The 57,671-nt window shown below is 41.7% G+C and carries 59 protein-coding genes and 1 pseudogene (2 of these 60 running past the window's edge); 45 read left to right on the top strand and 15 right to left on the bottom strand.

Annotation, left to right across the window (positions count from 1 at the left end):
• On the top strand, positions 1-856 hold the 3' portion of the coding sequence (locus tag EJP82_RS07330; protein WP_127191388.1) for a GNAT family N-acetyltransferase. It extends 134 nt beyond the left edge of the window; only the last 856 of its 990 coding nucleotides appear in the window; its start codon lies off the left edge, out of view; the stop codon is at positions 854-856.
• Between the two features lie 108 nt (positions 857-964).
• Here EJP82_RS07330 and EJP82_RS07325 read toward each other — a convergent pair whose 3' ends face one another.
• Positions 965-1,471: a YfiT family bacillithiol transferase gene (locus tag EJP82_RS07325; RefSeq protein WP_127191387.1), complete on the bottom strand. Its 507-nt coding sequence runs from the start codon at positions 1,469-1,471 to the stop codon at positions 965-967.
• Between the two features lie 28 nt (positions 1,472-1,499).
• Complete coding sequence (locus EJP82_RS07320) at positions 1,500-2,744, bottom strand: multidrug effflux MFS transporter (RefSeq protein WP_127191386.1); 1,245 nt, start codon at positions 2,742-2,744, stop codon at positions 1,500-1,502.
• Positions 2,745-3,293: 549 nt separating this feature from the next.
• Here EJP82_RS07320 and EJP82_RS07315 point away from each other — a divergent pair.
• The 10 genes from EJP82_RS07315 (at position 3,294) to EJP82_RS07270 (ending at position 11,606) form a co-directional block, all read left to right on the top strand.
• Positions 3,294-4,637 carry a lytic polysaccharide monooxygenase gene (locus EJP82_RS07315; RefSeq protein WP_127191385.1) on the top strand — a complete coding sequence of 448 codons (1,344 nt, stop codon included), beginning with the start codon at positions 3,294-3,296 and terminating at the stop codon, positions 4,635-4,637.
• A 259-nt stretch (positions 4,638-4,896) separates the two neighbouring features.
• Complete coding sequence (locus EJP82_RS07310; RefSeq protein WP_127191384.1) at positions 4,897-5,931, top strand: ABC transporter substrate-binding protein; 1,035 nt, start codon at positions 4,897-4,899, stop codon at positions 5,929-5,931.
• A gap of 31 nt (positions 5,932-5,962) precedes the next feature.
• Positions 5,963-6,877, top strand: a complete 915-nt coding sequence (locus tag EJP82_RS07305) for an ABC transporter permease (RefSeq protein ID WP_127191383.1) — start codon at positions 5,963-5,965, stop codon at positions 6,875-6,877.
• On the top strand, positions 6,877-7,671 hold the full coding sequence (locus tag EJP82_RS07300) for an ABC transporter ATP-binding protein (protein WP_127191382.1): 795 nt from the start codon (positions 6,877-6,879) through the stop codon (positions 7,669-7,671). The genes EJP82_RS07305 and EJP82_RS07300 overlap by 1 nt, the downstream gene beginning before the upstream one ends.
• Positions 7,672-7,872: 201 nt before the next feature.
• A complete protein-coding gene (locus EJP82_RS07295) occupies positions 7,873-8,175 on the top strand; it encodes an antibiotic biosynthesis monooxygenase family protein (protein ID WP_127191381.1) in 303 nt (100 codons plus the stop codon).
• Between the two features lie 56 nt (positions 8,176-8,231).
• The gene (locus EJP82_RS07290; RefSeq protein WP_211350055.1) at positions 8,232-8,690 is read left to right on the top strand and encodes a DUF5680 domain-containing protein; all 459 of its coding nucleotides are present in this window, start codon (positions 8,232-8,234) and stop codon (positions 8,688-8,690) included.
• Positions 8,683-9,189 (top strand): GNAT family N-acetyltransferase, encoded by a 507-nt coding sequence (locus EJP82_RS07285; RefSeq protein ID WP_127191380.1) that lies wholly within the window; start codon positions 8,683-8,685, stop codon positions 9,187-9,189. The genes EJP82_RS07290 and EJP82_RS07285 overlap by 8 nt, the downstream gene beginning before the upstream one ends.
• 14 nt (positions 9,190-9,203) lie before the next feature.
• Positions 9,204-9,692 carry a GNAT family N-acetyltransferase gene (locus EJP82_RS07280; protein ID WP_127191379.1) on the top strand — a complete coding sequence of 163 codons (489 nt, stop codon included), beginning with the start codon at positions 9,204-9,206 and terminating at the stop codon, positions 9,690-9,692.
• A gap of 39 nt (positions 9,693-9,731) precedes the next feature.
• Entirely contained in the window at positions 9,732-10,331 is a 600-nt protein-coding gene (locus EJP82_RS07275; RefSeq protein WP_127191378.1) for a TVP38/TMEM64 family protein, read from the top strand.
• A 96-nt stretch (positions 10,332-10,427) separates the two neighbouring features.
• On the top strand, positions 10,428-11,606 hold the full coding sequence (locus EJP82_RS07270; RefSeq protein WP_211350062.1) for an MFS transporter: 1,179 nt from the start codon (positions 10,428-10,430) through the stop codon (positions 11,604-11,606).
• Positions 11,607-11,705: 99 nt separating this feature from the next.
• Here the strand turns inward: EJP82_RS07270 and EJP82_RS07265 are convergent, their stop codons facing one another.
• Positions 11,706-12,401 (bottom strand): metal-dependent hydrolase, encoded by a 696-nt coding sequence (locus tag EJP82_RS07265; RefSeq protein ID WP_127191376.1) that lies wholly within the window; start codon positions 12,399-12,401, stop codon positions 11,706-11,708.
• A gap of 157 nt (positions 12,402-12,558) precedes the next feature.
• Between EJP82_RS07265 and EJP82_RS27925 the strand changes: the two genes are divergently transcribed.
• Both EJP82_RS27925 and rpoD read left to right on the top strand, forming a co-directional pair.
• On the top strand, positions 12,559-12,717 hold the full coding sequence (locus EJP82_RS27925) for a hypothetical protein (RefSeq protein ID WP_170220147.1): 159 nt from the start codon (positions 12,559-12,561) through the stop codon (positions 12,715-12,717).
• Positions 12,718-12,986: 269 nt separating this feature from the next.
• A complete protein-coding gene (gene rpoD / locus EJP82_RS07260) occupies positions 12,987-13,880 on the top strand; it encodes an RNA polymerase sigma factor RpoD (protein WP_127191375.1) in 894 nt (297 codons plus the stop codon).
• 83 nt (positions 13,881-13,963) lie between these two features.
• On the opposite strand, the gene EJP82_RS07255 is transcribed toward rpoD, so the two are convergent.
• On the bottom strand, positions 13,964-15,064 hold the full coding sequence (locus EJP82_RS07255) for a chymotrypsin family serine protease (protein ID WP_127191374.1): 1,101 nt from the start codon (positions 15,062-15,064) through the stop codon (positions 13,964-13,966).
• 185 nt (positions 15,065-15,249) lie between these two features.
• On the opposite strand from EJP82_RS07255, the gene EJP82_RS07250 reads away from it, so the two are divergent.
• Positions 15,250-16,551, top strand: coding sequence for a voltage-gated chloride channel family protein (locus tag EJP82_RS07250; protein WP_127191373.1), 1,302 nt, complete (start codon positions 15,250-15,252; stop codon positions 16,549-16,551).
• Positions 16,552-16,625: 74 nt separating this feature from the next.
• On the opposite strand, the gene EJP82_RS07245 is transcribed toward EJP82_RS07250, so the two are convergent.
• A complete protein-coding gene (locus EJP82_RS07245; protein WP_127191372.1) occupies positions 16,626-17,045 on the bottom strand; it encodes a DUF4183 domain-containing protein in 420 nt (139 codons plus the stop codon).
• A gap of 224 nt (positions 17,046-17,269) precedes the next feature.
• Between EJP82_RS07245 and EJP82_RS07240 the strand changes: the two genes are divergently transcribed.
• The 4 genes from EJP82_RS07240 to EJP82_RS07225 all read left to right on the top strand — a co-directional run bounded on the left by EJP82_RS07240 (position 17,270) and on the right by EJP82_RS07225 (position 20,579).
• Positions 17,270-18,376, top strand: coding sequence for a DUF4183 domain-containing protein (locus EJP82_RS07240; RefSeq protein WP_127191371.1), 1,107 nt, complete (start codon positions 17,270-17,272; stop codon positions 18,374-18,376).
• 168 nt (positions 18,377-18,544) lie between these two features.
• Positions 18,545-18,964, top strand: coding sequence for a metallothiol transferase FosB (fosB, locus tag EJP82_RS07235; protein WP_127191370.1), 420 nt, complete (start codon positions 18,545-18,547; stop codon positions 18,962-18,964).
• Positions 18,965-19,016: 52 nt separating this feature from the next.
• Positions 19,017-19,511, top strand: a complete 495-nt coding sequence (locus EJP82_RS07230; protein ID WP_127191369.1) for a GNAT family N-acetyltransferase — start codon at positions 19,017-19,019, stop codon at positions 19,509-19,511.
• A gap of 180 nt (positions 19,512-19,691) precedes the next feature.
• Positions 19,692-20,579, top strand: a complete 888-nt coding sequence (locus tag EJP82_RS07225; protein WP_127191368.1) for a radical SAM/SPASM domain-containing protein — start codon at positions 19,692-19,694, stop codon at positions 20,577-20,579.
• 130 nt (positions 20,580-20,709) lie between these two features.
• On the opposite strand, the gene EJP82_RS07220 is transcribed toward EJP82_RS07225, so the two are convergent.
• Together EJP82_RS07220 and EJP82_RS07215 are read right to left on the bottom strand one after the other, a co-directional pair.
• Positions 20,710-21,552: a 1,4-dihydroxy-6-naphtoate synthase gene (locus tag EJP82_RS07220; protein WP_127191367.1), complete on the bottom strand. Its 843-nt coding sequence runs from the start codon at positions 21,550-21,552 to the stop codon at positions 20,710-20,712.
• A complete protein-coding gene (locus tag EJP82_RS07215) occupies positions 21,549-22,226 on the bottom strand; it encodes a futalosine hydrolase (protein ID WP_127191366.1) in 678 nt (225 codons plus the stop codon). The genes EJP82_RS07220 and EJP82_RS07215 overlap by 4 nt, the downstream gene beginning before the upstream one ends.
• Before the next feature lie 324 nt (positions 22,227-22,550).
• Here EJP82_RS07215 and EJP82_RS28320 point away from each other — a divergent pair.
• From EJP82_RS28320 to EJP82_RS07200, 3 genes and pseudogenes are all read left to right on the top strand, one after another.
• Positions 22,551-22,712, top strand: a pseudogene (locus tag EJP82_RS28320) (ATP-binding cassette domain-containing protein); the annotation flags it as partial.
• Positions 22,713-22,827: 115 nt separating this feature from the next.
• Complete coding sequence (locus EJP82_RS07205; protein ID WP_127191364.1) at positions 22,828-23,856, top strand: LacI family DNA-binding transcriptional regulator; 1,029 nt, start codon at positions 22,828-22,830, stop codon at positions 23,854-23,856.
• A 149-nt stretch (positions 23,857-24,005) separates the two neighbouring features.
• Complete coding sequence (locus tag EJP82_RS07200; RefSeq protein ID WP_127191363.1) at positions 24,006-27,104, top strand: alpha-amylase family glycosyl hydrolase; 3,099 nt, start codon at positions 24,006-24,008, stop codon at positions 27,102-27,104.
• A 91-nt stretch (positions 27,105-27,195) separates the two neighbouring features.
• Here EJP82_RS07200 and EJP82_RS07195 read toward each other — a convergent pair whose 3' ends face one another.
• On the bottom strand, positions 27,196-27,387 hold the full coding sequence (locus EJP82_RS07195) for a hypothetical protein (protein ID WP_127191362.1): 192 nt from the start codon (positions 27,385-27,387) through the stop codon (positions 27,196-27,198).
• On the bottom strand, positions 27,384-28,538 hold the full coding sequence (locus EJP82_RS07190; RefSeq protein ID WP_127191361.1) for a DUF4062 domain-containing protein: 1,155 nt from the start codon (positions 28,536-28,538) through the stop codon (positions 27,384-27,386). Before EJP82_RS07190 ends, EJP82_RS07195 begins: the two co-directional genes overlap by 4 nt.
• A gap of 273 nt (positions 28,539-28,811) precedes the next feature.
• Here EJP82_RS07190 and EJP82_RS07185 point away from each other — a divergent pair, with 273 nt between their 5' ends.
• From EJP82_RS07185 to EJP82_RS07170, 4 genes are all read left to right on the top strand, one after another.
• Positions 28,812-29,408, top strand: coding sequence for a nitroreductase family protein (locus EJP82_RS07185; protein ID WP_211350054.1), 597 nt, complete (start codon positions 28,812-28,814; stop codon positions 29,406-29,408).
• A 241-nt stretch (positions 29,409-29,649) separates the two neighbouring features.
• Positions 29,650-30,255, top strand: a complete 606-nt coding sequence (locus EJP82_RS07180) for a pentapeptide repeat-containing protein (RefSeq protein WP_127191359.1) — start codon at positions 29,650-29,652, stop codon at positions 30,253-30,255.
• Positions 30,256-30,341: 86 nt separating this feature from the next.
• The gene (locus tag EJP82_RS07175; RefSeq protein ID WP_127191358.1) at positions 30,342-30,995 is read left to right on the top strand and encodes a phosphatase PAP2 family protein; all 654 of its coding nucleotides are present in this window, start codon (positions 30,342-30,344) and stop codon (positions 30,993-30,995) included.
• Between the two features lie 90 nt (positions 30,996-31,085).
• Positions 31,086-31,766 (top strand): M99 family carboxypeptidase catalytic domain-containing protein, encoded by a 681-nt coding sequence (locus EJP82_RS07170; RefSeq protein WP_127191357.1) that lies wholly within the window; start codon positions 31,086-31,088, stop codon positions 31,764-31,766.
• Positions 31,767-31,837: 71 nt separating this feature from the next.
• Here EJP82_RS07170 and EJP82_RS27920 read toward each other — a convergent pair whose 3' ends face one another.
• Positions 31,838-32,002, bottom strand: a complete 165-nt coding sequence (locus EJP82_RS27920) for a hypothetical protein (protein WP_170220145.1) — start codon at positions 32,000-32,002, stop codon at positions 31,838-31,840.
• A 191-nt stretch (positions 32,003-32,193) separates the two neighbouring features.
• Between EJP82_RS27920 and EJP82_RS07165 the strand changes: the two genes are divergently transcribed.
• The 10 genes from EJP82_RS07165 (at position 32,194) to EJP82_RS07120 (ending at position 44,352) form a co-directional block, all read left to right on the top strand.
• Positions 32,194-32,496, top strand: a complete 303-nt coding sequence (locus EJP82_RS07165) for a DUF6509 family protein (RefSeq protein ID WP_127191356.1) — start codon at positions 32,194-32,196, stop codon at positions 32,494-32,496.
• Between the two features lie 12 nt (positions 32,497-32,508).
• Positions 32,509-33,033, top strand: a complete 525-nt coding sequence (locus EJP82_RS07160; protein WP_127191355.1) for a hypothetical protein — start codon at positions 32,509-32,511, stop codon at positions 33,031-33,033.
• 199 nt (positions 33,034-33,232) lie between these two features.
• A complete protein-coding gene (locus tag EJP82_RS07155; protein WP_127191354.1) occupies positions 33,233-35,197 on the top strand; it encodes a stalk domain-containing protein in 1,965 nt (654 codons plus the stop codon).
• Between the two features lie 289 nt (positions 35,198-35,486).
• Complete coding sequence (locus EJP82_RS07150) at positions 35,487-36,323, top strand: CPBP family intramembrane glutamic endopeptidase (RefSeq protein WP_127191353.1); 837 nt, start codon at positions 35,487-35,489, stop codon at positions 36,321-36,323.
• 529 nt (positions 36,324-36,852) lie between these two features.
• On the top strand, positions 36,853-37,212 hold the full coding sequence (nrdI, locus tag EJP82_RS07145) for a class Ib ribonucleoside-diphosphate reductase assembly flavoprotein NrdI (protein WP_127191352.1): 360 nt from the start codon (positions 36,853-36,855) through the stop codon (positions 37,210-37,212).
• Complete coding sequence (nrdE, locus tag EJP82_RS07140) at positions 37,199-39,283, top strand: class 1b ribonucleoside-diphosphate reductase subunit alpha (protein WP_127191351.1); 2,085 nt, start codon at positions 37,199-37,201, stop codon at positions 39,281-39,283. The genes nrdI and nrdE overlap by 14 nt, the downstream gene beginning before the upstream one ends.
• A gap of 225 nt (positions 39,284-39,508) precedes the next feature.
• Positions 39,509-40,474, top strand: coding sequence for a class 1b ribonucleoside-diphosphate reductase subunit beta (gene nrdF, locus EJP82_RS07135; RefSeq protein ID WP_127191350.1), 966 nt, complete (start codon positions 39,509-39,511; stop codon positions 40,472-40,474).
• A gap of 97 nt (positions 40,475-40,571) precedes the next feature.
• Positions 40,572-40,952: a response regulator gene (locus EJP82_RS07130; RefSeq protein ID WP_246054003.1), complete on the top strand. Its 381-nt coding sequence runs from the start codon at positions 40,572-40,574 to the stop codon at positions 40,950-40,952.
• A 145-nt stretch (positions 40,953-41,097) separates the two neighbouring features.
• A complete protein-coding gene (locus EJP82_RS07125) occupies positions 41,098-43,014 on the top strand; it encodes a beta-N-acetylhexosaminidase (RefSeq protein WP_127191348.1) in 1,917 nt (638 codons plus the stop codon).
• A 243-nt stretch (positions 43,015-43,257) separates the two neighbouring features.
• Positions 43,258-44,352, top strand: coding sequence for an MBL fold metallo-hydrolase (locus tag EJP82_RS07120; protein WP_127191347.1), 1,095 nt, complete (start codon positions 43,258-43,260; stop codon positions 44,350-44,352).
• A 59-nt stretch (positions 44,353-44,411) separates the two neighbouring features.
• On the opposite strand, the gene EJP82_RS07115 is transcribed toward EJP82_RS07120, so the two are convergent.
• The gene (locus EJP82_RS07115) at positions 44,412-44,741 is read right to left on the bottom strand and encodes a helix-turn-helix domain-containing protein (protein ID WP_127191346.1); all 330 of its coding nucleotides are present in this window, start codon (positions 44,739-44,741) and stop codon (positions 44,412-44,414) included.
• Positions 44,742-44,976: 235 nt separating this feature from the next.
• On the opposite strand from EJP82_RS07115, the gene EJP82_RS07110 reads away from it, so the two are divergent.
• From EJP82_RS07110 to EJP82_RS07070, 9 genes are all read left to right on the top strand, one after another.
• On the top strand, positions 44,977-46,389 hold the full coding sequence (locus tag EJP82_RS07110; protein WP_127191345.1) for a helix-turn-helix domain-containing protein: 1,413 nt from the start codon (positions 44,977-44,979) through the stop codon (positions 46,387-46,389).
• 192 nt (positions 46,390-46,581) lie between these two features.
• Positions 46,582-47,331, top strand: a complete 750-nt coding sequence (locus tag EJP82_RS07105) for a hypothetical protein (RefSeq protein ID WP_127191344.1) — start codon at positions 46,582-46,584, stop codon at positions 47,329-47,331.
• Between the two features lie 38 nt (positions 47,332-47,369).
• Positions 47,370-47,993 (top strand): hypothetical protein, encoded by a 624-nt coding sequence (locus tag EJP82_RS07100; protein WP_127191343.1) that lies wholly within the window; start codon positions 47,370-47,372, stop codon positions 47,991-47,993.
• Between the two features lie 18 nt (positions 47,994-48,011).
• On the top strand, positions 48,012-48,419 hold the full coding sequence (locus tag EJP82_RS07095; RefSeq protein WP_127191342.1) for a MerR family transcriptional regulator: 408 nt from the start codon (positions 48,012-48,014) through the stop codon (positions 48,417-48,419).
• A gap of 71 nt (positions 48,420-48,490) precedes the next feature.
• Positions 48,491-49,435, top strand: coding sequence for an alpha/beta hydrolase (locus EJP82_RS07090; RefSeq protein WP_170220144.1), 945 nt, complete (start codon positions 48,491-48,493; stop codon positions 49,433-49,435).
• Between the two features lie 165 nt (positions 49,436-49,600).
• On the top strand, positions 49,601-50,467 hold the full coding sequence (locus tag EJP82_RS07085; protein ID WP_127191459.1) for a carbohydrate ABC transporter permease: 867 nt from the start codon (positions 49,601-49,603) through the stop codon (positions 50,465-50,467).
• A 29-nt stretch (positions 50,468-50,496) separates the two neighbouring features.
• Positions 50,497-51,402, top strand: a complete 906-nt coding sequence (locus EJP82_RS07080; RefSeq protein ID WP_425464327.1) for a carbohydrate ABC transporter permease — start codon at positions 50,497-50,499, stop codon at positions 51,400-51,402.
• Between the two features lie 65 nt (positions 51,403-51,467).
• Entirely contained in the window at positions 51,468-52,622 is a 1,155-nt protein-coding gene (locus tag EJP82_RS07075; RefSeq protein ID WP_342773676.1) for an efflux RND transporter periplasmic adaptor subunit, read from the top strand.
• 41 nt (positions 52,623-52,663) lie between these two features.
• Entirely contained in the window at positions 52,664-53,941 is a 1,278-nt protein-coding gene (locus EJP82_RS07070) for an ABC transporter substrate-binding protein (protein WP_127191340.1), read from the top strand.
• Between the two features lie 95 nt (positions 53,942-54,036).
• Here EJP82_RS07070 and EJP82_RS07065 read toward each other — a convergent pair whose 3' ends face one another.
• Entirely contained in the window at positions 54,037-54,858 is an 822-nt protein-coding gene (locus EJP82_RS07065; protein WP_127191339.1) for a class I SAM-dependent methyltransferase, read from the bottom strand.
• A gap of 181 nt (positions 54,859-55,039) precedes the next feature.
• Here EJP82_RS07065 and EJP82_RS07060 point away from each other — a divergent pair, with 181 nt between their 5' ends.
• A complete protein-coding gene (locus EJP82_RS07060; protein WP_127191338.1) occupies positions 55,040-55,543 on the top strand; it encodes a ferritin in 504 nt (167 codons plus the stop codon).
• Positions 55,544-55,631: 88 nt separating this feature from the next.
• Here EJP82_RS07060 and EJP82_RS07055 read toward each other — a convergent pair whose 3' ends face one another.
• The 3 genes from EJP82_RS07055 to EJP82_RS07045 all read right to left on the bottom strand — a co-directional run.
• Positions 55,632-56,132 carry an arsinothricin resistance N-acetyltransferase ArsN1 family A gene (locus tag EJP82_RS07055; RefSeq protein WP_127191337.1) on the bottom strand — a complete coding sequence of 167 codons (501 nt, stop codon included), beginning with the start codon at positions 56,130-56,132 and terminating at the stop codon, positions 55,632-55,634.
• Positions 56,133-56,161: 29 nt separating this feature from the next.
• Complete coding sequence (locus EJP82_RS07050; protein WP_127191336.1) at positions 56,162-56,971, bottom strand: arsenite methyltransferase; 810 nt, start codon at positions 56,969-56,971, stop codon at positions 56,162-56,164.
• 354 nt (positions 56,972-57,325) lie between these two features.
• Positions 57,326-57,671 carry the 3' portion of a MarR family winged helix-turn-helix transcriptional regulator gene (locus tag EJP82_RS07045; RefSeq protein WP_127191335.1) on the bottom strand. The gene runs 104 nt beyond the window's last position, so the window shows 346 of its 450 coding nt (coding positions 105-450); its start codon lies beyond the right edge, outside the window; the stop codon is at positions 57,326-57,328.

Raw genomic sequence — 57,671 nt, 5'->3', positions numbered from 1 at the left:
GCATTTGTATCGGGATGAGAATAAGTTGTTAGCTGGTTTTGATCGGTATGTTATTGTAGCTGTTAATGCTGCTGATATTCCTATTGCGTATGGTATATCGTGGAGAGCGCCGTGGACGGCTCATGGTGAACTAAATCATCGGCTTGTTGTTGATCCACGCTATCGTCATATGGGGATAGGGCAAGAGGTGTACCGCCATTTGGAGCAATGGGCACATTCGATTGGTGCAAGTAAATTGAATTATGAAATACGGGATGAAGATAATTCTGCCCTTCAGTTTGCAACTCAACTTGGATTTAAGATCAATAGACATGTATTTGAATCTGTCCTGGATTTATCGACATTTAAGTTGGAGGAATATCTTCCTGGTATTTCAAAGGTAGAAGAGACTGGAGTGGTTATAACTTCTCTGGATAAACTGGATGGAGAAATCGCTCTGAAAGAGCAGGCGCTGTATGAGTTGTACAGAGACACAAGTTATGATATTCCTGGTTTTAGTGGTGAATATTTTGATCAGCAAGAATGGAAAAAGTGGACATTGGACCTTCCGGGTTCAAGCCCTAATTATCTCTTTGTTGCGATAGAGAATAATCAATGGGTAGGAGTTGCCCATGTACTTTATAAGGGGGCTACCTCTAGCTTCTACCATGAATTTACGGGAGTGAGAAGTTCACATAGGGGCCGTGGTATTGCCCAAGCGCTAAAAATTAAGAGTATTGAAGCCGCTTTGGAGAAGCAGCCCCAATATATGCGAACGAATAATGATTCCATGAATACCCCGATGTTGAAAATTAACAGAGACTATCTGGGTTTTAGAGCAGTTCCTGGACTGTATGTATTAGCAAAAAATATATAATATCTTCTTAAAGTATTAGAAATATTTAATCAAAAACAGGAGCTTGCCACAAATATGGCAAGCTCCTGTTCTGTTCAGTTGCATCAATGGAGTAACATGGTACAAGCTTTACTCTAGAGCATTTTTTATATGTGCTAAATGATGATTGCCATGCCAAGCGTAAATGCCAATGTTTCTTTCAACACGGACTAATCCGGAATCAGGATGATGAAAGGTTCTATTTAGTTGCTCTTCAGACAGACTTTGAAGCAAATAACTCCAGCGTTCATGCAAACTTTCAATGATGCTAAGAGATGTTTCAATTGGAAGTTTACAATCTGCTAATTTGGCCCATTCATCTTGATCATATGGTTTAATCGTTGGATTGTCTTCGGTTAAGGCTAATTTAAACCTAATAAAAGCGTTCATATGGCTATCAGCTATATGATGTACAACTTGACGTATCGTCCAACCATTCTCGCGATAGGTTTTATTTAGCTCTACATCTGTTAAATTACTTACTACCTCTACTAGCCTACTCGGAAATTCGCGTATTTCATTAATCCATTCTGTTACTTCTTCATGTGAAATTATTTCTGAACACTTAAACTCACCAATCGGGTATCTATCATTCATTCGGTATGTCCCTCCCAATTAAATCAAATTATGAAGCGGCCTTTAATTTAACCTGAGCTCTACGAACAACAAACAAGTAGCAGATAACCGCACTGAGGTTAGCTACAATAATGACGATACCCATTGGGACTGCCGTTTTGTCGCCACCAAGACCAACGAGTGGGGCGACTGCAGCACCAAGAATATAAGGAAGTAAGCCAAGCAGGGCTGACGCACTGCCTGCTGATTTACTTTGACTATTCATTGCTAACGCGAAAGTTGAAGTTCCTACGATACCGACGCAAGATACGATGAGGAATAATGGGATCAGAATGGCTATTAAACCACCACCCGTCAATATGACGGTAAGCAAGGCGATGGAGGATACACCGGCTAGCCCTAGCCCAAAAGCAAGTAGGGAAGATTCTTTGAATCTTCCAGCAAGTCGGCCGGTTGTTTGACTGGCAATGATAATGCCGACCCCGTTGATAGCGAAGATGAGACTATACATTTGCTCTGATACATGAAATATGTTTTGAAGGACAAAGGAAGATCCTGATATATATCCGAACATCGCTGCTGTGACGAGACCTTGGGCTAAACAGTAGCCAATAAATATTCTATCTCTCAGCAACCGTCGGAAGGTTGATAACGTCTCGTTCATACCACCGGATTGGCGCCGCTCCTTAGGTAAAGTTTCGGGAAGACCGAATAGGACAGCCAGCAACATTGCTACGCCAATCAGACTGAGGACAACGAATACACCACGCCATGACACGAAATTCAGCAGTTGACCGCCAAATAACGGGGCCAGGATCGGAGCCGCCCCATTGACTAGCATTAGGAGCGAGAAGAATTTCGTGAGCTCCGTGCCTGAATACATGTCACGAACGACCGCACGTGAGATAACGATCCCCGCAGCTCCTGCTAAGCCCTGAATGAATCGAAACCCAATTAGGAACCATGCGGAAGGGGCGAAGACGCAGAGAAGTGAACTAATAGCATAGATGATCAACGCTACGATTAGCGGTGTGCGTCGTCCGCGCACATCACTTAGAGGACCTGCAACTAGCTGGCCGAGAGCTAGTCCGAGCAAGCAAGCGGTCAGGCTTAGCTGTGCCATGGAGGCGCTGGTATTTAGTTCGTTCGCTAAATTTGGCAAAGCAGGTAGATACATGTCCAGACAGAGCGGTCCGAAGGCAGATAGACTACCAAGAATAAGCGCTGACTTCATACGCTTTGAAGAAGATATTGGACTTTTTGAGTTAGGAGGATTACTAGTGTTTGAGCTCATACGTTGAAACATCCTTTCTACTTGGATCACAGTTTGACGCAGATTTGAACATTATACTATACAGGGTGCTGAAGAGGTAAGTGTACATTCGATTTTTTTGGAGATGAATTGAGTTATCTATCATTTGATTAGGAGGTTTATAGATTGGTTACAATCCATACGGACTATTTGGTTCCACGAGGAATAAATGTAAAAAATATCTATAAATAGGTTGTTAAATATGACATATAATGTTAATATATGTGTGACAAATGATACGAGTTTAGGAGTCTATTTCGTAATTACATGTGAAAGGTTTACATATAGTTTCAAGCACTAATCACTTATGTAATCGGTTACAATGAGGTGATTTGTCATTTTAGTATAAACTCACTGAGAGTTTATATACACAATCTTACTGAAGGAGGGTAGGGCGGGTGTCACAAGGATATTGGTTCTTAGGTTGATCATGGACTGCGAAGATGAAGGGAGGTCGTGCTTGGGTATTTGCTGCTAACATGTGGAGGTAACTTAGCTCTAACTTTTACCACTAAAAGGAGGGGGTTTATAATGACAACTCTACGTTTAACTCAATCACGAATGATAAAAGTACTAGTCGCCGGCGGTATGATGCTTATGTTGACTATCGCTATGCTCTTTGTGTTCGAGGGGAAAGCCACAGCTCATGGTTACGTTAACAATCCATCTAGCCGTGCAGCGCTATGTGCCAGTGGAATTAATAACAATTGTGGTCTCATCATTTATGAGCCATATAGTCTTGAGGCACTGAAAGGGTTTCCTGCAGCAGGTCCGGCTGATGGTAAAATTGCCAGCGCCAACGGTGCATTCGCCGCACTTGATGAGCAATCGGCGACCCGTTGGACAAAGGTAAACATCAGCCCGGGTACGACTACGTTCAACTGGAATATAAAAGTTCCACACTCTACATCAAGTTGGAAGTATTACATGACCAAGCAAGACTGGAATCCAAATGCTCCGCTTACACGTGCTTCATTCGATTTAACACCATTTTGCAGCGTTTCCTATAGCGGAACACCTGACAATACTTATTCTGACACTTGTAATGTTCCTAATAGAACGGGATATCAAGTCATACTGGCAGTGTGGGAAATAGCAGATACAGCCAACGCATTCTATAATGTCATCGATGTTAATTTTCCTGGCAATCTCGATACTGTAGCTCCAACAGCTCCTACAGGTCTGGTCGTATCTAATATCGCAACGACAAGTGCTACAGTTACCTGGACGGCGGCCACGGACAACGTTGGTGTAACTAGCTACCGGATCTTCAATGGTTCAACACAGATTGCTTCCACTAATGGAGCTCTAAGTTACAATTTGACCGGCCTGACCTCTAATACAGCTTTTAATTTAACGGTAAGAGCTGTCGATGATGCTGGCAATGTATCCGCTGCGAGCAATACGGCCTCAATCACGACCCTTGTTGTCACAGGACCGGATGTTGATCCTCCATCAGCCCCAACGAGCCTGCATGTAATGGGTAGTACAACCTCGACTACGGTACCTTTGATGTGGAACGCTTCAAGTGACAACATTGCAGTGACCTCTTATCAAATTTACCGCGGGACCACGCTCATTGATACGGTATCTGGGTCGATCCTTGCCTATTCCGTCACCAATCTAACGCCTAGTACGGCCTATGCCTTTACAATAAAAGCAGTTGATGCCGCGGGTAATGTATCAATAGCGAGTAATACGTTAAATGTTACAACACCAGCAGCTCCTACCACTTATACAGCATGGAACGTGTCTACGGTCTATGTGGGTGGCAACAAGGTGACGCATAACGGAGTTAACTACGAAGCTAAATGGTGGACACTAGGTGAAACGCCTGGTTCAACTGGGGCCGATGTTTGGAAAGTAATTCCATAGATTCTGATATCCTTTGCCGTTATTAAATAGATGACTTCTGATTTCATATAGGAGTCATCTTTCTTTATTCCTATATTAAGCACGAACTCAATAATTCCGATTGACGGATAATTAACCACCATTTAATATAGGAATAACATATCGAATGAGAAGATGTGGGGCAAACTCACATGTATATGCTTTAACGAATAAAAGCGTTAAAGCGGCTGTGCTCTATTTTGAAATAATAGAGTTGATACTTTTAAGGGGGGCATTTCAAATGAAGAAGAAAATCGGTTTACTGTTAGCGGTATCAGCGATGTTGATCAGTGTTGTAGGATGTGGCAACAACAATAACAAAAGTAGTGGTAGTGGTGATGGGGGAAGCGCAGCAGAGAAGGATTCTTATAAAATTGCTGTCTCGCAGATTGTGGAGCATCCCTCACTAGATGCGACACGTGAAGGTTTTCTAGCAGCGCTTAAAGATGCCGGTATCATAGAAAAAGAAAATCTAACGCTAGATTATAACAATGCACAAGGTGATCAGAACAATAATAATACAATTGCTCAAAAAATCGCCGGTGAGAAATACGATCTGGTTCTTGCCATTGCTACACCAACGGCTCAGGCAATTGTTCAGAATGTTAAAGATTCACCGATCCTATTTGCGGCTGTTACTGATCCTATCGATGCGAAGTTAATTGATAATTTAGACAAACCAGGTGGTAATATTTCCGGAGCTTCGGATACGAATCCAGAGGCTATCTCGAAGTTGATGGATTTCCTAGCCGAGAATGTCAAAGACGTAAAGAATGTAGGTATCGTGTTAAACCAAGGCGAACCCAATGCAGTGATTATGGCTGATTATGCTGAGAAAGCTCTCGAAAAACATGGCATTAAGCTTGTGAAGGCATCTGTAACGAATACATCGGAAGTAAAGCAAGCAGCAGAGTCTTTGGTAGGACGTGTAGATGCAATTTATATTACTTTAGACAACACAGTTGTAGAAGCTGTAAGTACAATTATTCAAGTGGCGAATGAAAATGATCTGCCTTTCTTCTCCAGTGATCGGGATTCAGTAGAGAAGGGTGCTTTTGCCACAGTAGGATTCAAATACTATGATCATGGTTACCAAGTTGGTCAAATGGCTGTTGAAGTGCTGAAGAACGGTAAAAAAGTAGGAGATATGAAAGTAACTGTACCAGAGAAACTCGATTTGATTCTTAATTTGAAGGCGGCTGCCGAACAAGGAATAGAAGTGACGGACGCAATGAAAGATCAAGTTAATGACAAAGAGAACAACATTCTGGAATAGCGTATCCACCAACATTTAGGAGGTATGCATCATGATGAACTCGTTAATCGGAGCGCTTGAATCGGGAATGATCTATGCCCTAATGGCGTTAGGGGTATATATCACATTTCGAATATTAGATTTCCCAGATCTGACTGTGGACGGTAGCTTTACAACGGGTGGTGCTATTGCTGCTGTTATGATTACAGGTGGCGTAGCGCCTTGGATTGCCACAATTGCTGCATTTGGTGGTGGGATGGTAGCAGGCGCGATTACTGGGCTTCTTCATACAAAAGGTCGGATCAACGGTCTATTATCAGGGATTGTAATGATGATCGCACTGTACTCCATTAATATGAGGATTATGGGCAAGCCCAATGTATCTTTATTAGGGGAAAAAACGTTATTCAGCTCGGTATCAGAACTACTATTGATGCCGTTTATTGTAATCATTGTGAAGCTATTACTGGATTTATTCTTCCATACAGATCTTGGTTTAGCACTCCGAGCAACGGGTGACAATCAGCGGATGATCCGTAGTTTCGGTGCACATACCGATCATACAATTATCCTTGGTCTTAGTCTCTCTAACGGTCTGGTTGCACTGTCCGGTGGGTTAATTGCCCAGAGTTCTGGATTCGCGGATATCTCCTCCGGTATAGGGATGATTGTGATTGGACTGGCCTCTGTTATTATCGGTGAAGCGATCTTCGGAGCAAGAAATGTAATCTTTGCTACCCTTGCTGTGGTGCTTGGTGCGATAGTGTACCGCTTCATCTATGCACTTGCGTTGCGGATTGAATGGATCGAGCAGACCGATTTGAAGCTAATCACAGCTGTTATCGTTGTGGCGGCATTGGTGCTTCCTACGATGCAAAGGTCCCGTAAGGCGAAGTCAATGGCGCAAAAACGCTCAAGTGAAATTACTACTGGAACCGATCATACAAGTCTGGGGGGCGAACTCTAATGTTACAACTCTTACATGTAACTAAGTTGTTCCACCCCGGATCACCAGATGAGAAGATTGCACTGGTAGATGTGAATCTAACACTGCAACCTGGGGATTTCGTAACCGTGATTGGAAGTAATGGAGCAGGAAAATCAACGTTGATGAACATGATCTCCGGTGTTCTTAGACCGGATGTTGGTCAAATTATTATCGACGGAAATGATGTAGGTCACCTGCCGGAGTATAAGCGAAGCCGCTGGATTGGTCGTGTCTTTCAGGATCCGATGGCTGGAACTGCACCGCATATGACGATCGAAGAGAACTTGGCCATGGCCTACACTCGTGGCAAAGGTCGCGGATTACGCATAGGGGTTACGTCTCAGCGTCGTTCGCTGTTCCGTGAGCAACTTAGCCGTCTTGGAATTGGTCTTGAAGATCGTCTTCGTGCCAAAGTAGGTACGTTGTCCGGCGGAGAACGTCAGGCGCTTAGTTTACTTATGGCCAGTTTCACCGAGCCTCAAATATTGCTACTTGATGAGCATACCGCGGCTCTAGATCCGGCCCGTGCTGAACTTGTAACACAGCTTACACAGAACATTGTGAGCGAGTTGAAATTGACGACTTTGATGGTCACCCATAACATGGAACAAGCTATTCGTCTAGGCAATCGCTTGATCATGATGGATAATGGACGTATTATCCTCGATGTAAATGAGGATAGAAAAGGTCATTTGACCATGGAGCAGTTGCTTGGAGAGTTTGAAGTGATCAGTGGTCATAAGCTCTCAGATGATCGCGTTATGCTCGGTTAAATAATCATCATATTGTGCTAATATTCATAAGCCTATTGTGGAGAAAGAAATCCCTCTCTGTAATAGGTTTTTTCATTTAATTGAGATATAGAACGTTTGTTCTTGTTGTTCAGTCGGCTAGAATGGTATAATTATAAAATTAGATTTGGTGTAGAGATGCAATATAAATGAATATACGGAAAAGGAAGGTGAGGATAGAAGATGATACTTGAAGTAGCCGAATTACATGTTAAACCAGGTACAATTAATGACTTTGAGAGCAACTTCAGAAAGGCATCCAAGATCATTTCGCAAATGCATGGTTATATGGAACACGAGCTACATAAATGTGTTGAGACCGAGAATAAATATATTCTACTCGTCAAATGGAGAACGCTAACGGATCATGAAATTGGCTTTCGTCAGTCACCACAGTATGAAGAATGGAAGGCGTTGCTCCATCACTTCTATGAACCTTTCCCGATTGTGGAACATTACGTGCAGATCAGGCATGAAACAGATTAATTGATAAAGATATGGATGAGGTAGTTCCAAGTAAGTTGAATTTGGGGGAAAACGTTATGATGAACAATGAGAAGGAGTTTAGGGATTTCCTAGTTGAAGCTAAACGTAATTCATATGCTTCTGGTAATAATGGAGTTGCTTCTAGCAGACCTGGAACGAAGGATATCCTCTATACAAAAGGAAATTACAGTTATCTAGATAGTTATTTTGGAGGGTTACATTTTTCCGGACAAGAGATTGTTAGGCTGAACGAGACGGCCGTATGGGGAATGAATTATCATGGCAGAACAGCGAATCCAGTACAGAGATTTCCGGAATTTCTGTTAGAGTGTTTAATGTTGGTTTGTCAAGATGCACCCTACCGAGGACCTGCCAGCCATCGAAATAAGGACTTCGAATATGAATGTTCATGGAATGGGGATTTAGTACAATTTAGCGGTGAAGAGCGGATTATGTATAAGGGAGAGGAGATTTATCATCTCTTTTTTCACGGTGGAGAAATTGCATATGATTGAATCCTACATTATTGAAGATGCACGTATCGACGATTTAGAGCGAATAGTAGAAATATACAATGAGACGGTTGCAAGCCGGATGGTCACGGCCGATTTGGAACCAGTAACTGTAGAGAGCAAAAAACCTTGGTTTCATGAACATTCCCCGGAACTCCGCCCTTTGTGGGTGATGAAATCGGGTGACAATATCATCGCGTGGCTTAGTTTTCAATCTTTTTACGGTAGACCTGCGTACAATGCAACTGCAGAAATTAGTATCTATATATCCAGTGATTATCGTGCTCGTGGTATCGGACGTTTGTTAATTGAGAGAGCTATAGCCGCGTGCCCGGGACTATCGATCAGCACCTTACTTGGTTTCGTGTTTGCGCATAACGAACCTAGCCTAGCTCTTTTGCGGAAGTTTAGTTTTGATCAATGGGCACATCTACCCAAGGTTGCAAATTTAGACGGGGTAGAGCGAGACTTAGTTATTTTGGGGAGAAGAATAGAATCTTAATCTAGGAGGAACCTATGGATCATAGAGAGCCAAATGTTGCTTTGAAATTTTGGAACCCGAGTGATCAGGAGATCCTTGAAAAATTTCATCTAACGGATGAACAATTAGCATTTACGTTACTTCCGAAGGTAGCGCTGAAGGAAGCGACGGATGATAGAAATCGTTACCCTGTTGTAATCACACGTGATGAAATTCCAGTGGGATTTTTTGTATTACATTGTGGTAGAGATATCAGTGAATATTCTCCCAATCCAGAGGTAATGCTGCTTCGATCATTATCAGTAGATTCCCCCTATCAGGGAAAAGGAGTCGCCAAGCGAGCGATGATGTTAGTGCCTGCGTTTGTGGAGTTGTATTTTCCGGATATCCGAGAAATTGTGCTTGCTGTTAATTATCGAAATACCGTTGCTAAAATGATGTATTTAGAATCAGGTTTTATAGATACGGGGACTACTCGAGAAGGGAAATCGGGGCCTCAATATCTTCTTCATTACAATCTATGAGATATCAACAAGTAATTATAAAGAATGGGGAAGCGGATCGTGAACGAATGGATACAGCATATTACAGAATGGTTAGTTGAGATAACACAACTTGACGGCTTTTCAATTTTACTACTCACGATTCCACTTGCAATTATTCAAGGCGTGTTTGGCATTTTTCCGTTTGCCACTCTACTTATGCTCCATCTTTCAGTTCTTGGCATTGCAAAGGGTTTATTCGCTAGTTGGATCGTCGGAACCGTAGCGGGAATGGTGGTCTACCTGCTTTGCGAATATTTTCTAGCCGATTGGTTTAATCGTAAATGGTTTAAAAAAATAAAGAAATATCATAAGTGGCAAGAAAGTATTGATCGTTACGGGGTTTGGGCAGTTATTTTTCTACGTACGATTCCGATCATACCTAACAATGTTATTTCTTTCATGTCCGCCATATCTAAAATGAAAAATATTTCTTATGCTTGGGCGAATATGGTCGGAAATTTATCTAGCATTTGGTTATTTGGTATCCTTAGTGCCCCGATTGTATTTCCAGGTGTGAATTTGAGTAAGCTAATTGTGCCATACGTGGTATTTTTGTTCATCCTTATGGTTGCCTTTATTATCAGACACCGTAAAATGACGAAAAAGAGCGCGAGTTAAGTAAATAGATAGAGATGAGAATTAAATGGATATTAAGGGGAGAACACGGTGAAAGTGCCTGAAATTGTACGTAGTCCAAAACAACGAAAATTATTGATGAGCGCTGGATTTAGTTGGATGTTTGATGCTATGGATGTCGGCATTATTTCCTTTGTAGTAGCTGATCTTACACTGAAATGGAGTCTAACACCGCTCCAAGTTGGATTTTTCAATAGTATCAATTTAGTGGGTATGGCGGTTGGTGCAGCTGTTGCTGGGATAATGGCTGATAAATTTGGTCGAAAAGCTGTGTTACTCTGGACGTTACTTATTTTCTCAATTGCGAGCGGGTTGTCTGCGGCGGCGACTGGTTTTGCGGTATTGTGCGTATTGCGCTTTATTGCCGGATTTGGACTAGGGGGAGAACTGCCCGTCGCCTCAACATTAGTGTCTGAATCCGTAGCTTCCAAAGACCGGGGAAGGGCAGTCGTACTCTTGGAAAGTTTCTGGGCTGCTGGTTGGATTGTTGCCGCATTGATTGCCTATTTTGTAATTCCGAAATACGGTTGGCAAATTGCGTTCCTTATTGGGGCTCTTCCAGTTTTCTATGCACTCTATTTACGGAAAGCTATAGATGACTCTCCGCGATTTACTAATCAAGCATTGCAAACAAAGGTACAACCCATCTCCTTGCGGCACAGATTTCGCACCTTATGGGCTAAACCACATCGACGTTCGACAATCATGTTATGGATCCTTTGGTTCACGGTCGTGTTCTCCTATTATGGTATGTTTCTATGGTTACCTTCCGTCATGGTCCTAAAAGGATTTAGCTTGGTAAGAAGCTTTCAATATGTGTTGATTATGACTTTAGCTCAGCTTCCAGGATACTTTACAGCTGCTTATTTCATTGAGAAGTTCGGTCGAAAGTTTGTATTAATTGTATATCTGCTCTTAACGGCAGTTAGTGCGGCTTGGTTCGGGAACGCTTCTACAGAAGGTATGTTGATTGCTGCAGGTATTTGCTTATCCTTCTTTAACTTAGGAGCATGGGGTGGAATGTATGCCTATACACCAGAGCTCTACCCAACAAGTATTCGTTCAACGGGTGTTGGTTTAGCAGCTTCCTTCGGGAGAATAGGTGGCGTAATTGCTCCCCTTCTAGTAGGTATCCTGGTGGGGCGAGATGTCGCGATTGGTTCGATCTTCTGGATCTTCTTCGTTACGATAATAGTAGGGGTTATAGCCGTGCTGGTACTGGGTACGGAGACTAAAGGCAAGGAATTAATAGACTGAATTATTAATGGCATGAATTAAAATTGCCTTGAAAAAAGAGCCTCCGTTCCTCATGAGTTTAGAGTGAATGGAGGCTTAGGCTTGTACTTCATAATAGATTTAATTTAACTCATTCAGATTGAGATATTCTCCTGGCTTTAGAGCATGTCCTGTAATTCCGAGTGGTTGCAAATTAGCTACAAATTGTTCGCCATCCTGATTAATGGGTGGAAACGTATTATAATGTACTGGAATTACATGTCTTGCCTTCAACCACTCTGCTGCAAGTAAGGCATCTTCGGGCCCCATAGTGAAGAAATCACCAATGGGGAGCAGGGCAAGATCAATTGAATTTCGATCTCCTATTAATTTTAGATCGCTGAAGAGCGCGGTATCCCCGGAATGATAAAGGGTATGCCCGTCTATATTCAGCAAGATTCCTGCCGGAGAACCTAAAAATACATTTACCCCATCTATTTGCACGGAAGAACTGTGTAGAGCTGGAGTGAATTGTAGCTTCCCGAAGGGGAAGGTGCAAGAACCGCCCAGGTTCATTCCAATAGTCTGAAAACCCTTGCTCTCGAAATAATAGGCTAATTCAACTACGGCAATAATCGTCGCACCGTTCCGTTTGGCGATTTCCTCTGTATCACCAATATGGTCGGAGTGACCATGAGTCAGCAGAATATAATCGGCCTTGATCTCATCGGGTTGAAGTGCTGCATTTGGATTACCACTTAAGAACGGATCAATAATCAATTGAAATTCACCTGTATTGATGTGTATTGAAGAATGTCCTAGATAAGTTAGTTTCATTAGTATCCTCCCATGTAAAAGTGGTCATTATATTTAAGTATAGCGGATTTAAATGTGTTTAAGTCACAACTTATTGTTTGGATCTTACATATAATAGTGTAAATAGGTCAGGTAGCCTTATATGGGGACAAACATTAGTCTAGGGAGTTGGTTATGTATGAAAATCATCATCACGCAAGGTGAAGCGGTTGAGAAGGGGATATGGGGGGCGATAATGCTCATGTTTGGTATAACGGAGGATAGCGATGATATATGGATTAATGAACAATTCATTCTCACGGAAGAGCAAGCTAAGCAATTGGGGTTGATCCACTAATCATATGTTAGTGTGGAAATACTAAGGAATCAAAAAAACTGACCCTCGTAGAAGAATCAGCTTTAGGTACCATATATTAGTTTATAAAATTAACTTGTATTAAATTGTCGTTCGTGATAAAATAACGGGTAGTCATTATAATATTAATTATTTCTCAATCGCCTCTATAATAGCATCATTACAGTGAAATGTCAATGTAAATATACAAATGTTAGAGGAAAATGTGAGTCTTTAGCATTTTTTATTTTTTTAGGGTGGGGGTCAAATTCATGTCAGAAGATCTGAAACACGATGAACCGAGCTATACAGATGACTTAACGTTGCCACCAGGCATCAAAATCGATGACCCAGTACGTATGTATTTGAAAGAGATTGGTCGAGTACCGTTGCTGTCTGGCGAAGAAGAAGTAAAGCTCGCTAAACGAATTGAACAGGGTGATGAAGAGGCCAAGCGTAGACTAGCTGAGGCTAATTTACGTCTCGTAGTGAGTATTGCCCGGCGTTATGTTGGTCGTGGCATGGTATTCCTCGATCTAATTCAAGAAGGCAATATGGGTCTAATTAAGGCTGTTGAGAAATTTGATTATTCCAAAGGTTTTAAGTTTAGTACTTACGCAACATGGTGGATTCGTCAAGCCATAACGAGAGCGATCGCGGATCAGGCCAGAACGATTCGTATTCCAGTCCATATGGTGGAGACCATTAATAAACTGATTCGGATTTCGAGACAGTTACTTCAAGAGATCGGCCGTGAACCTACACCGGAAGAAATTGCGAAGGAAATGGAACTTTCGCCGGAAAAAGTGCGAGAAATTATGAAAATAGCTCAAGAACCCGTTTCATTAGAAACGCCAATTGGCGAAGAGAATGATTCGAATTTGGGTGATTTCATTGAAGATAAGGACGCATTGGCTCCAGCGGATGCTGCGGCTTACGAACTTCTCAAAGAACAGCTTGAAGAGGTGCTCGACACGCTGACTGAACGTGAAGAGAATGTACTTCGTCTTCGGTTCGGGATTGATGACGGCCGGACACGCACCTTGGAAGAAGTAGGTAAAGAATTTGGTGTTACTCGTGAACGGATTCGTCAGATAGAAGCTAAAGCATTGCGGAAGCTCAGACATCCAAGCCGCAGTAAGAGACTTAAAGATTTCATGGAATAAGATATCGTAGACATAACTTCCGGAGCAGAAAGATGGTTGAGTAGCAGTAATTGCTGCTCAATCATCTCTCTGTGTCTAGGGAGTTATTTGCATTTGCATCCTTTTCTACTCGGGCGTAACACCTTGATTTTTGATAAAATTCTAGGGTTTAAAGGACTGGTGAAAAGGTAATTCTTCTTACTTTTTTTACGTGGTCTTACAATACCACGACTCCGAGAATGAGCAACTCTGTCTCCAAACACTTGCATAAACCATTCTACGGGGTAGGAGATAGATAAACGTCCGTCTCCAGAACCGGCGAAGTTTACCGCCGCAGCTAAATTACCTCGACGAGTCAGCCAGACGGAACCCGAGTCTCCTGGAAGTGAAACAGGACGTTGGCCGCGTATAACACTTTGGTTCTTAAATGTAATGGTACCTAAGTTTCCATATCCTCCGTATCCAACTTGAATGTCGGTATGAATAGAGTCTACAATGCCTGTTACAACTCCGCTCGTTCGCCCTACTTTCTTGAAGCGGTCTCCGACCCGATAAGAGCATACGTGTCCGGGTACGGTTCCAAAAACGGCATAGCGTGGCTTCAAGAGATTGCGTCGTAATGGCTTCGAAGTTGCTGCGTCTAAATAATTGACTTTTCTTTTATGCAATTTGACGAAGCGGTTCATATGTCCGATAAGGTCTCTTTTTAATGTGCCACCATCAGCTCCCCCGGGTTGCAAGGTAGGAGAATTACGACACGAATTTTCATTTGCAAGTACATGATTGTTACTTAGAATATTTCGAATACGGGGGCAACGTTTTGGGCTCACAATGAGACCTGCAGTACCGGATTCTTCCGTAGTACCGATACTGTATCCGCCAATTAACGGCCGAATTCTACCCTTGAAGTTTTGTTTAGAAGGCGGCGTTCCATTCTTATGGAATTTCGCTGTTCGGACGATACGAATGGGCACTCCTGCTGTTGATTTCAATTTAAGAAAATGAAGAGAATTGCGGTGGCCTTTCTTGGTACGTTTCTTAACTCCTGCAGCGGAGAGAGTATTGACATAGACAACAACCGCGGCACCTTTCTTCGGATGAGCCGGGTCTTTCAGACCGATCCCGATGCCATGGACCCCTCGCTTTCTCAGCATACTTCCGGCAAGACGCTTCTTTATTTGATACGCTTTATGAAAATTGGTCATATGGAATCACCTTTTCTCCGAGTTTGCTTCATTCTATGTCATGGGTGATCAGGTTGCGTGCCTAAATTTCATATTAATCGTTTGAACTTGATGATAATATATTCAATAGATACATAGAGTGAATCGAATTTTATCCATTTGTGTCCGTCATATTTCAGGGTTACACGAAAAAGGGGAGTTAGGTCATGTTTAGTACAGCGCGGGATCATTGGCAAACATTTACTCAGAAGGTTCCATACGCTGCGGTTCTGGGATTCCTCGTCAAATGGCTGTTGTATGGTGGAATGATCGGCTTGATCGTGGGAAGTGCCTCGGCGTTCTTTCTAACAAGTTTGGAATATGTAACGGGCCTTCGCGTAGAGCATTCGTGGTTGTTATTTCTACTACCGGTCGGTGGTGCATTAGTTAGCTACATCTATATAAAATTGGGGAAAAATAGTTCGAAGGGAAATAATCTGATCATAGAGGGAATTCAGAATGGTCATGAAAGTATTCCGCTTCGGATGGCTCCGCTCGTCTTATTCGGAACACTTGTGACGCATCTATTTGGAGGGTCGGCAGGTAGAGAAGGTACTGCCGTTCAAATGGGTGGAAGTTTGGCAGAGGGTTTCGGTAAGTTGGTAAAAGCGGGTGGAAGTGATCGGACCATTCTACTTATGTGCGGGATTAGCGCTGGATTTGGTTCCGTGTTTGGTACTCCGCTGGCTGGCACGATCTTTGGACTTGAAGTGATTGCGATTGGTCTTATGAGCTATCAAGCATTAATCCCGTGTTTCATTGCAAGCTTTATAGGGAATTTGGTTGCAACTAAGTTGTGGGGAATCGGGCATATTCATTACGCTGTGGGACAGATTCCCGTCTTAACCGTCAGTGTTCTTGCCAAAGTCGTACTGGCATCCATTCTGTTTGGTCTTACCAGCCTTTTGTTCAGCAAGTTGACTCACTTCTTGAAAAAGTGGTTTACCCGTGTTTTTGGAAATCCTGTATTGAAGAGCGCGGTTGGTGGAGTGATTGTCATTGGGCTCGTATATCTAGTGGGGTCACGGGATTACCTTGGATTAGGTGTACCCCTGATCGCAGACTCATTCGAAAAAGATGTATCCCCGCTAACCTTTCTGTGGAAGCTGATTTTTACCTCTACAACTTTAGGTGCAGGTTTTCAGGGAGGGGAAGTGACTCCGTTATTTGCGATCGGTTCTACTTTAGGGAATGCTCTCGCGGGGCCCTTACAGTTATACGGACCTTTCCTTGCTTCGTTAGGATTCATTGCTGTGTTCTGTGGTGCGGCTAATACGCCAATTGCCTGTTTTATCATGGGGATCGAATTGTTCGGTAGTGAGGGAGCAGTATTCATGTTTATCGCGTGCATAGTAAGTTATTTGTTCTCTGGTCATAGTGGGATTTATACTTCTCAACAACTTGGGGTATCTAAAAGTGGCGTGATCATGGCTACACAGAAAGATAGGAATCAAAAGGATCAACGTTGATAGTAGAGACCTCAATTAATCAAAACGAACCGTGGCCTTCGCCGCGGTTCGTTTTGTTATTGTGTGTTCCCAGCCTAGGTAATAATCGTTATAACTGGTGCTGAAATGTCGACTTGAGTTGTTATAGTTGATGTTGCGTCTTGGAAGTCTGCTACTTCTAGTAGAACAGGTACACCTGCATTTATATCTGCTGCTCCGGCTGCTAGAACTAAGTCGGCTGTTGTTAAGGTAGAAAGCCCACCTTGCTGAAGAGTCCCATTTAGATAGACATTGAAATAATCTTCACCTGTGAGTAAAGGCAAAGTGACAACTGCACCATCCGTGTCATTAGTGAAGCTTGCTGCCGGAATAGTAGTAATTGTTTCACTGATCATCCCTGCCGTAATGATAGCTAAATAGCGGGTAACGACAGGGGTTACGTTCGTAGTTATAGCACCTCCCGATGCAAGAGGCGCACTTGACGTTGCGGTATAAACAGGTTTGATGACGGCCATGCGATCAACTTCTTTCTATTATTTTATAAATCGAATATAGCTTCGACTTACTATATTTAATGAAAAAAATTACATATTGAGACGGCTTATGATCGAGAAAAAGATAAGTTGGGTTTATTAGACTAATGAGAAGGGATATATGTCCAACCCGATACAGGTTAAAGGTACATATTATAGGACTATATGAGATAGGGTTTTGATCATGAGAAAGGAGATGCTTTAATTTGAAACATCGTTCTCTAGGAAAAAGAAAATGTACAAAGAAAACGAAGCTGAAGTTGAAAAAGCGACAGGGCGCAAGGTGCTCATGTAAAACAGGAAGGCGCAAATTAAAGCAACGTAATACGTTATGCAGGTGGAAGAGAACTGGTGGTAAACAAAGACTTCGCAAGGTAAGAAGATGCCGTGGCCACCGCGGTCAGCAGGGTATTCCGGGTAGACAGGGAGCGCAAGGAGTACAAGGTGCACAGGGAGCACAGGGAGCGCAAGGAGCACAGGGAGCGCAAGGAGTACAAGGTGCACAAGGAGTACAAGGTGAACCAGGAGCAGAAGGTGCTCAAGGGATCCCAGGGATTATAGGCCCTCAAGGAGCGCAAGGAATTCAAGGTTATCGTGGATCTCAAGGTGAGCATGGTACCCGTGGGCAACAAGGGATACAAGGAGTCCCAGGGAAACGTGGTCATCAAGGTCCACAGGGAATTCAAGGGGAACAAGGATTGTTGGGGCCAGTGGGTCCTGAGGGAGCTAGAGGAGCTCAAGGAATCCCGGGAACACAAGGACCTCCAGGTACACAAGGAGCTCAGGGGGTTACTGGAATGCAGGGGTCTCCAGGTACACAAGGAGCTCAGGGAATCCCAGGAACACAAGGCATACCGGGGGAACAAGGAGCTCAAGGGGTTACTGGAATGCAAGGCACACGGGGTGAGCAAGGAGTTCAAGGGGTTACTGGAACACAAGGAAATCAGGGAGCTCAAGGAGTTACTGGACCTACAGGACCACCGGGTTCAGGGGGGATTACAGGGGGAATAGAAGTTAATATTACTCCTTCCGCCTATAGATACTTTTATTTCCCACCAATGAATCTCAGTTCTACGGTTGAACTTCCAAGTAGTCAATTTCTAGACGATGCGGGGAATTTAAGTACATTATTTGATGGAGTCGGTACTAACAGTTATACGAATGTATTTATCAATGGTATGTTACAGGAAAGTAGCTTGTACAACATTACTAACAATGTTCTGACTTTGTACCTCGAGGGTGACACGATCTATGCAGGTGTTCCCATAATTATTGAGAACGTCGAATTTAACACCCAAGTAATTTATAGTTGAACATTTTCCAGCGGCTTACTTTGCAATTATAATAAGGATACTACAAAGTTACTCCAGCAAATTTGTTGACGTAATAAGTGAAATAGAGTTTAAAGTAGCCGCTGGAAACGGTAAGAATCGTCAATGATTTGTTATTACATTAATCTGAAGTACAATAAGGGAGGCTATATGAACATACAAGGAATCAATCACTTCTGTTTCTCCGTTGCAGATTTAGAGAAGTCTATCGCTTTTTATGAACAAGTGTTTGAGGCGACTTTACGCGTAAAGGGTAGAAAACTAGCTTATTTCGACATGGGAGGCATCTGGATCGCTCTGAATCAAGAAGAGTTGAAAAGGGATCGGGCGAACCGTACATATACACATATTGCATTTACTATAGCCGAAGAGGATTTCGATGCTATTATGGAACGGTTACATCGCTTGCAAGTTGAGGTACTACCAGGAAGAGTCAGAGACATCAGGGATCGGCAATCGATATACTTCTTGGATCCCGATGGACATATGTTTGAATTTCATACGGGGACACTATCGGACAGGCTTGACTACTACAGGTCGGAGAAAAGCCATATGATTTTTTATGATTAGACATATTGTAGGATTCATAGATTGAGACATATTGTTTAAGGGGGAATGCAGTATGATCAGAAAATGTGCAATGGATGGTAGCGAGGATGTAATTATACAACAAATAATTAATGATGCGGCGCAAGCCTATAAGGGAATTATTCCTCAGGACCGCTATGTAGAGCCCTATATGTCTTTGGAACACTTGCAAAGTGAGATGGCCGATGGAGTTGTCTTCTGGGGATACGAGGATGAGGATGGCTTAGTAGGCGTGATGGGAATCCAAGATAAAGAGGAGGTTGCCTTAATCAGGCATGCTTATGTTCGAACTGATCAACGTGGTAAGGGTATTGGAAGTAAGTTGCTTGTTTATTTGATGGATGCCAGTGCCAAACCATTATTGATTGGGACATGGGCATCTGCATCTTGGGCAATCTCTTTCTATAAGCGTAATGGATTTAAATTAATGGAACCGATAGACAAAGAACATTTACTTCGTACATATTGGAGTATACCCGAGCGGCAAATTGAGACGTCCGTTGTGCTCTGTGATCCAAGCTGGATGTAGAGATAACAAGTATAACGCTGCTTCCCACTATAGGGCCTGCCCACCGCTGATTTTGGTTTTGAGCCAAAAAATGAGTAGGGACTACCATCGATTTTGTAAATAGCTTAAAATATAGATTAGCTCTGTAAAAATTCATGCGATGAATAAGCGCAAATTTAAATAGATGAGTAGGTCTATAAAGTGAAAAAAAAGTTTAAGAAATTCTATATAGAAACGACGAGCATTTGTAATCTAGCCTGTAGCTTCTGCCCACCAACAAAGCGGGAGTACCGGTTTATCAAGGTTGAGGAATTTACGAAAATATTAGATGATATCAAACCCCATACGGATTACATTTATTTTCACGTCAAAGGCGAGCCATTGCTACATCCCAAAGTTGGTGAACTACTTGATATAAGCCATGAGAAGGGATTTAAGGTGAATATCACAACCAATGGGACGTTAATTACGAAGAATAGGGAGAAGCTCCTTGGCAAGCCGGCGCTTCGCCAAATGAATTTCTCCTTGCACAGTTTCGATGGACATGAAGGCTCAATTGACCGTGAGGGATATATCACTAATATCCTTTCTTTTGTTAGGGAGGCCGTAGCGTCTTCTAATATGATTATCTCATTTAGGCTTTGGAACTTGAGTAGAGATAATGAGAGTAACCAGGAACGAAGTAGAAACCGTACAACGCTTGCGATGATCGAGAAGGAATTTGGCCTAGATTTTCATATCGAGGAGAAAGTGATCCCGGGAAGTGGTATCAAGTTAGCTGAGCGGATTTATTTGAATCAGGATGCTCAGTTTGACTGGCCAGATTTGAATGCGGAAGAGGACGATGGAAAAGGTTTCTGTCATGCTCTTCGTAATCAGGCAGGAATTCTAGTAGATGGTACCGTCATTCCTTGCTGCCTTGATGGAGAAGGGGTAATCAACCTAGGCAACGTACATCAGACCCCATTCTCAGAAATCGTAGACGGAGATCGTGCGAATCAATTGTATGATGGTTTTTCGCGCAGAGAAGCAGTGGAAGAGTTATGTCGTAAATGTGGCTACCGTAAGCGCTTTGGTGGAATGGCATAAATGAAACAACCGTCCGGATCATGTCCGAACGGTTATTTTTGCGTATGAGTGTAATTTAGTGATCTAATGAGTAGTTCTTTGGATGAATTAGTGATGATCGAGAATTTTACTCGTTTTGAAAAAATGAATATTAACTACCCAAAGTAGTCAAATCCACTTGGGGTACGAGTCCTTCCTGTGCAGCACGACCAAGTAATGCCTTAACCGCATTATAGCCGTCATCACCTAGGTCCTCGGTATAAGAACTGACATATAATTCGATATGCGCTTGTGTCACTTCAGGAGACATCTCTTGAGCATGACTCGCAACATATTCAGCAGAAACTTCGGGTTGAGCCCAAGCATATTGCACGGACTGTTTAATCCATCCTGCAATAGCATTTAAATCGAGTGTGCGGCGAGCAACAATCGCTCCGAGTGGAATTGGAAGTCCCGTGTCGGATTCCCACCAGCTTCCTAGATCTATCAATAGATTTAATCCATAGGATGGATAGGTAAATCTGGCTTCATGGATGACAAGCCCTGCATCTACTTCCCCACGTTGTACCGCAGGCATAATCTCGTCAAATGGTAGAACGACGATCTCACCAACTCCACCAGGCACCGTGCTTGCCGCCCAGAGGCGAAATAGCAAATAAGCAGTGGAACGTTCGCTCGGTACAGCCACTCGCCGACCTGATAAGGCCGCTGGACCTGCGGCCCCGGTGTGATCGTTAGCTGTAAGGACAAGTGGACCGCAGCCACGGCCAAGCGCACCGCCGCAAGGTAGTAATGCGTATTCATTAAGCACATATGGCAGTGCGGCGTAGGATATTTTGAGTATATCAGGACCTTTTCCAGAGGCTGCTAGACCATTGGTAATGTCGATATCCGCATAGGTAACGTCAAGCTTAGGAGCGCCAGGGATCAGACCATGTGCCCAAGCATGAAAGACAAAAGTATCGTTCGGACAGGGTGAAAAGGCAATATTCATTTGTGTAGCACCTCCGGTAATTTAGCAAAAGCTCGTTCTAATGTTTTCATAGCGTCATCGATTTTCCATAAGTCACGCTGACGTGGTCCAACCACGTTAGAGATCGCCCTAATTTCTATGACTGGCAACTCCAACTGTTGTGCGGCAATTGCGACGCCATACCCTTCCATGGCTTCAGCTGCAACGCCAGGAATACGTCTCGCTAACTCTGTAGTTGTTGAGGCCGTACCCGTTGCAGTAGATAAAGTCACTACGGGGCCGATGCAAGCAGGAATCCCCGAGGATTCCAACAATTGAAGCATCTTATGAGGTAGGTGGGGGTGGACAGTCACACGAGCAGAACCAAACCCAAGCTCGTCCACACTAGCGAAACCTTCAGCGGTTTCTACCCCAAGATCCGCGGCGATGATCTCACTGGCTATCACCAGAGATCCAACGTCCGCACGTTCTCGGAACCCACCGCCAATTCCGGCGCTGATCACGAGATCGTATTTACCACAGGCTAATGCTGCCGCTGTTCGTGCCGCAGCCGATGCTGGGCCAACCCCTGCCAAACATACATCAAAACCTGTTGCTCCGCCCAGGCCACGCAATACGGCGTCCTTTTCTCCCTGAACCGCTGTCATAATTAGTACTTGAGGATAACGAGAATCTATACTTGTTTCTTCTCTCATAAATATATAAGCCATCTCCTTAAGGAAGCCCACGCAAATTACGTATGTAGATTCCGAATTCCAATCTTAGTATGCACTTTCAATTATATAGTGAGTGAGGAGGAAAACCAAGTCAGTCGATGTAATTCTAATCCGGCGGTCTAGCCAGTATTTTAATAACAAGCAACGTATTTATAGCCGGATTGGAAAAATAGATTTCAAGCATTTAATATCATTAAAAGTGAATATTTTCACATTAATCATGAAATTCTCACAATGTTGTGGAGGAACAACTGGGTAAAGAGCGAATGTTTTAACCAATTAAGTTCGCAAAGGAGGGTCAGAATTTTGATTGATGTTAAGCAGGTTTCGAAGTATTACTCGAATAACAAAAAGGCCGTAGATGATTTGTCCTTCTCCGTAAGGCAGGGTGAATTGTTTGGATTTCTTGGACCTAATGGTGCCGGAAAAACAACTACCATTCGGATGATGATTGGTCTGCTTCAGCCGACAACCAGATCTAAAATATGAAGTAATCGACAGACTTGACCCAGATAAGGGTTCAGGTCTGTGGTATATTGCGAGTAGAGATTTCATTTTCTTCCAAAAAGGGGTCGCTTTCGTGAAGGTAACCATTAAGGATATTGCTAAAGCTGCAAATGTAGCTAAATCGACAGTATCCAAAGTGCTCAATGACTCTCCCCATATTTCAATAGCAACTAAGGTAAGAATACGCGAAATTATGAAACAAATGAATTACATTCCTAGTAGTTTAGCGACTGGACTAGCTAGGCAGAAATGTCACAACATATCACTCATTATTGATCTAACTCGTAGAAACGATTTTCTGAATTTCTTTTTTTATAATATTATTGGGGGGATCGAGAGTGTTGTAGGTCCTAACAACTACGAACTGACCATTAGTAACGTGGGACGGGAAGAAAGTCGTGATTATTTAACCCGATATGTATTAAGCCAAAAAGCTGATGGAATCATTATAGATAACTCAATTCTGACGAAGGATTCGGCTGAGGATTTAAGAAATTTGGGGTTCCCTTATGTTCTAATCGGAGAATGGAGTGGACCAAAGATGGTCCCCTGTGTAGATATTAACAATCGTCTCGGGGCAACAAGGCTAACCCAGCATCTGTTAGAACAAGGATACCGGAACCTGGCGTTTATTGGTGGGGGGGAAAATGAACCCTTATTTGAGTCTAGATCCGCAGGGGTTATAGATGCATTGCTTCAAGAGGATGTGGAAGGGAATCCGTTAAGGATTTATCCGGATGGGAACACCGAGAAAGCTGGTTATCACATGGTTTCTACAATATTAGAACATGGGGAGATACCAGATGCTTTGGTATGCATGAATAACTTTGTTGCATTTGGAGCTCTGAAACGTCTTAAGGAAAAAGGGATTTCTGTACCACAGGAAATAGGGGTCGTCACGTTTGATAATGAGCCATTAGCCCCATATACGACACCTGCGCTAACTTGTCTCCATATGGATACATTTGGTTTGGGAGCGGGGGCCGCGGAGTTACTCATGTCGCAAATACAAGAAGAAAGTCAAGCTAATCAAGACAAGTTTCTACAACAAAAATGGTTGATGCCAGAATTGATAGTGCGAGAATCGAGCACAAAAAGATAAAAAATGCATTAAATGGATAAAAAATAAATAATTACTAAAGTAGGATTGACGTACCACCTATGCAGGTGGTATTTTTTATCCAAGGAAACCGGTTCCCTAAATTTAACTTTATCTCCACAAATTAAGATTATTTAAGGAGGGTAAATTTAATGGCAGGTACTTTCAAGAGAAAATTGAGTTTAGTGACGATTCTAGCGCTAATTATGTTCTTGTTGTCCGGGATTGTGGCACCATCTCAGAGAGTGGAAGCTGCTAGACTAGGGTTTGATGAGAATGATACGATATATCAAATTATGGTAGATCGATTCAATGACGGTGATACTTCCAATAATGCAACAGGATCTGCTATCCGTTATGGGGAGAGTAGTGAAGAAGATTTCCGCTACATGAAGGGCGGCGATTGGCAGGGTGTCATCGATAAATTGTCATATATCAAAAAAATGGGATACACGGCAATTTGGATCTCCCCTGTGGCTGAACCGCAAGTCGTAAGTCGTGACAATAATGGTACGGGTAGAAATACGGCTTACCACGGTTACAATGTTAAAGATCCTAACAGTGCTAATCCTTATTTTGGAACAAAGGAAAAGTTGAAAGAATTGGTAGACAGTGCTCATGTTCTAGGCATTAAAGTCATTATCGATGTAGTTCCTAATCATATCGGAGATTACATGTTAGGGACGAATGCATACTATGACATTGCGGGATTACAACCTGCGGCTCCGTTTAACAATCCTTCTTGGTATCATCACAACGGTGATATCAACTGGTCTTTGGTGGATGGGAACTATACACAATGGGCGCAGGATTATATTGAGAATCATGATTTGGCTGGTCTGGATGATATCGATTTTGACAACCCGCAGGCCAAACAAGCCATTTTCGACTCCATTAAAGGTTGGTTTGATTATACAGGGGCGGACGGTATGCGTGTGGATGCCGCAAAATTAATAAAACCTTCTATAATTAGAGAACTTGAACAATATGTTGGAGTAAAATCATTTGGAGAAAATTTCGACGGTAATGCTGAATTTGTATCTCGTTGGGTGGGTAGCAACGCAGAGTGGGGGATGTTGGATTTCCCATTATTCTTCTCGGTGTTGAATAGCTTTGCTTATGGACAATCCTTCGAAAGTAATATTAAGTCCACGTTAGCTCAGGACTCGCTCTACAATGGATCAGAGAATCATATGGTTACCTTTATTGATAACCATGACCGTAACCGCTTTCTTACAGAGGTTGGTGGTGACGTTCAGAAGCTTCAGAATGCGCTGACCTTTATCTTCACTGTTCGTGGTGTTCCTGTTGTGTTTCAAGGAACAGAGCAGAATAAAGGAAATGGCAATGGATCGATCATTACGGGCGGGATTGCCGATACTTGGAACCGTTGGTCGATGGTGAAACGGGATAGTAATGGTAATGTCCAAACGGATTACTTCAATGAAAATACGAATACGTATCAATATGTAGCTAAATTGAATAAACTTCGTCAGGATTACCAAGCCCTGCGTACAGGTAAACAACGGGAGATGTGGTCTGCGACAAATTTATATGCCTTCTCACGTAGAGTTGATTCAGGTACCAACGTCGGACAAGAAGTCATTTCGGCATTTAATAACTCAGGGAATTCGATTACACAGACTATTCCGCTTCGTTCGGAAAGTTCATTAACGGTAGGCACGGTGCTAACAAATCTGCTCAATACCTCAGAGAAAGTAACGGTTCAATCCGGAGGGGTTACAGGAAAGCAAATTACGGTTAATGTAGGTGGCAACTCATCTAAAGTATATGCTGTTGAACTTACTGCTCCATTGGATACAGTAGCTCCTACTATCCCAGGTAATGTGACAGCAGTCTTGAACGGAACAACTTCGGCAATTATAAGCTGGAGTGCTTCTACTGATAATGTGGGAGTTACGGGATACGATGTTTATAGAAACGGAGTAAAGGTAAGTACCGTAACTAGCACTACATTCACAGATACAGGACTGGTGGCTGGAACAACTTATAGCTATACAGTAAAGGCAAAAGATGCAGCGCAAAATGCATCCGCGTTTAGTACTGCAGCAACGTTTACCCCACCAGTCGTCATTCCAGAGACAGAGCCACCAACGATCCCAGGCAATGTGACAGCAGTCTTGAACGGAACAACTTCGGCAATTGTAAGTTGGAGTGCCTCTACTGATAATGTAGGAGTTACGGGATATGATGTTTATAGAGATGGTGTAAAGGTAAGTACAGTAACAAGTACAACGTTCACAGATACAGGACTGTTGGCAGGAACAACTTACAGTTATACTGTTAAGGCAAAAGATGCAGCGCAAAATGTATCTGGTTTTAGTACCGCAGCAACAGTTACTACACCCGCCGTTGTTCTTGACACAGAGCCACCAACTATTCCAAGCAATGTGACAGCAGTCTTGAACGGAACAACTTCAGCAATTGTAAGTTGGAGTGCTTCTACTGATAATGTAGGAGTTACGGGATACGATGTTTATAGAGACGGAGTAAAAGTAGGTTCAGTAGCGAGTACGTCATTCAACGATTCAGGATTGATAGCGGGTACAACGTACAGTTACACAGTGAAGGCGAAGGATGCAGCATTGAATGAATCTGGCGCGAGTAATTCAGCAACGGTTACTACACCTCAAGGTAATGAGGTCGTTATTTACTATAAAACTGGATTTACTAACTCCTATATACACTATAAAGTGGATGGTGCTACAACATGGACGACATTGCCGGGTACTGCGATGAGCCCAGCGACTCAACCAGGTTATTTCAAGGTAACATTACCTATCGGAACAGCAACTGGAATAACAGCTGCGCTAAATAACGGAAATGGTACATGGGACAATAACAACACGAACAACTACCATTTCAATGTGGGTACCTCAACTTTGGTAAATGGGGTCATCACACAAGGTGAACCACAACCAGATGGATTGACAGTCACGTTATCCGTTCCTAGTAACACGACAGCGAGCGATAATGTTTATATCTCCGGTTCGTTTAATAGCTGGAATGCGGCGGATTCAGATTACCTGATGACAAGGAATTCTAACGGGACTTATAGCATCACTTTGCAATTGACAGCAGGAACAAATTATCTATATAAGTTTACTCGTGGAAGTTGGGACAGTGTTGAGGCCAATAGCAATGGCAGCGATACCGGCAATCGCAATTATACAATACAAGGTGGGGCGGAAACAGTGAATGCTTCGGTAGTACGTTGGAAGGATCGATAAGAGCATAAACAAAATAGGTGCTCAATAGTTAAACATAAATAAAGCCGTTCGCGATCAGCTTTCTGATCGACGAACGGCTTATATTATTATCTTATGCACGCTTTGTAGCTTGAGCAAAGCGGTCTTTAATTTGTTTATTGTTGTGTTTCATCGCGATACGTTGCTCACGAAGAATCTGGGAAGAGTTTTTCTTGGAAGGGGCGAACAGCAATGCTTCTTTGGGTTGAACCCCTACCGCTTTTGACACCACACCGTTCTTGGACACGAATGCTCCCGTTCTCATGGTCTCAACCCTCCTATGAATAATTTGATGAGTTCGATAATTAGCGGATTTTTACTCAGTATAGCATGATTAGCACATTCTTTGTAGTGGATGAACTTCCTATAATCCCAGTTCGGATCAGAAGGGAAATGCAGGGTTAGAATATATTTCCCTATACGAATGCAGTAATAAAATGTCGCCTTTGCTTCTTTGAAGAATACCTGTTCTTGATTATCACCCAAATGGTAAGTCAACACCGCATAAGAACTTTGATTATCTAACAAATAAAAGGGTGGCCCAGTGGCATCACCAACGTTGGTGATGATTTGGAGTTGCTCTTCGTTAAAAACGTATAGTGTAGCGCCGCTGCAATCCTCGTAGTAACCAACCTTTTCGGACATATATTGCCCGTAACTTTGCTCAATGATTCCACCTGATAATCGATTCATGATGAGTTCAAGAAAATGTTCAGCATCCCGGAGTCCACTAATACGTAATTCAGGGATGAGTTCCCCAAGCATATCAAAGACTCCATCAAACTGTTCCAATCGGGAACTATTCTGCTCAATGGAAGACTCGAGCGGGAGTAGAAGGGAACCTCTTCTTAATAAATCACTTAGATAAGAACGCCAATCAATCGGTACGCCCAAACTTAGATCATCGATATACACTTTACGCATTGTCATATCGTACAAGAAATACCAGACGTACGGATCGACATGTGAGGTAATGTTACGATTTGCTCTTATTGTGTTAATTATATGTGTGGGGGAAGGGAATCGTTCTTCTTTCACGATATAGCGATCAACAAAATGCTCAATTATCGGCTTTACTGTGCTAAAGAATGTCGCCTTGATCTCTACATCACCAAACACAAGAATCGTCTTACCTTGTTCGTAAGCTTTAATAAATTCCATGTGAGTTACGGTTCTTTGCGCGATCTTGTCGTAAGTTCCTGCCTTACTTCCAATGAACAGCAAGTAAATGTCACAATGTTGGACGGCCTCTAGACATTTGACCACAGGGTCTATGCCTGCAGGCCAAGGTCCGAGGTTCACCTCCCACATTAGCGGTTCGTGACCAAGGGTCGTTAGTTCCTGGATTGCGTTTCTACGCAGAGGTTTTAAACCATCCTCATTCACGGAACTGATGAATACGTTCGTTCTCGCCAATTCGAATACACACTCCCAAGATCCAGATTACTTCCATTATAAACCAAAGTTTACGATATTTCAGGAAAATATAAATAGTAGAAAGCCTCTTATGAGGATATTTTAAGATTTTGAAATGATTAACTTGCATTTAAAATAAAACTCATGTAATGTACAATGTATATTAAATGAATAATAGTAAGTAAGTATCATAATGTGAATTGATCGACTTGTTTAGCATAGTTCGTAAGCGAACAGGTCAAAATAAATAAAAAACAGATAGGAGCCATCATAATGAGCCAATTTTTAAATGCAATTAAAGAAAGACGTAGTATTTACGGTATTAGCAAAGAGTCCGTCATTTCAGATCAACGAATCGAGGAAATTATAGGGGAAGCTGTACTCCATACGCCTTCTTCCTTTAATTCACAAAGTGCGCGGGTTGTTGTATTATTCAATGAGCAACACGACAAACTGTGGAATATTACGAAAGAAACTTTAAGAAAGATCGTACCAGCAGAGAACTTCAGTTCAACTGAAGAGAAATTGGCTTCATTCCAAAATGGTCGTGGTACAGTATTATTCTTCGAAGATCAAGCTGTTGTTGAAGGACTACAAGAGCAATTTGCTCTTTATAGCGATAACTTCCCGATTTGGTCCCTAGAATCATCTGGTATGTTGCAATTGGTTGTTTGGACAGCATTGGCAGCTGAAGGCGTTGGAGCATCTCTACAGCACTACAATCCACTGATTGATGAACAAGTAGCAGCGGAGTGGAACATCCCTTCCACATGGAAATTGCTCGCTCAAATGCCTTTCGGTAAAATTGTGGCCGGGCCAGGAGAGAAGCAATTTGCTCCACTAGATAACCGCTTGAAAGTGTTCAAATAATACTCATTAAATAATCAACATTGAACATCAAAATTGCATGTTAATAGAGCGCTTGACAGCAACTGTCAGGCGCTCTTTAGCGTTTTTATTTGCAGAATGTGAGGGAGGATATAATTTGTACATACGAGTCATGACCTGAAAACAATGGCCTTTGTGGATTGGAGATGATATCTCTTTTCATGTTAAGATAGGACGAGGCACTTATAGCAGATATTAATTTTACTTAGTGGGGAGCATACATATGTACGAGTATCATGAACAGCATTATGAGGACGTAGATTTTAGCCATAAAGATTTGAGATACGGAGAATTGACGCGTTGCACCTTTCAGCGTTGTAAGTTTCGAGGAACCTCAATGGAAGAAATTACGACTTATTCGAGCCAATTTATCGAGTGTGATTTTCATGGGGCACATTTGAATGCGTCTATTCATAATGAATCCGCATTTGTTAATTGTCGTTTCAGTGAGGCTAATTTTTTTGTTGCTAAATTTAATCATTGCAAAATGACAGGTTCTGATTTTTCACAATCACAATTGGATGGGATAACGATATTCCAAGGGGATTGGTCATATACCAATTTCAGACAAGCACAATTAGGTAAGCAAGACCTGCGTGGAGTTAAGTTTCACGAGGCAGATCTTTCCGGTGCAAATTTGATGAAAGCAGACCTTAGAGATGCGGATTTCACTCAGGCCGTGCTAGCTAAGGCCAAATTAGCTGGTGCAGATTTACGTGGCGCTACTGTGGATGGTTTAGATTTTCAGACGATCGATATAAAGGGTGCTCGGATGGACGTTGCTCAGGCAGTTGTGTTTGCGCGCTCTTTCGGAGTTAAGATTCAGTAGAAATATGGGGGATATTTAATTACATTAATTATTAATTGGACAATAAGAACTGGGACCCAATTTCAACACGGAGGTATTATAACAGCATGAGTGCAACTAAAATTACACGCCCAGTATCAGCATTATTATTAACAAGTATTGTTTGTGCTATCTTGTTTGGTTTGATAGCAACTGCAATTGGTAACTTAAGAATTGAAGGATTTGACCATACGATTATCACATTTATTCAAGGGTTGGAATCACCCTTATTAACGAGCTTAATGAAATTTTTCACTTGGATCGGTGGAGGGATTCCGGTAGCTACGATCACCCTACTTACCATGGTTGTTCTGTATGTATTTCTACGACATCGTAAAGAGCTCATCTTTCTGAGTTTGGTCGTAGTAGGATCAGTGCTAATTAACTCAGTCCTTAAACTTGTGTTCAGTCGTTCACGGCCTACGGTTTATCGAATCATCGAAGCCACAGGTTATAGTTTTCCAAGCGGACACTCCATGTTTGCTTTTAGTTTTTATGGGGTTCTTGCATTTCTGCTCTGGAGGCATGTACCTGTCACATGGGGACGTGTGCTCTTAATTATATTTAGTTCTCTATTTATATTGCTTATCGGCATTAGCCGTATTTATTTGGGTGTGCATTATCCTAGTGATGTACTTGGGGCTTATCTTATGAGTGGATGCTGGCTTACGTGCTCGATCTGGTGGTATCAACGCTGGATGAAACGTGGTACCTATGAGTGATCAGGTAGATGGGGACAACCGTCCAATAATTTGATATTCGTTTGACATATAATGTCCAGAGAACGTGAGCATTCTCTGGAGGTGAGGCGAATGTCAATACAGCGATTCATGTTAGCCGAAGATTCGTCCTATGCTACCCCATATTATGTCGTAAAGGGTAAGAAGAGTGGTCCCAATATGATGATTGTTGCCGGGATACATGGAGATGAGCTTGGAAGTATTTTGGCTGCTCAAAAGCTAGTTCATTCCTTCCAAGCCAAGCAAATGCATATTCATAAAGGTACTTTAATCATTGTTCCAATTGTTAATAAAAGAGCTTACTTAAAGCGCAAAAGAGGGGACTCGGTAGACTTAAACAGGACTTTTCCGCAGACTTCTGCTCAATCAGCCAAACATCCCTTATCTTCGGCCTTATTTCAATTAGCAAAGCGTTATAAACCGACTTGGTATTTGGATCTTCATGAGGCTAACGGATTATCGCAAAAGAATCCCAAAAGACTTGGTCAAACCTTGATCACGAATCCCGGAAATCGATGTGTGCCTAAGCTACGATATATAATCAACCGAATGAACAGTTCTATTGAAAACCGGTCCCATCATTTCAATCTTCGACTCCGCGAAAAGAAAGGCTCTTCACGTACGGCAGTTGCTCGCATTTTGAAGGCACAGGCCGTAACGGTAGAAACTTGTTGGAGCCTTAATCGTACACTGCGTGTGAACTACCAATACGAAATCATTACCCGTTTTTTAACAAAATCCGGTTTGCTATAATAGGAACACAACAAATCCGCTCAGCCATTGGCCGGAGCGGATTTATTGGTTAGTTATGGTGTTACAGGAACTTATTTAGTTGAAGAATCCGGGTCTACATAGGCAGATGTTTTAGCTACCCAGTCATCAGCTTGGGGCTCGATATCTACGCCATTCTCCATCTTTTTTCTCTCAGCCAGAGAATCGCCATCTTTATTTTCTTTATTGCGTACTTGATCTTCTGTTTGGTGATCCATTATGATTCCTCCTCATGATGTGAATTGGTGGGTGTTCCTTATGTATAGTTACCTAATAGAGCTAATTAAAAACATTAAAATTAGTCAACCATATTGAGTTATGTTAACCTAATTCGGATTCAGAATATTTGGATAGGCTAAATGTGGTATAGTTAGTGATATTAAAGTTTTGTATTGGAAAGGATAAGCATATGTTAAACATTAGTGCGTACAGCAAAGAATTGATTAGAGATCCGTTTGGAATTTTGGAAGGTGAGCGTTATGAGTTCATTCTCGACATTGAAGTACCGGAGGATGATGAGTTATATTCCGAAAATGGATTATATTTAAAAGTTCTTTATGGTGTGTCTGAAACCAAAACAGGAATCATTAAATATGAAATTTATGAAAGATCATCCGAGCAATATTTGGAGTTTGAACTCGAAGAGGATGAACTTAAAGAGGTCGAGAATTTTTGCGTAGAATTGTTAAACGGAACAACTCCCCAGAAATAGGAGGGACACATATTGGCACGGAATCCTCAAAAAGTTCCTTATGGGTATGAACCCCCAAAGCAAGAACGTAGGGGGACTTTGATTTACTACGATGAGTTTGAGCATACGACCAAAGAGGAATTAGAGACAGCTTTGCGATATGGTGAGGAACATTCTTTTACCAAACTTGTCCTATACCCATTGCATGAGGAAACTGTGAGGCGCATGACTAAGGAATCGATTAGTGCGTTCTACAAAAGAGAGGACCGTCTCCACGAGTGGAAACAGGAGCACGGTCAATCCAAGGTAGCGGTTGAAGGATGGGAAGGAAAGCGGAAGAAATACACGCCGATTGAAGCGGCACTACGGCATCTCACAGAGAAGTATCCGTCTCCACATTTCCTATATCTGACTCCGGAAACGGCCAATCTCTTTGCCTCGTTCTCTTCATTCGAGGAATGGATTGTGAAGCTTAGACTGGTCTTGTCAACAGAACCGGAGAGGCTTCATCCGAAACTAGAGAAATTCCAGCACCGTTGGAGCTTGAACACAAAGTAAACGGATAATATCAGATTCATATTGAAGCGGTCTACTTAATGCAAATTAAGTGGGATCGCTTCTTTTTGTTGACCATTTCGACAATTGCTGTGATAGTGCGAGGTTTAGAATAAAGGGATATTCAGGATAAATCTAGAATATTCTTAAAGTCTTGTGAGACTCAACTAAAGACTAAGAATGCATAAAAGGGGAATTTGAGATGAAATTAAAAAAAGGTACCAGCCTGTTATTAAGCTTGTGCTTAGCACTAGGACTGATCACTATTCCTACACAGGTGTCTGCATCAACGCCAACCAACCCAGAAGATACAGGTGCATCCATTAAATCGGTGATCGATCGGAATACCTATCTGCTGGATGACGGTTCGGTGTGGTCTTATGATGTGACAGATGGACCTATCCATGAGCAGTATAATTTTACTGGAATAACGTCGGTGTACAACAGTTCCTCCTTTTATGGCTGGACAGAGGATGGACAAGTTATGGGATGGTCAGCAGCTGTAGGTCAGCTTGAGGAACTGCCACAATATAGTGGGGTTGCCGAAGTCGTAGGGGATGCACTATTTCTCAAGAAAGATGGAACTGTTTATCAAGGGGATGACCTTGTAGAGAACATGTCAGGGGTTAGGAGTCTGCATGCGTATAAACATAGTTTTGCAGCGCTCTTAACATCAGGAGAAGTATGGTATAACTCAGGATATCAAGGGAAATCACGAAAGGTTGGAACTGTACAGGGAGCTACCTCTTTAAAGATAAATTCCTCGTTCGCGGCAGTTCTACAGAACACAGGGAAGGTTATGTTGTTGGATATGCAAACTGACGATCAGCCGAGAGAAATTGTAGATAATGTTACATCAATGGCTTGGGATGGTGATACGCAGAGTCTCCTTACTGTGAAGAAGGATGGTACCGTATGGAGATATGACCGGGGAACGGATCGAGCAAGGACATATAAAGGGAACCAATTAAGCGGGTTGAGTAATGTAGAACAAATCGTGTATTCACCTACCGAGTTATTCGTACAACAGAAGGATGGACCATGGTTGGGATACAACAAAGGAACGATCACACCATTGACGATTCCAAGCATGATTAGCATAGCTTTGATCGTCTCTCAAACAGATGCGGCTGTGGGGGATCTGGTGAAATTGAACGTAGAAGAAGCCTATTCTAACGGATACAAACTTACACGTCTACCTTCTGCTGATGAAGTCATAGTGGATCAACCTCAGGTTGCTGAGCTTCAAGGACCCGATACGCTAAAGGTGAAGGGGATCGGGAGTGCGAAGATTTCACTTCAAGTTGGGAATTTTAAAGCGGAGGGGCAACTTAACGTTACTTCGCAAGAGCATCTGACGGGAGCAGTTATGCTAGAAGGTAAAGTGTATTTGCCTATTCAATCTGTATTCAAAATTTTGGGAGGCACCGTTAATGTTGCTAGTAATGGAATGTTTACGATCCAATTAGGAGAGAAGAGTATTGTATTACAGAAGGATAATGCTTCTGTGATAATCAACGGTGAGTCGAAGCCTCTTAAGGGGAAAACTCAGCTTGTCAACGGCGTGACCGTGATACCTGCAGACCTGCTTATCGATGAATTAAGTGTTGGAGTTACTTGGAATACGGATCTGAAGCAGGCCGAATTGCTGGTTGGAGGATCCAAGGTGGTTATCGAATCGTCGGAGACTGCCAAGATTATTAAAGCTGCAGATATTGGTAATCTAGCAAGAGTCATCGGCAAATCTTACTGGGTAAATCGTAGGGGTGAGGGAGAACGGTTTAGCAAGGTAACAATTAGTGATATTATTGTGAAAAAAGATAAGTTCGGAAAGTCCTATGATATCGAGTTCAGAACCGCTAATGGGAAGACATATATAGAGCATTGTGGTGCTAGTGCCTCTAGTGTTACAGATCTCCTGAATAATCCAGTATATTACTTCAACTATAACCCATACCAGAAATATAAATGGTCACAATCCACTTGGAATAAAATCAAAGCTGGAAAAGTGGATTACGGCATGACGCCAACGCAAGTAGAATTTTCCTGGGGATCACCAACGGCTAGATCTAAGGAGGGAAATGTAGAAGTTTGGGTTTATGGGGATAGGAACTTTAATTTTGAGATCGTCTCATTCAAAAACGGTAAAGTAATCAGCTATACGTGAAATTTAACTACAAGGCGTTTGGTAGAGATACCAAGCGTCTTTTTTGTAGTGAGTAAAGAGGTTGCCATATGTAGGAATATCCTGAACAGGATGACCGTTGCTTCATAATGGGCAACTGACTATGAGTAGACTCGACCAAAGTCCAGTTAATAAATTGACTTAGGTCCATTCCATGGCTCCGCCAATATCGTTATTATTATAACAGTTCACAGAAGCTAGCAGGGGAGGGACATATACAGTACTTTATCAATTTGTATTTATTACATAGAAGAGAGTGAGTGTTTTTATAATGCAAAAAGGTTTATCAACATGGAAAGCAATACTTGCTATATTTCTAGGGATTGCAATTCTTGTTTTTGCACAAGGAACAAGTGGATTAGTGAAGTTGCTACCTTTGCCAGAAGGGATTGCAAATGCGATATTTAGCTGCTTATATGTATCATTTACATATCTTTTAATAAAACTATTATGCAACAAAGTGTTACATACGACTATGGCTGACTGCCGTATCACCAAACCTAAAGTTAATCCTTATTGGATAGCATGTGCAATAATATTACCTGTAGGCGTTTCGGCAATATTATTAAGTACGCCAGGGAATTTAGTAAACAATCATTTGACTGTAGGACAAATTTCGAATGTTGTTGTTATTGCTTTATTTGTTGTTGGTTTAGGTGCTGGAGTTGTCGAGGAGATGGTATTTAGAGGTGTAATCATGCGTGCGTTAGAACGTCGATGGGGAAAGCCTATAGCGATTCTTGTCCCATCTGTCATCTTTGGTTTAGTACATGCTATCGGTGCAAATATGAATATACTTGATTTATTGTTACTGTTTGTTGCTGGAACAAGTGTTGGTATCATGTTTTCACTCATTGTATACCAAAGTGGATCGATCTGGCCTAGTGCCGTTATGCATGGGATTTGGAATGTTATGATGATAGGTGGAATTCTAGATATTAATGCTGAGTATAATGCGGATGCCATTTTCTCATATGAGCTTTCTTCAGATTCATTCTTTTTAACCGGTGGAGCCTTTGGCGTAGAAGCTTCTATTATTGCGGTATGTGGTTATATTTCAGTTGTTTTTCTTATATTATTCTTATTGAAAAGAAAATCAAAGCAATAACAACACCAGTGCTTGACCATTGCGAATCGCTGTAACGGAACTTAGCGACCTTATATGTGGTTTATTCCAGGTTTTTGGATTCTAACGGAACCAGCAGACGTTAATTCATCATTGTTCATACCTTTAAGCATCATTTCGAAGAAATAAGGTCTTTCAGTTCCGATAGAATTTTTAATGACCGTCAAACCCCAAAATAAAGGCTACTGCTTCCGTTAGAATTAATGTCTGAGGAAGTCAAACTTTGATTATGGATTGAGCCTCAATAAATAAAAATAGATCATTTAAGGCGTTTGGTAGGGATACCAAGCGTCTTTTTTTTGCAAGTTTAAAAGAGGCTATTTTGGGGCATATCCTTCTAAAACGAGCAATTAACGATAGAGTTTAGCCTATTTGCTCTCTGTTTTGGGCAAATAGCTAGGATTGACAAAGTACTATATATTGCTATAGATTAATTAATACACTACTACATATTGATGTGATAATTATTATGATATACAATCAAGAACTGTCATTGAAGGAGAATAGAAGAATGTTAATCGCTTACGATTCTAAGACGGGAAACGTGAAAAGGTTTATAAATAAGCTGAATTTACCAACGCTACAAATAGACGATCACATGACGGTGGATGAACCATTTGTGCTGATTACGTATACGACGGGATTCGGTCAAGTGCCGGAGAAGGTCACTTCTTTTCTAGAGCGAAACTATCAACATATGCTCGGAGTAGCTGCTAGTGGAAATCGCAACTGGGGAAATAAATTCGCTAGAAGCGCGGATCTAATATCTGAACGTTATCACGTGCCAGTGATTAGTAAATTTGAGATGGCGGGAACAAAGCGCGATGCGCTATATTTTGAGAACGAGGTGAGCCGGGTTGCGTCATATTGAACTGAACAATCTGCTGATGCAGCGAGACTCGTCCGGGTTTTTCCAATTGGAGAAGGACAAAGAAGCTGTCGAAGCGTTTATGGAAGAGGTAGGACGCAAAAGTATGACTTTTGCTGATATTCCTACACAAATCAAATACATGATTGATAATGATTACTATGAAAACTTGTATGAGCGGTATTCAGAGTCTGAGGTCGAGGAGATATTCGCTTTTACACGGAGTTATAACTTTCAATTCCAATCGTACATGGCGGCTTCGAAGTTCTATACAGACTACGCGCTGAGAAGTAATGATCGTACTCGTTATCTGGAGCATTATTCTGATCGTGTGGCGGTTGTGGCACTACATTTAGGAAGAGGGAATATCGATACCGTTCGTATACTTGCGGCTTCGATGATGGATCAACGACTTCAGCCAGCGACACCAACGTTCCTTAATGCAGGAAAGAGCCGTAGAGGCGAGATGGTATCCTGCTTCTTGTTAGAAATGGATGATTCACTTAACTCTATCAACTATATCATTGGTACCTGCCTACAGTTATCCAAGATTGGTGGCGGTGTGGCAGTCAATCTATCGAAACTACGTGGACGCGGTGAAAGTATCAAGGGTGTTGAGGACGCAGCTAAGGGGATTATGCCTGTACTTAAGCTGATGGAGGATGCATTCTCCTATGCGGATCAGATGGGACAGCGCAAAGGATCTGGAGCGGGTTATTACAATATCTTCGGTTGGGATCTACTAGAATTTCTAGATAGCAAGAAAATTAACGCTGATGAGAAGACACGACTAAAAACATTATCCATCGGACTCATTGTTCCGGATAAGTTCTATAAATTGGCGGAGAACAACGAACCGCTGCATGTATTCGCTCCATATAGTGTATACAAAGCTTATGGCATTCATATGGATGATATGGATTTGGACGAAATGTATGATGTGTTATTGGCTGATCCGCGAGTACGCAAGAAAGCAATCATGAGTGCACGTGATATGCTGACCAAGATTGCTACAGTGCAGCTAGAATCTGGATATCCTTATATTATGAATAAGAGTAACGCCAACAAGGGACATGCGCTGAAAAAAATCGGCCCAATTAAAATGTCCAACCTATGTACGGAAATTTTCCAACTCCAAGAAACTTCGGAAATTAACAATTATGGCCAAGAGGATATCATCCGTCGTGACATCTGCTGTAATCTAGCTTCCCTAAATATTGTGAATGTAATGGAGCTTAAAAAGATTCGCGAATCCGTCCATGAGGGAATGCTCGCACTCACTGCAGTTAGTGATATGACGAACATCGCTAATGCTCCTGGCGTAGCCAAGGCAAACCGTGAGATGCATTCTGTGGGACTTGGTGCTATGAACTTACATGGATACCTGGCGAAGAACAAGATCTCATATGAGAGTGCAGAAGCTAAAGATTTCGCTCGTACCTTCTTCATGATGATGAACTATCACTCACTTGAGAAAAGTATGGAAATCGCTAAAGAGACTGGCGCTGTGTTCGCAGGATTTGAGCAGTCTGATTATGCGGATGGTTCTTACTTTGTGCGTTATGAAGAAGTCGACTATCGCCCTGTAACGGCTAAAGTACAGGAATTGTTCCAAGGAATTGATATTCCTGGTCCAGAGCAATGGACTGAACTGAAGAATCATGTGCAAAAGCACGGCCTGTATCACGCCTACCGGCTCGCAATCGCACCAACACAAAGTATCTCGTATGTGCAGAATGCGACTTCAAGTGTCATGCCGATTGTAGAGCAGATCGAGACACGTACGTACGCGAATTCCACGACGTTCTATCCGATGCCGTATATGAGTCAGGATAATTTCTTTTATTACAAATCGGCTTATCAGATGAATCAGTTCAAAGTACTCGATTTAATCGCTGAAATTCAGCAACACATCGATCAAGGGGTCTCCACTGTTCTTCACGTGAATAGTGATGTGACAACCCGTGAACTGGCTCGTTATTATATCTATGCTGCACGAAAAGGCTTGAAGTCATTGTACTACACGCGTACGAACCGCCTGTCAGTAGAGGAATGTGTTAGCTGCTCTGTATAATGTGATGAACTCTATAAGTTAGATTACTGAAAGTGATCCAGCGGATAGAGCGAAATGATTCTGAAGAAGCGGAGCGTTCGCTTTTGTCCTCGATTTCAACCTTTAAAAAATAATTCAGTGAGAAATCGGGGGACAACAGCGATCGTAAGAACATTTCGCTCTGTAGCCTAATCACATTCAATAGTTCAACTTATAAGTGAAGTAAGTGAGGGGAGACTTTTTAATATGAGTGCAATCCAAGCCGTCAATTGGAATCGGCCTGATGATGATTTTACAAATATGTTCTGGTATCAGAACATTCAACAATTTTGGACGGATGATGAAATTCCACTTTCCGATGACAAAATGTCATGGATCACTTTAAGTGATGTGGAAAGAGATTGCTATATGAAGGTGCTTGGCGGGTTAACATTGCTCGACACAGTACAGGGTGGCGTAGGGATGCCCAAAATTCTGGAGCATGTAGACGGCTTACAACGTAAAGCGGTGCTGGGATTTATGGCGATGATGGAGCAAATTCACGCTAAATCCTATAGCAGTATTTTTACGACACTAGCGTCAACAGAAGATATTGATCAAGTATTTCGCTGGGTTGAAGAGAACCCGATCTTGCAACGTAAAGCACAGACGGTATCCAAGTACTATAATGGCATCAATTCACCCAAAGATTTGTATTTGGCGATGGCGGCTTCGGTATTGTTGGAGAGCTACTTATTCTATAGTGGGTTCTTCTACCCGCTTTATCTAGCAGGTCAGGGTAAGATGACATGTAGTGGTGAAGTGATTGATTTGATTCTTCGCGATGAGAGCATCCACGGTGTATATGTTGGATTGCTAGCTCAAGAGATTTATAACGAGCTAGAGCCTGAAGAGCAGCGTGAACTGTATTCGAAGCTGGAAGAAATGGTCCAATATCTGCATGTAAATGAAGAAAAGTATACGGAGGAAATCTATTCATCGATCGGTTTGGTTGATGAAGTGAAGGCTTTCGTACGCTACAACGCCAACAAAGCGATGATGAACTTGGGCTTTGAGCCTTTGTTTGAGGAAGAAGAAGTGAATCCAATTGTGTTTAACGGAATTAACACGCGTACGAAACAACATGACTTTTTCTCTAAGAAAGGCAATGGTTACGTACGTGCATTGCATGTGGACTCGCTGACGGATGAAGATTTCAAGTTTGATTTTTAAAAGTACATGTATAAAGGCAATACCCTCTAGTCATAATTGTTCACGTCTCTGAGATAGAGATAGACGAGTTCTAAAAAGGGCGAAAGGGAAGATGCTCGTGTTAAAAAAGAAGTTATTGATTGTGGATGATCAGTACGCCATTCGGAAATTGTTAGAAGAGATGTTTCGCTCGGAAGATTATGAGACATTCGAAGCTTGCAACGGCGAGCAGGCCCTTCAGTTGCTGGATCAGGAAGCTCCAGATTTAGTGCTTCTGGACATGAAGATGCCAGGTTTAAGTGGACTAGAGCTGATAGACATGATTGGACAAAGAGAGAGAAAGACAATTGTTGTGGTTATTACGGCGTATAAAGAGTTGGAACTGGTTCAACGGACCAATCAGTTTGAACCAACTATGGAATTCGCTAAGCCTTTTGACATATATGAAGTGAAGGATGCAGTTCGTGATTTATTGCATATGGATGCAGTAGTAATCTAGATAGATTGAAAAAGACATATAGGAGGCACACTGGCGATAGCCGTGTGTCTTGTTTTTTATCAAATTTCGTTGATTAATCATCTTAAAAGACCTCTTCATTCGAAGTATAATAGGGTTATTGTGCGAAACCCAGGAGGAATCAAGGATGAAATTACATTTTGAAGGGGATTTAACTACATTATTGCCCGGTATTCGGGCGCTGTCAGAGGAACTTAAGTTCACGGAAGCGGAAGATGGCATTATTGTTCGTGTCGAACCTTCTGATGGGGAACTTGATGTAGGACTTGAACAAGAGCAAGGACAAGCATACATACGTTATGGACAAAGACATCATTTCTTCCGTGGCCTCGGACTTCTAGTACAGCATGGTAGCAGTGGTGAATCGTTCAACATTCGGGAACAGCAGCAGTTTGACACCATCGGACCGATGTTCGACTTATCAAGAAATGCTGTATTAACGCTGGATAGCTTCAAGTTTATGCTGCGTAAAATGGCGTTAATGGGCCTAAACACCGTTATGTTGTATTTGGAAGATACTTATGAGATTAGCGGAGAACCATACTTCGGATATATGCGAGGTCGTTATTCACAAGCCGAGCTACAAGCAATTGATGATTATGCGGATAAATTTGGTATCGAGGCGTTTCCAAGTATTCAGACCCTCGCTCATTTGGAAGAGTTCTTGAAATGGGAGCCTGTAGGGTTTTATAAGGATACCAAAGGGGCGCTCCTCGTTGGGGATGACAAGGTAGAGCATTTAGTTGAGAAGATGATCGATTCCGCAAGCGCTCCATTCCGCAGCCGCAAGATTCATGTGGGCATGGATGAGGCAGAGGAGCTGGGTCGTGGTAAGTATCTGGACCGAAACGGTTATCAGAGCCGCTTTGATATTATGACAGGCCATTTAGAAAAGGTACTTGAAATTACCCGCCGCCGCGGCTTAAAGCCGATGATGTGGAGCGATATGTTCATGAAGCTTGCTTCAGCCGATGGGACGGATCAATACAATACGAACGAGCAAATCCCAGAGGAAATGGCGAAGCGCATTCCGAAGGATATCGATATGGTGTATTGGGATTACTCCCATACGGATGCTGATGATTATGAGAAGTTGATTGCAAAGCATCGTCCACTCGGCTGCAATTTAGTGTTCGCCGGTGCGGTTTGGGTGTTCAATACCTTCGGTGTTAATTACGGCTTATCGCTTAATGCCACTGACACAGCGCTTACCGTGTGTAAGAAGGAAGGGATTCGCGAGGTTTATGCGACAATGTGGGGCGACGATGGGATGGAAAGTAACCCCTTCGCAGCGCTTCTAGGTTTACAACTCTATGCGGAGCATGCCTATACGGAAGGCAAACCGAATTGGGAGCAATTGGCGGAGCGCGTAAAGTTCTGTACAGGCACGTCTGCTGATGCATTCTTGAAGTTCAAAGATCTGGACGAAACACCAGGTCAGGAGCCGAATAACAGGAAACAAAGTAATCCATCCAAATTCCTACTGTACCAAGATGTGTTACTCGGTATGTTTGATAAGCAAATCGAAGGTCTTGAATTGAATGCTCATTATCAGCAATTGGAGCAAACTATCAAGAATACACGTGTACCTGTTGCAGAACTGGATTACTTGTTCGAGGTGCCTGAGAAGCTCTGCGGTGTACTTAAGCTCAAGAGTGAGATCGGTATTGAACTGAAACGGGCTTATGATGCTAAGGATGTGGAGTCGCTAAGACGAATAGCTACAGAGGTGTTACCTCAAATTTCGGATGCGGTTAAAGCTCTTCGTGCTGCTCATCGTACACAATGGCTCGGGATGTTCAAGGCATTTGGTTGGGAAGTAATTGATATTCGCTATGGTGGTGTAATTAACCGGCTTGATACAGCATCGATGCGTCTTCTCGATTATGTGGAAGGTCGCATTGAAAGTATAGAAGAATTGGAGCAAGAGCGTCTTATATATAGCTCATCTAATCGATTCAACAATCGTGGAATCGGCTGGTGTAGTTTCTATTATCGGATGGCGTCACCAAATGTCTTCTTCCACGTTATGAATCCTTTTTAAATGAGTAACCTTTAATATGAAAAGGCACCTTATGGTATCGTTAAGCACGATACTAGAGGTGTTTTTTTTTGCTGTGGTTAATTACATGGCTTTGCTCTTTTATCACGTTTATTTTATAGAATGCAGGGTTAAGCTGATAAGAGATACTAAACTGTTTAGAGAAAAAGAGTGAAACTCGAACATAGCAGTTCTGTGTTTCTTTGCATAGCTATTGCTAATGGTTGAAGGGGGGGATTTCTGAAGATGAAATGGATTTTAATGGTTCTGATTGGGATGGTAGTCATAGCGATAATGATTATAAAATTCTGCTCATTTCTTGGTAGAAAGCCTTCGCCAGAGAAAGCAAAGACATTTCATAAATCTCAAAACTTTCGGAATGGAAAGTTCGTAAATCAAACTCCCGTAGATACGAGTAAAAGTATAAAAGGTGTGTTCGCTGTTTTATGGGGAAAGGTCTCAAAACAACCTAGATTAAGGCCTGATTATGAGATCCCAATCAAGTCTATAAACGAACGGCTTGTTAATCCCATTGAAGGAACCACCCTAACATGGTTTGGTCACTCTGCATTCTTATTAGTTATGAATGGAACAACTATATTGCTAGATCCGATGTTCGGTAAATACTCCTTTCCAATCCCACTGTTCGGCAGTAAACGATATAATGAAAAACTCCCTATGGAAATTGAACAATTTCCACATATCGATGTGGTTCTCATATCTCACGATCATTATGATCATTTAGATGAAATCTCAATTAAAAAGCTGAAAGATAAGGTAACACTCTTCTGTGTTCCACTAGGTGTGGGAAGCCATCTGGAAAGATGGGGCATTGACCCACATAAGATTAAGGAATATGACTGGTGGGACGAAATGAACATGAAGGGGCTCGTATTGGCAGCCACTCCTGCTATTCACACCTCGGGAAGAGGGAAGTCCGATTCAAACACAACGCTGTGGTGTTCATGGGTAATTAAGGGGAAGCAAACGAAGTTGTATTTCAGTGGGGATAGTGGTTATGGTCCGCATTTCAAACAAATTGGACGGCAGTATGGACCGTTTGATATTACTCTTATGCAATGTGGACAATATGATGAACGCTGGGCAACGACTCATATGTATCCTGAACAAGCCATTCAAGCGCATTTGGATGTGCAAGGGAAGGTCATGATTCCAATGCATTGGGGAACATTTACGTTAGCATTTCATGATTGGACAGAACCGATTGAACGTGTACTGCTAGCAGCTAGAGATCAAGGCGTTGAAATCTCCACCCCCAGGATCGGTGAGATGGTGCGGGTCCATGCAAACATGTATCCTGATTCGCCTTGGTGGAAATAAGAATAGTGTACTGAAAATATAAAAAACCTCCATATTCATATGGAGGTTTCTTTCAGTTATTACTCTTTAAATTCTACAATGGGCTTGATCACTTGCATGATCAATTTGATCTTGTCTGGAGAGCAATCCTCAAGCATTAGATTAATTTCATTTCTCAGGTAATCACGTGTGGAACTATTGGCTCCACTTAGAATGTATTCAGGTGATTCTTCGAGAATGACACACAACTGAGACAGCCTGTCCAGGTTAATAGGCGTTTTCCCTCGTTCAATCTTACTTATGTAGGCATTAGAGACATCCAGTTTCTCGGCCAGCACTTCTTGTGTAATTCCTTGTTTATCTCTAGCAAGTTTAATCCTTTTGCCAATTAGCGAATAATCAAAAGCCATATGCATCACCTCAATAAATTGTAACAACCAATAGAAGGGGATTACATGCACAAAAGGTTAAGTTGAACTTATTGGTTAACCGTGTTAAACTATGATAAACTTACTTTGTTGTATCAAATTACCTTATTTGTATGTATGATACTAAAGAGGGTGTGTAGTAATTATGATGTCATTATTACCTTCATAGGGAGAACTAATACTTTTATAAGTGGAAGGAGGGGGTAGTCTGAAACACATGAACAGAATTTCAATAATCATCAAGAAGTATCTGGATGAGAATCATCAGTCAATTGAAATATTCTCAAATGCTTGTGGTATTGGGCGGGGAGCATTAAGGCGAATCGTATATGGTAACAAGATGATTTCGATTGAACAATTGGACCGTATTACGGATGCGTTGGAAATGCCAGTGGGAACATTATATGAATCATATTGTGAAGACTGCATGACATGCAATCGTGGATGGAAATGGCTAAGACCCCTCTTTTTACGGTGCGACGAATTAGAATTGTATAACGATTTGAGAAAGATATCTCATATTATTATGCAAAATAGTAAATTCATACAAGGTACTTTCGAGATAGCAGAATCATTTTTTGACCAGGACAAGCATAATTCAGCAACTATATTATTTGAAAGCATTGTAGATGTTGACAAAGGTAGTCATTTTGAGAGATTAGCCATTAGTCATTATCGGCTATTTAAAATCGTCCTATATCATAACTTTGGTAGTCCTTATGTGGCACATCGATTTATTCCCTTTCGAGCACGTCTTCCAGAAGCATATGCGTTGGATGGCTTAATGCTACTCACTGAGAACTTTGCCGCGTTGGAGAGATGGGAAGATGTCGAGAAATATGCTGAGGAAATGCATCTATTAGCCTATGACATATATCAAAGTAAACTTAAGAACACTAAGAAATTCAGAAACTCTCTGCGCCATCCCTTGGTTTATTACTATGGACGAGCCTTATTATTAAAATCGATTGCATATGAATATCAGGGAATGTACAAAGAATGCATGAGATGTATTACGGGTTATGTCGATTTGAGTTGGTTTGAGGGTTTAAATGATGAAGGCCGTAATGAAGTGGAGCGATTAAGTTTGTTTGCTCGTGGGAATATGCTTTGTGTTCAAGTGAAGATGGGTGATCAAGAAGTTATACCTGAATACGCCTCCTTTCTTCGGGAGAATCCACAAGAGATCGTAGCGGGTCTAATTACGATGTTGATCTCAGCAAATGAATATCATTATTCTATCGATCAGACGCTACAGTTATTTTCTATTGAATCTATTAAATCTATTGATTTCGTTGATATAGATAATTCTGATAGCTATTACAAGAAATTTTTTAGCCGCCATCGGTTTTGTAAGTTTTTCTATCATTATGCAGAGTATTGTTTCGTAAGAGGCCATTATCAAGAAGGAATTAGGAACATATTATTAAGTCTAGAAGTTGCCATTGAAATGAAAAATAATCGTATTATGGTTCTGTGTATGACCTGGTTTGAGAAATATCGTGAGCATGCTAGCCTCGAACAGACAGAAGTATATGATCTGCTATGTAAAGGGGTACAGAATAATACGCATGAGGAGCGACCTGAGTCTCTCGAGTCTTTTTGGAATTTTCTAATGTCGACGTTGTGATCGGTGTCCCACAATTATATTAGTATTGTTCAACTATAGATGAATTAATTTGTCTTTATAACGTTCCAAGCATGATTAGAGCTTGGCGTTTTTTATTTTCTCCCTCAGAGTTGATCAGGGGGTTATTTACAGTTCACCATTTTTAATGGATAATTTTACACATCTGATGTCAAAGGATGTGAAGTGAATTACATGAAAAAGTTTAAACTCAAGTATATCGTGATACCATTAATACTAATACCCTTTGTATTAGCAGTGGCGTACTTCTGTTCAGAATTTTATGGATTACCCTGGGAACATGCAGCAGTTAAAAAAGAAGCAGTTCAATATATGAAAAAAAAGTATAATCTAGATGTTGTAGCATCGGGAAGTTCCTTTAATTTTAAATTCGATTACTATACAGCTAAGGTGTACAACGTTAATGATGGAGCCAAAAATATAATACGTGTTGAAAAACAAAGGTTTTATGACGAACAGAATCAAGCCAGCGGAAAAAGATTAGAAGATAACTATAGTGAAATCTATTGGGGTAAGAAAAAAATGGATGAACTACAAGCGAAGTTCCCTACTTTTTTTAAACTAGATGATATAGAAACGGTAAGAATTGATACTGATTTTCTTACAACTCCATTAGAGAAGGGTGTAAGTTCAGATAAGGATGAGCAGGGGGCTTTTATTCCAATAAGCTCAGATTATAGCAATATGTTGGATATAAAACTTAACACTAATGAATTCTCAGACGAGTTGTTACAGGAGTTATTACTTGTAATTAGGGAAATCAGAAATACACAGTTGAAAGTTGATTTCATCATAAGAGGGACAGGTAAAGTAAGTGATTCAGATACTACAGCGGTGAAAATAAAGATTTTAGGTTTAAAGTCCGAGAATATAATGAACATCAATAGTGTTGAAGACCTAAAAAGAGAAATAGTGGAGTATTAACTTTTCTGGGAAGTTTGATTATAAGGAGAGTGGCACTAATGAAAAAAGGATATTTTTATATAGCCGCTATACTTGTAGCTCTACTTCTATTACCATTTCATCATCTTGGCTATTCCTTAGGTGACAGTATTTTTAAAGCAGTGGGGCTTTCTCCATGGACCAAAATAAACAACACAGGTTTTCATTTGCCCGCAATTATTGGCATTATTTTATTAATCGTGGGTACGAGTGGAACAGTAAAATTTTACAAACCTAAATATCCTAAGATTTTAAGACGGATCATTATTGGATGTTGTGTATTTTTCATTGTGGTTCCTTATGTCTCCGAAGGTACGATGTACTTACTTAAGCATAACTCAAATGAAATCGATTCGATTGATGTTGCAGATTTGAAATGTCGCTATAAAACGGATGAGGGGAATTCAGTAATCGCTGATTGCACGTTCGAACTTTATAACTATGGTAAAGCAGAAAAAATCTCGCTTAAACCAGTGCTTAATAATGAATTTAAACAGTTTGAATTTCAAAGTAACACACTTTCACTCGATACACACAGCAAGTTAAATATGAGCATGCAATTTAATGGAATACAAAAAGATGAAAGTGTTGTTGTTTCAGGATCACTAGGAGAAGTCTACTTAGATCTTGAGATTATTGAATAAAGACGGGGGGGCTTCGCAATGGGAAGTTATCTACGAGGACAAATCGCTGAGATGGCGAATGTGAACATGGCCACTTTGAGATATTATGAGAATCACGGACTTATTCCATCTCCTCCACGATCTGAATCTGGGTATCGATTGTACCCGGCAGACGTACTGACACGAATCGAATTCATAAAAAATGCTAAGCTTTGCGGTTTTACTCTAAAGGAGATCAAAAAGGCACTCACAAATTCTGCAGATGGAAGTATTAGTATTCAACAATTCATTGATTTTATTGATAGAAAAGTGGTAGGAATCAACCAAGAAATTGCCGCGAAAGAGCAAACGAAGCAAATGTTGGCTGAATTGAAAAACAATCTGCAATCGACACATAAGCAACCTGAGGTGCAAGGTGTACTGCAGATTCTCCATATGGATTCATGACTTGACCCTGTTCTATACTGCAGGGTTTATATTACGTTATTAAACCTTGAAGTAGGAATGGAGGAATGATCATGGAACGAACACCGATAGAGCAACTAACAGCGATCAAGAGTTTTTTGAAGCAAAGTAACAATGTAGAGGGTAGATCAGTGGAACAAATCCGCCAGCAAATGAATGAAGCTGTATCACAACTACCACCACTACCAGGTAGAGTAATTGAACCGATGAAGATGGGTCATTTGAGTGGGGAGTGGGTCAGCACAAAGGGTGATATATCCCAACACAGTTCTGAAGCCGCCTGTGAGACTGAATCGGAACCTAAAGTCATTCTTTATTTCCACGGTGGCGGCTTTACTGCGGGTAGCTGTTACTATTATCGTGATTTGGCAGCCAGAATTTCGCAAGCGAGCGGTGTGAAGGTGTTGCTGGTGGAATATCGACTTGCACCTGAACATCCATATCCGGCAGCCAATGAGGATTGCTTGTTTGCTTACCGATGGTTACTGGAAAATGGATATTTGGCTCAACAAGTTATTATAGGTGGGGATTCCGTTGGAGGAAGTCTCGCACTCATGACATTACTATCGTTAAGAGACCACGCGGAGACACTTCCGGCGGGTGCTTTTCTGCTATCACCTCACAGTGATCTTGTGAATTTAGATGGTGAATCTTATAAGAGTAGGGCAGAGCTTGATCCTACAGGAAGTTTGAAAGGTAATCAAGAGATATTAACTCATTATCTGGGCAAATACTCGGGAACAATACCTATGTTGTTGTCTCCGCTGAGAATGGACTTGAGTGATTTACCGGATATATTGATCCAAGTAGGCGATCATGAAGTGCTGTTAAGTGACGCTACACGGTTTGCTGAACGAGCGAGCGCAGCAGGTGTTAACGTCTCTCTAGAGGTTTGGGACAACATGTGGAGCGTGTTTCAATTTTTAGCCTATATGTTGCCTGAGGCCCAGCAGGCAATTATTCATATTGGTCAATTTGTACGAAAGAGGCTCAATTAAGACGAACCATGCTCTGAGTGTATTTCATCGCATTATCCGAAAAATTAACTAATTTAAGAAAATCTTTATAATTACCCCCACTTCTTTTTAAACAGTTTTCCCTATCCTTAATGAATAAAGGATAGGAGGAAACTGAGATGAAGAAGTGGGGTTTTTTGTTTGTCAATCAAAAGATGGCTTCGTAAGGATAGTTCAGCGGCATTGATGTTTCTAGTACCCAGTGGTATAGGATTTTCGTTGTTCTACATTATCCCGTTTGCCATGGGTGTTTATTATTCCTTTATGGATAGTTCAATCGACAGCCAATTTGTTGGCTTGGACAATTACCGTGAGTTGCTCGCAAGCGAATCCTTCCATAAGGCTGCATCCAATACGTTTAATTTTACCGCAGTTAGTGTTCCGGTGATGCTTGCACTGTCACTAGGTTTGGCGATGTTGCTGAACCAAAATGTATATATTCGCAGTTGGCTCAGGACTGCTTATGTACTTCCGCTTGTCGTTCCTGTAGCCTCGATTATTCTAATCTGGCAAATACTACTCGATTGGAACGGTTCTCTTAATGCTTGGCTGAGCTACTTCGGATTCGAACGTGTGGATTGGATGAAGACAGATGCAGCGAGAACGGTGGTGATCGTCGTTTATTTATGGAAAAACGTCGGTTATAACATTATTTTGTTCTTAGCTGGGCTACAGCAAATTCCGAAAGATTATTATGAAACCGCCCAAGTTGAAGGGGCGGGGCGCTTCCGACAGTTTGGCAATATTACACTCGTGTATTTAACGCCGACAATGTTTTTTGTCATTATCATGTCCATCCTCAATTCGTTTAAAGTGTTCCGAGAAACCTATTTAATTGCAGGTGACTATCCGCACGACAGTATATATATGCTGCAGCACTATATGAACAATATGTTCATGTCACTAGATATTCAGAAACTGACGGCGGCGGCAACGATAATGGTCGGCTGCATTCTACTCATTGTGAGCGTGTTGTTTATGTTGGAACGCCGTTTTCGGCAGTTTATGGAATAGCACATGCTTATGCATACGAGGTATTTTCTATGAAAAATTTTAGGGAGAGCGGTCGATTGCAAAGTACAAGAATATTACAAAAATTTGCGTTAACTGTCGTCATGACCGCCATCGCGGTACTGTTATTATTCCCCATGGTGATTACTTTCACAAATTCGATCATGACTGAACGAGAAATTAGTATCAACTATGGGCTGATCGGAACAATGAACGAAGTTACTGCAGGGGATACGAATCGGTTTGTTAATTTAAAGCTACTGCCAGATCAAGTCTCGCTGGAGCAGTATGGCAAAGTGTTGGTTAATAGCTCAAAGTTTCTAATGATGTTTTGGAATTCAGTATTCATGGTCGTGCCAATCATTGCAGGGCAGACCCTGGTAGCCGCGCTAGCTGCATATACGTTCTCCAAATTGCAATTTCGCGGTCGGGAGGCACTGTTCCTTGTCTATCTTTTGACGATGCTCATGCCGTTTCAAGTGACATTAGTACCGAATTACATTATGGCGGAAAAGCTGGGATTGCTGAATAGTCCAAATGCCATTATATTACCTGGGATTTTCGCAGCTTTTGGTGTGTTTATGCTCAGGCAGTTTATGCTACCTATTCCGTATTCTTATATCGAAGCGGCTAAGCTTGATGGAGCCGGACATTTACGGATTTTCTCCACGATTATTGTCCCTATGATCAAACCAGGCATGGCTGCACTCGTTATTCTATTGTTTGTCGATTATTGGAACATGGTGGAACAACCTCTTATTTTTCTGGATGATCCTTTAAAGCAGCCACTTTCAGTTTATTTATCAAGAATTAACTCAGGCGAGCAGGGGGTTGCTTTCGCTGCATCTATGCTTTATATGACTCCGATGGTGCTGTTATTTTTGTATGCAGAGACCTATTTCATTGAAGGAATTCAACTGTCTGGCATCAAGGGGTAGATCGTGAGGGGTTGATGCTTACGATGCAAGTTTCTTTAAAGCAAGAGTCTTAGGGGGAAGAGGAAGTGGAAATAGATTTAAGAGAAGTGCCTAAAGATCGTGGGCGCAAACGAAAAATTCAAATTATTTTCAGTATATCTATTATATTGTTAGTGTTCTTCACACTATTTAGTAACACATTCCAGTCTCTGACTTTTCCAAAAGTGAGGACGGAAAATGCAGTATATGGAAGTCTCGTACATACGCTTGAAGGAAACGGAATACTACAGCCCATCGCAGAAGCAAAGCTAGTGAATTCTGACCATTGGAAAGTAGCAACGATTCTCGTGAAAGAAGGGGATCATGTGAAAAAGGGACAAAAGCTAATTACCTATGACAGTAAATCTGCCGAAAGAGAATTGCAAGATGAAATCACTCATCTGGAAAAGCAAAAAATTGAGCTGCAAAATATACAAGATCGTTTCATTACATCAACAACAGAAGGGGATGAGATGGGGATTCGGACTGCAAAACGCGATATTGAAACGTATAAACTTGATCTTGGCGTGCAGGAACGAAAAATTAACGTATTGAGGGATCGACTAGACAGCCAAAAGGAAATTTCAGCTCCATTTGATGGTGTGATTACGAAGCTGAATGCCATTGAGGGGATGGTGTCTGCGGGGGAACCGGATGTTCTTGTCTCCAACAGTAGCCTAGGTTATCGATTGGATATTTTTGCTGACTCAACGCTGTTGTCAAGCTTAGGAATTTCGATCGGAGAGAAGATAGATGTCGAGGTAGCTACTGCCCAAGAACAACAGACCCTTATGATTGTCGGTACGGTTGAGGAAATGGTGAATGAACAACCGCGTACTAATGAAGAAGCGGGCAAGACCATAACGATCACTCAGAAGGTCCTACGTATAAAGGTTGTTAACTCTCAATTGATAGGGGGTGAACAGGCAAGGATTAAACTCGAGAAACGCTCAAGCAAAGAGGGATTTGTCATTTCAAATGTGGCTATTCATGAGGAACGAGACGGAATGTTTGTTTATAAAGTTGAAGAACAGAAAGGGGCATTAGAAAATGTCTTTCTCGTTCGTAAAGTCCAAATTCATTACAGTGAAACGATGGACAAAGAAACGATGATCCAATCGGATAACATCTATGATGATGACCTGATTATTCTGGAAAGCAGTGAGCCTTTACAAGATGGAAACCGTATTCGTATGGAATAGTTAAGCAAATATGAGATAAAATTATTGGAGGAACTTATACAATGAAAAAGTGGCTGTGGATGATTTGTATTGGTATTTTAATTACGACAACGACGGCATGTGGTTCTGGAGGTAGTAAGGATTTAGAAAGTAAAGAGGGGAAAACAGTCGTTACTTTGTCTGTACAACAGCCGAGTTCATTTTTTCAGGCGGCAGAAAAAAAGTTTGAAGAAAAGTATCCGGATATTGATCTTCAAATTCAGACTACAGATGATTATGAGAAATACCAAAAAACGACGAATACAGCACTGCTATCAGGGAAGGGTCCGGATATCTTCGAAGTAAGCGGCTTGCCCATCGATGATTACGTGATCAAAAAGCTTCTCCTGAACATGGATGATTCCATGGAACAAGATAAAACGTTGAATAAAAGCGATTTACAAATGAACATATTGGAACTATTGAAGCTGAATGGTGGTATGTATACCATGCCATTCGGATTCTCCTTACGGGCGTTCGTAGGCGATGGGGACATTCTTGGGACCATGAACATCGACGATAAGAATTGGACCTGGAAGGAGTTTGAGGAGATTTCAAGGAAATTGGGGGAAAAAGGCACGGAACACCGTTACGCTTTAGCAAATGATCCACCTGATTTCCTCCTTACAGAAATTATTCTAGATAGATACACAGAGTTCGTTGATCATTCAACGAAACAGGCAAAGTTCGACTCTTCCTTATTCGTAGGAGTGCTGCAGCAAATAAAAAAAATGTACGATGATAAAGTTATGACTTCGGAACCGGCGGATATTGGCAAGCAAATGTTTTATTCTACCGTTTTGCGATCGCCGGCAGATCTTATCAATGATATGCATCAATTTTTCTCCAATCCGAAGCTGCTGCAGAAACCAGAACAAAAAGGTGGACCGAGGATTATCCCTAGTTCGCAGTTGGCGATTCAAGCGAACTCTCCTGTTAAAGAGGAGGCTTGGAAGTTTATTGCTTTCCTGTTATCCGAAGATGGGCAATCCCTGCAAGATAGAGATGGGTTTTCACTGCTTAAATCTGTGAATGAGAAGCAGCTGAACGACATTCAGACACAAGTTAAAAATGGAACGTACAAGCTTCTAGGCTCTGGGTCACTTAAGGTATCGGTATCGGACGAAGAATTTACTCAGTTCAGACAATTCATTAATACAGCGGATAACTATACTGACCTGGACGGTAAGGTGATTTCCATTATGGGATCTGAGGCCATTTCATTCTTCAGTGAACAAAAATCCGCGGAGGAAGTGGCAAAGCTAATTCAGAATCGAGTGAAAATCTACTTAAACGAATAATCTATAATGTCTTGATAAACTCTAGTAGAGCAAAAAGAGCCATTGATCTTCACATATTCTTCTCTGTAATGAACTTTGACGGTACAGAATGCGGATCATTTAACACCAAGCCGCATTCTGTAGTTAAACATAATATCTAAGTCTCTACCGTCAAAAAATCGCTCCACATTTTGTTGGAATGCTTCGATATCATCATCTAGATTCTTCAAATTGAGTTTCAGTACGTTTTGAACCGAACCCTGACTAAGTGCTAACCCAACATAGCGCTCTGCGTTACATGTCTCTATATTGTGAAATACAATTTCCTTGGTGAAACGGAAAATACCACTTTCACGGAAGTTATCTAAATGTCCGTCCTTATTCCATTTATGAACGAGATCAAAGGTGTCCACATTCTGTTGAATAACTGCATCCGCTTTTTGGATCAAGTTTAAATACTCTGCCTCTAAAGTCCAAAGAAGGGTAGGTGGCCAATCACAATCGTATACAGCAAATACGCCATTCTTTTTAAGAATACGATTGATTTCCTTGAGTGTACTTTCGGGTTCCATCCAATGGAATGATTGAGAACATGTAACGATATCAGCAGACGCGGACTTGGCGGGGGTTTGATCTGAATACCCAGCAACGAAAGTAATGGATGGAGTCCCGCCCAGCAGTTGTAACTTTTCTAGCGCTTTATTTCTCATGTCTTCATTTGGCTCTATACCTACAACTTGATCCGCATGTTCCTTCCAGATTATCGTGGATAAGCCTGTTCCACATCCCAGATCTAGGACAAGGGTTGGTTTGTGTCCGACATACTGAGTTAATAAGTTCACTACCTGTAATGGGGCCTCGGGGCGATATTTATCGTACAGATTAGCGTAGCCAGTAAATCTCGTTACATTGTTAGACAAATGGTTGGATTCGGTCATGTGTAAACCTCCTTAATAAGTTAGATATTACTAAACTATACCAAAGAAGTACTTACAAAGGGTTACTGGACTAAATAGTCTAATCTTGCTCAAGAGAAGGTGCCGTGTTACGCTAGGGATGCTTGGTAAATTCTTGTTTGCCATTCAAAATATACCCTAAAGAAGCTGAGGTGACTTATCCATGAAAGAAGAATTAGCATTAGCATTAAATAAACAGATGAATTTTGAGTTTTATTCAGCTCATGTCTATCTTGCGATGGCGGCATATTGTTCGGGTGAAAGCCTGGATGGGTTCGCGAATTTCTTCACTGTTCAGGCAGAGGAGGAACGTTTTCATGCGATGAAAATATATAAGTTCCTGAATGACCGTAGACAACGTGCAACGCTTGAAGCCATGCCGGAACCTAAGAATGAATATACCTCTATGCTGGATGTGTTTGAACATGGTTATGCACATGAGCAGCAAAACACTAAGAAATTTTATCATTTGGCTGATCTAGCTACAGATGATCGTGAATATGCGACGATTTATTTCTTGAAATGGTTTATTGATGAGCAGGTTGAAGAAGAGGCTCTATTCGATAGTATCATTCAGAAGCTAAAACGTATTGATAAAGACAGCAACGCTTTCTATATGCTTGATGCGGAATTCGCCGCTCGCTCTTTCACACCTCCGGCGGAATAGAGTAATCAGTAGCTAATCATAGTTGTTGTAACGAAGAACTCCACAACCCTCCCTCATCCTTAGGATGGGGGAGGGTTGTTTATTTGTTCTATTTTAACAAAACCTTTTCCATAATGACCACGTCAATCAAATGATTTCCAATAACTCCTTGTTTCTCGAACACTCCGACCTTCCGATAACCCTTCTTATTATATAATCCTTGACCTTGAGCATTAAAAGGAAGTGTAAACAATACAATCTTTCGAAAGTCATGCTGGATGGCTTTGGCTTCGATTGCGGAGAGTAGAGCACTGCCAACACCTTTACCCCGGTATTCTCGGTCTACATAGACGGAGAGGTCCGACACCCCATTGTAAGCACATCGGTGGGAATAAGGATTTAATGAAGCCCAGCCAATGACTACACCAGCTCGTTCCGCTACCAGAATACTATATCTAGCTTGATGATCTTGAAACCATTGGTTCATATACGGCAAATCCTTAGGCTCTGTTTCTAGCGTAGCTATGCGGTCCATGATTCCCTGATTGTAAATTTCAAGAATTGCTGCGACATCAATATTTGTAGCTTCACGAGTGGTTACTGTAATCATATGAATCCCTTCCTTCCGAAGCTGTCTGATTAAGGTCTATTGGCTTTAATTACTGCAGATACGATGTAATTGTCCACGTTCGCACCAGGAACCCAATCTTTGATAAAAGATTTAGACTCATCTTTAGGTTCGATGGAGATGTCAGTAAACCCGCTCAGTTGCAGCAAAGTAGTAATCTCTTCTATTGAGGAAGCACCTGAAACACAGGCGGAATATAACTCGTTCATATCATTCTTAATCTCAGGTGGTAACTCCGTTGTGGTTACAATGTCGGAGATCGCAAGACGTCCACCTGGTTGAAGTACACGGAATGCTTCGCTAAATACCTGCGCTTTGTCTGGCGACAAATTGATAACACAATTAGATATAATGACGTTTACAGTACGATCAGCAAGCGGAAGATACTCTATTTCGCCTAATCGGAAGTCGGTATTTGTATATCCACCTTTTAGTGCATTGGTCCGAGCGCGACTGACCATCTCTGGCGTCATATCTACCCCGATAACATATCCCTCGTCACCAACCTGACGTGCAGCTAAGAAACAATCAAAGCCTCCGCCGCTCCCCAGATCTAATACAACTTCTCCTGGTTTCAACTCAGCTATAGCTTGAGGGTTACCGCACCCTAGTCCAAGATTTGCTCCATCTGGAACAGCGCTTAACTCCTCGTCTGAATAACCTAATTTCGCGGAGACGACACTCGCATCAGGATGTACATCGCAGCAACTATCCGTTGAGCAACAAGAAGATGTAGCCGTTGGTTGTATTTGTTGAATGGCAACTTGTTTATAGCGACTCCGAACATTTTGACGAATCTCATCATTAGTTAATTTGGTCATTTGAAACACTCCTTATTTGATATTTATACGTTTCTAAAAGTTGCATCGTGCAAATTAATATGAAGAATATAGGGCTCAAAACCGTAATTAGTGCTTACTAATAGAAGTATATGCAGATCATAGCGGAGAGGGCGGAATTGTCCTGAAGAAGCGAAGCGGTCGGCTAAAAGCTTTCCAAAGGAAAGCTACTTCGGAAGCATATGCTTTGCCTCCGAATTTTTAACCCTATAGCGATATAATCAAACAAATTTGGAGGCAACAGCGATCGTAAGGATAATCCGTCCGTGGAGCGGTCATTGATCTAGTTTTACCTTTTTTTAGCGCTGATTTTGGTGTTGAGCCAAGGGAAAAAAGTTATCTTGATAACGGTGCACAACACTTACTTGATTTAGCCATAGCCTCGTTCAATAAAATTACTGACTTCATTACAGTCTCTTTTTCAAACTCTGTCATATAAGAAAAGACTTCATCAAGATAAGTATTCATCTGTTGATCAATGGTCGTTGCTACAAATTTTCCTTCGGTTGTCAGTGTGAGGGTATTGACCCTTTTGTCGTCAGGATGCGGAGTTTTGGACACTAAGCCCAGTTTAATAAGCGACTGTACCTGACGGCTAAACGTTGTGATATCCGTGGCCAGTGTATCGGCAATTTGCTGCATAGACGGATTCGTTTGTTGGTCTATCTCATATAGGATATGA

The sequence above is a fragment of the Paenibacillus anaericanus genome (assembly GCF_003994475.1).
GTDB classification, from domain to species: Bacteria; Bacillota; Bacilli; order Paenibacillales; family Paenibacillaceae; genus Fontibacillus; species Fontibacillus anaericanus.
The sequence above is the reverse complement of the archived record's forward strand: the minus strand, read 5'-3'. Positions and strand labels throughout refer to the sequence as shown.

Coding starts and splice junctions, on each gene's coding strand:
- EJP82_RS07325 (WP_127191387.1), bottom strand. CDS start 1,471: ATGAATGATAGATACCCGATTGGTGAGTTTAAGTGTTCAGAAATAATT.
- EJP82_RS07320 (WP_127191386.1), bottom strand. CDS start 2,744: ATGAGCTCAAACACTAGTAATCCTCCTAACTCAAAAAGTCCAATATCT.
- EJP82_RS07315 (WP_127191385.1), top strand. CDS start 3,294: ATGACAACTCTACGTTTAACTCAATCACGAATGATAAAAGTACTAGTC.
- EJP82_RS07310 (WP_127191384.1), top strand. CDS start 4,897: ATGAAGAAGAAAATCGGTTTACTGTTAGCGGTATCAGCGATGTTGATC.
- EJP82_RS07305 (WP_127191383.1), top strand. CDS start 5,963: ATGATGAACTCGTTAATCGGAGCGCTTGAATCGGGAATGATCTATGCC.
- EJP82_RS07300 (WP_127191382.1), top strand. CDS start 6,877: ATGTTACAACTCTTACATGTAACTAAGTTGTTCCACCCCGGATCACCA.
- EJP82_RS07295 (WP_127191381.1), top strand. CDS start 7,873: ATGATACTTGAAGTAGCCGAATTACATGTTAAACCAGGTACAATTAAT.
- EJP82_RS07290 (WP_211350055.1), top strand. CDS start 8,232: ATGATGAACAATGAGAAGGAGTTTAGGGATTTCCTAGTTGAAGCTAAA.
- EJP82_RS07285 (WP_127191380.1), top strand. CDS start 8,683: ATGATTGAATCCTACATTATTGAAGATGCACGTATCGACGATTTAGAG.
- EJP82_RS07280 (WP_127191379.1), top strand. CDS start 9,204: ATGGATCATAGAGAGCCAAATGTTGCTTTGAAATTTTGGAACCCGAGT.
- EJP82_RS07270 (WP_211350062.1), top strand. CDS start 10,428: ATGAGCGCTGGATTTAGTTGGATGTTTGATGCTATGGATGTCGGCATT.
- EJP82_RS07265 (WP_127191376.1), bottom strand. CDS start 12,401: ATGAAACTAACTTATCTAGGACATTCTTCAATACACATCAATACAGGT.
- EJP82_RS27925 (WP_170220147.1), top strand. CDS start 12,559: ATGAAAATCATCATCACGCAAGGTGAAGCGGTTGAGAAGGGGATATGG.
- rpoD (WP_127191375.1), top strand. CDS start 12,987: ATGTCAGAAGATCTGAAACACGATGAACCGAGCTATACAGATGACTTA.
- EJP82_RS07255 (WP_127191374.1), bottom strand. CDS start 15,064: ATGACCAATTTTCATAAAGCGTATCAAATAAAGAAGCGTCTTGCCGGA.
- EJP82_RS07250 (WP_127191373.1), top strand. CDS start 15,250: ATGTTTAGTACAGCGCGGGATCATTGGCAAACATTTACTCAGAAGGTT.
- EJP82_RS07245 (WP_127191372.1), bottom strand. CDS start 17,045: ATGGCCGTCATCAAACCTGTTTATACCGCAACGTCAAGTGCGCCTCTT.
- fosB (WP_127191370.1), top strand. CDS start 18,545: ATGAACATACAAGGAATCAATCACTTCTGTTTCTCCGTTGCAGATTTA.
- EJP82_RS07230 (WP_127191369.1), top strand. CDS start 19,017: ATGATCAGAAAATGTGCAATGGATGGTAGCGAGGATGTAATTATACAA.
- EJP82_RS07220 (WP_127191367.1), bottom strand. CDS start 21,552: ATGAATATTGCCTTTTCACCCTGTCCGAACGATACTTTTGTCTTTCAT.
- EJP82_RS07215 (WP_127191366.1), bottom strand. CDS start 22,226: ATGAGAGAAGAAACAAGTATAGATTCTCGTTATCCTCAAGTACTAATT.
- EJP82_RS07200 (WP_127191363.1), top strand. CDS start 24,006: ATGGCAGGTACTTTCAAGAGAAAATTGAGTTTAGTGACGATTCTAGCG.
- EJP82_RS07195 (WP_127191362.1), bottom strand. CDS start 27,387: ATGAGAACGGGAGCATTCGTGTCCAAGAACGGTGTGGTGTCAAAAGCG.
- EJP82_RS07185 (WP_211350054.1), top strand. CDS start 28,812: ATGAGCCAATTTTTAAATGCAATTAAAGAAAGACGTAGTATTTACGGT.
- EJP82_RS07180 (WP_127191359.1), top strand. CDS start 29,650: ATGTACGAGTATCATGAACAGCATTATGAGGACGTAGATTTTAGCCAT.
- EJP82_RS07175 (WP_127191358.1), top strand. CDS start 30,342: ATGAGTGCAACTAAAATTACACGCCCAGTATCAGCATTATTATTAACA.
- EJP82_RS07170 (WP_127191357.1), top strand. CDS start 31,086: ATGTCAATACAGCGATTCATGTTAGCCGAAGATTCGTCCTATGCTACC.
- EJP82_RS27920 (WP_170220145.1), bottom strand. CDS start 32,002: ATGGATCACCAAACAGAAGATCAAGTACGCAATAAAGAAAATAAAGAT.
- EJP82_RS07165 (WP_127191356.1), top strand. CDS start 32,194: ATGTTAAACATTAGTGCGTACAGCAAAGAATTGATTAGAGATCCGTTT.
- EJP82_RS07155 (WP_127191354.1), top strand. CDS start 33,233: ATGAAATTAAAAAAAGGTACCAGCCTGTTATTAAGCTTGTGCTTAGCA.
- EJP82_RS07150 (WP_127191353.1), top strand. CDS start 35,487: ATGCAAAAAGGTTTATCAACATGGAAAGCAATACTTGCTATATTTCTA.
- nrdI (WP_127191352.1), top strand. CDS start 36,853: ATGTTAATCGCTTACGATTCTAAGACGGGAAACGTGAAAAGGTTTATA.
- nrdF (WP_127191350.1), top strand. CDS start 39,509: ATGAGTGCAATCCAAGCCGTCAATTGGAATCGGCCTGATGATGATTTT.
- EJP82_RS07125 (WP_127191348.1), top strand. CDS start 41,098: ATGAAATTACATTTTGAAGGGGATTTAACTACATTATTGCCCGGTATT.
- EJP82_RS07120 (WP_127191347.1), top strand. CDS start 43,258: ATGAAATGGATTTTAATGGTTCTGATTGGGATGGTAGTCATAGCGATA.
- EJP82_RS07115 (WP_127191346.1), bottom strand. CDS start 44,741: ATGGCTTTTGATTATTCGCTAATTGGCAAAAGGATTAAACTTGCTAGA.
- EJP82_RS07110 (WP_127191345.1), top strand. CDS start 44,977: ATGAACAGAATTTCAATAATCATCAAGAAGTATCTGGATGAGAATCAT.
- EJP82_RS07105 (WP_127191344.1), top strand. CDS start 46,582: ATGAAAAAGTTTAAACTCAAGTATATCGTGATACCATTAATACTAATA.
- EJP82_RS07100 (WP_127191343.1), top strand. CDS start 47,370: ATGAAAAAAGGATATTTTTATATAGCCGCTATACTTGTAGCTCTACTT.
- EJP82_RS07095 (WP_127191342.1), top strand. CDS start 48,012: ATGGGAAGTTATCTACGAGGACAAATCGCTGAGATGGCGAATGTGAAC.
- EJP82_RS07090 (WP_170220144.1), top strand. CDS start 48,491: ATGGAACGAACACCGATAGAGCAACTAACAGCGATCAAGAGTTTTTTG.
- EJP82_RS07080 (WP_425464327.1), top strand. CDS start 50,497: ATGAAAAATTTTAGGGAGAGCGGTCGATTGCAAAGTACAAGAATATTA.
- EJP82_RS07070 (WP_127191340.1), top strand. CDS start 52,664: ATGAAAAAGTGGCTGTGGATGATTTGTATTGGTATTTTAATTACGACA.
- EJP82_RS07065 (WP_127191339.1), bottom strand. CDS start 54,858: ATGACCGAATCCAACCATTTGTCTAACAATGTAACGAGATTTACTGGC.
- EJP82_RS07060 (WP_127191338.1), top strand. CDS start 55,040: ATGAAAGAAGAATTAGCATTAGCATTAAATAAACAGATGAATTTTGAG.
- EJP82_RS07055 (WP_127191337.1), bottom strand. CDS start 56,132: ATGATTACAGTAACCACTCGTGAAGCTACAAATATTGATGTCGCAGCA.
- EJP82_RS07050 (WP_127191336.1), bottom strand. CDS start 56,971: ATGACCAAATTAACTAATGATGAGATTCGTCAAAATGTTCGGAGTCGC.